Source organism: Actinoplanes utahensis, assembly GCF_016862455.1.
In the GTDB taxonomy this organism is placed as follows: Bacteria; Actinomycetota; Actinomycetes; order Mycobacteriales; family Micromonosporaceae; genus Actinoplanes; species Actinoplanes utahensis.
On record NZ_BOMZ01000117.1, the window covers coordinates 1 to 50167 of the forward strand.

General features: G+C 66.3%; 43 protein-coding genes and 4 pseudogenes. 26 read left to right on the forward strand and 21 right to left on the reverse strand.

Features of this window, described 5'->3' with window-relative positions:
* On the forward strand, positions 1-257 hold a 257-nt coding region (locus Aut01nite_RS41420), incomplete at its 5' end, for a hypothetical protein (protein ID WP_204037927.1).
* A gap of 107 nt (positions 258-364) precedes the next feature.
* Complete coding sequence (locus Aut01nite_RS41425; protein WP_043529273.1) at positions 365-1096, forward strand: GAF and ANTAR domain-containing protein; 732 nt, start codon at positions 365-367, stop codon at positions 1094-1096.
* A 35-nt stretch (positions 1097-1131) separates the two neighbouring features.
* Here Aut01nite_RS41425 and Aut01nite_RS41430 read toward each other — a convergent pair whose 3' ends face one another.
* The gene (locus tag Aut01nite_RS41430; protein WP_083999597.1) at positions 1132-2661 is read right to left on the reverse strand and encodes a helix-turn-helix domain-containing protein; all 1530 of its coding nucleotides are present in this window, start codon (positions 2659-2661) and stop codon (positions 1132-1134) included.
* A 170-nt stretch (positions 2662-2831) separates the two neighbouring features.
* Between Aut01nite_RS41430 and Aut01nite_RS41435 the strand changes: the two genes are divergently transcribed.
* From Aut01nite_RS41435 to Aut01nite_RS41455, 5 genes and pseudogenes are all read left to right on the forward strand, one after another.
* Positions 2832-3260, forward strand: coding sequence for a peptidoglycan-binding domain-containing protein (locus Aut01nite_RS41435; protein WP_083999595.1), 429 nt, complete (start codon positions 2832-2834; stop codon positions 3258-3260).
* A gap of 1060 nt (positions 3261-4320) precedes the next feature.
* The gene (locus Aut01nite_RS41440) at positions 4321-5112 is read left to right on the forward strand and encodes a pentapeptide repeat-containing protein (RefSeq protein WP_201775587.1); all 792 of its coding nucleotides are present in this window, start codon (positions 4321-4323) and stop codon (positions 5110-5112) included.
* Positions 5113-5643: 531 nt separating this feature from the next.
* Positions 5644-6234, forward strand: a pseudogene (locus Aut01nite_RS41445) (IS701 family transposase); the annotation flags it as partial.
* Positions 6235-6462: 228 nt separating this feature from the next.
* Positions 6463-6699 carry a hypothetical protein gene (locus tag Aut01nite_RS44110; protein ID WP_052164229.1) on the forward strand — a complete coding sequence of 79 codons (237 nt, stop codon included), beginning with the start codon at positions 6463-6465 and terminating at the stop codon, positions 6697-6699.
* A gap of 31 nt (positions 6700-6730) precedes the next feature.
* Positions 6731-7066 (forward strand): hypothetical protein, encoded by a 336-nt coding sequence (locus Aut01nite_RS41455; RefSeq protein WP_043529269.1) that lies wholly within the window; start codon positions 6731-6733, stop codon positions 7064-7066.
* A 109-nt stretch (positions 7067-7175) separates the two neighbouring features.
* Here the strand turns inward: Aut01nite_RS41455 and Aut01nite_RS41460 are convergent.
* Positions 7176-8075, reverse strand: a pseudogene (locus Aut01nite_RS41460) (IS5 family transposase).
* A gap of 22 nt (positions 8076-8097) precedes the next feature.
* On the opposite strand from Aut01nite_RS41460, the gene Aut01nite_RS41465 reads away from it, so the two are divergent.
* From Aut01nite_RS41465 to Aut01nite_RS41480, 4 genes are all read left to right on the forward strand, one after another.
* Entirely contained in the window at positions 8098-8904 is an 807-nt protein-coding gene (locus tag Aut01nite_RS41465; RefSeq protein WP_204037929.1) for a recombinase family protein, read from the forward strand.
* Positions 8861-9490 carry a hypothetical protein gene (locus Aut01nite_RS41470; protein WP_152628944.1) on the forward strand — a complete coding sequence of 210 codons (630 nt, stop codon included), beginning with the start codon at positions 8861-8863 and terminating at the stop codon, positions 9488-9490. The genes Aut01nite_RS41465 and Aut01nite_RS41470 overlap by 44 nt, the downstream gene beginning before the upstream one ends.
* Before the next feature lie 388 nt (positions 9491-9878).
* A complete protein-coding gene (locus Aut01nite_RS41475) occupies positions 9879-10202 on the forward strand; it encodes a hypothetical protein (protein ID WP_052164226.1) in 324 nt (107 codons plus the stop codon).
* Positions 10199-10816, forward strand: a complete 618-nt coding sequence (locus Aut01nite_RS41480) for a site-specific integrase (RefSeq protein WP_052164225.1) — start codon at positions 10199-10201, stop codon at positions 10814-10816. Before Aut01nite_RS41475 ends, Aut01nite_RS41480 begins: the two co-directional genes overlap by 4 nt.
* Before the next feature lie 146 nt (positions 10817-10962).
* Here Aut01nite_RS41480 and Aut01nite_RS41485 read toward each other — a convergent pair whose 3' ends face one another.
* Positions 10963-12039, reverse strand: coding sequence for a HEPN domain-containing protein (locus tag Aut01nite_RS41485; RefSeq protein WP_152628943.1), 1077 nt, complete (start codon positions 12037-12039; stop codon positions 10963-10965).
* A complete protein-coding gene (locus tag Aut01nite_RS41490; RefSeq protein ID WP_152628942.1) occupies positions 12032-12379 on the reverse strand; it encodes an ApeA N-terminal domain 1-containing protein in 348 nt (115 codons plus the stop codon). The genes Aut01nite_RS41485 and Aut01nite_RS41490 overlap by 8 nt, the downstream gene beginning before the upstream one ends.
* Before the next feature lie 186 nt (positions 12380-12565).
* Here Aut01nite_RS41490 and Aut01nite_RS41495 point away from each other — a divergent pair, with 186 nt between their 5' ends.
* Positions 12566-12718: a hypothetical protein gene (locus Aut01nite_RS41495; protein WP_161790708.1), complete on the forward strand. Its 153-nt coding sequence runs from the start codon at positions 12566-12568 to the stop codon at positions 12716-12718.
* Between the two features lie 66 nt (positions 12719-12784).
* On the opposite strand, the gene trxB is transcribed toward Aut01nite_RS41495, so the two are convergent.
* The 8 genes and pseudogenes from trxB to Aut01nite_RS41535 form a co-directional block, all read right to left on the reverse strand.
* The gene (gene trxB, locus Aut01nite_RS41500) at positions 12785-13744 is read right to left on the reverse strand and encodes a thioredoxin-disulfide reductase (protein ID WP_043529263.1); all 960 of its coding nucleotides are present in this window, start codon (positions 13742-13744) and stop codon (positions 12785-12787) included.
* Entirely contained in the window at positions 13744-14154 is a 411-nt protein-coding gene (locus Aut01nite_RS41505) for an arsenate reductase ArsC (RefSeq protein WP_043529262.1), read from the reverse strand. The genes trxB and Aut01nite_RS41505 overlap by 1 nt, the downstream gene beginning before the upstream one ends.
* A 32-nt stretch (positions 14155-14186) precedes the next feature.
* Positions 14187-14659 (reverse strand): annotated as a pseudogene (locus Aut01nite_RS41510) (GNAT family N-acetyltransferase).
* 32 nt (positions 14660-14691) lie between these two features.
* Complete coding sequence (locus Aut01nite_RS41515; protein WP_043529259.1) at positions 14692-15294, reverse strand: arsenate-mycothiol transferase ArsC; 603 nt, start codon at positions 15292-15294, stop codon at positions 14692-14694.
* Positions 15291-16031 carry an aquaporin gene (locus tag Aut01nite_RS41520; RefSeq protein WP_043529257.1) on the reverse strand — a complete coding sequence of 247 codons (741 nt, stop codon included), beginning with the start codon at positions 16029-16031 and terminating at the stop codon, positions 15291-15293. Before Aut01nite_RS41520 ends, Aut01nite_RS41515 begins: the two co-directional genes overlap by 4 nt.
* A 36-nt stretch (positions 16032-16067) precedes the next feature.
* Positions 16068-16727 carry an arsenate reductase ArsC gene (locus Aut01nite_RS44115; RefSeq protein WP_043529255.1) on the reverse strand — a complete coding sequence of 220 codons (660 nt, stop codon included), beginning with the start codon at positions 16725-16727 and terminating at the stop codon, positions 16068-16070.
* On the reverse strand, positions 16720-17409 hold the full coding sequence (locus tag Aut01nite_RS41530) for an arsenate reductase/protein-tyrosine-phosphatase family protein (RefSeq protein ID WP_043529252.1): 690 nt from the start codon (positions 17407-17409) through the stop codon (positions 16720-16722). Before Aut01nite_RS41530 ends, Aut01nite_RS44115 begins: the two co-directional genes overlap by 8 nt.
* Before the next feature lie 77 nt (positions 17410-17486).
* Positions 17487-17855 (reverse strand): ArsR/SmtB family transcription factor, encoded by a 369-nt coding sequence (locus Aut01nite_RS41535; RefSeq protein WP_052164224.1) that lies wholly within the window; start codon positions 17853-17855, stop codon positions 17487-17489.
* Positions 17856-17996: 141 nt separating this feature from the next.
* Here Aut01nite_RS41535 and Aut01nite_RS41540 point away from each other — a divergent pair, with 141 nt between their 5' ends.
* Positions 17997-19748, forward strand: coding sequence for an NAD(P)-binding domain-containing protein (locus tag Aut01nite_RS41540; RefSeq protein WP_052164223.1), 1752 nt, complete (start codon positions 17997-17999; stop codon positions 19746-19748).
* Positions 19745-20995: an MFS transporter gene (locus tag Aut01nite_RS41545; RefSeq protein ID WP_236642969.1), complete on the forward strand. Its 1251-nt coding sequence runs from the start codon at positions 19745-19747 to the stop codon at positions 20993-20995. Before Aut01nite_RS41540 ends, Aut01nite_RS41545 begins: the two co-directional genes overlap by 4 nt.
* Before the next feature lie 278 nt (positions 20996-21273).
* Here the strand turns inward: Aut01nite_RS41545 and Aut01nite_RS41550 are convergent, their stop codons facing one another.
* The 4 genes and pseudogenes from Aut01nite_RS41550 to Aut01nite_RS41565 all read right to left on the reverse strand — a co-directional run bounded on the left by Aut01nite_RS41550 (position 21274) and on the right by Aut01nite_RS41565 (position 24653).
* The gene (locus Aut01nite_RS41550; RefSeq protein ID WP_201775586.1) at positions 21274-22098 is read right to left on the reverse strand and encodes a sulfite exporter TauE/SafE family protein; all 825 of its coding nucleotides are present in this window, start codon (positions 22096-22098) and stop codon (positions 21274-21276) included.
* 108 nt (positions 22099-22206) lie between these two features.
* Positions 22207-23055, reverse strand: coding sequence for an NAD(P)-binding domain-containing protein (locus Aut01nite_RS41555; protein ID WP_204037931.1), 849 nt, complete (start codon positions 23053-23055; stop codon positions 22207-22209).
* A 113-nt stretch (positions 23056-23168) separates the two neighbouring features.
* Positions 23169-23258: pseudogene (locus Aut01nite_RS45020) on the reverse strand (hypothetical protein); the annotation flags it as partial.
* 327 nt (positions 23259-23585) lie between these two features.
* Complete coding sequence (locus tag Aut01nite_RS41565) at positions 23586-24653, reverse strand: flavin-containing monooxygenase (protein WP_043529251.1); 1068 nt, start codon at positions 24651-24653, stop codon at positions 23586-23588.
* Between the two features lie 63 nt (positions 24654-24716).
* Here Aut01nite_RS41565 and Aut01nite_RS41570 point away from each other — a divergent pair, with 63 nt between their 5' ends.
* Positions 24717-25064 (forward strand): ArsR/SmtB family transcription factor, encoded by a 348-nt coding sequence (locus Aut01nite_RS41570; RefSeq protein ID WP_052164222.1) that lies wholly within the window; start codon positions 24717-24719, stop codon positions 25062-25064.
* Between the two features lie 402 nt (positions 25065-25466).
* On the forward strand, positions 25467-26780 hold the full coding sequence (locus tag Aut01nite_RS41575) for a recombinase family protein (RefSeq protein ID WP_239124641.1): 1314 nt from the start codon (positions 25467-25469) through the stop codon (positions 26778-26780).
* 464 nt (positions 26781-27244) lie between these two features.
* Here the strand turns inward: Aut01nite_RS41575 and Aut01nite_RS41580 are convergent, their stop codons facing one another.
* Positions 27245-27916 carry a tetratricopeptide repeat protein gene (locus Aut01nite_RS41580; RefSeq protein WP_043529249.1) on the reverse strand — a complete coding sequence of 224 codons (672 nt, stop codon included), beginning with the start codon at positions 27914-27916 and terminating at the stop codon, positions 27245-27247.
* Between the two features lie 73 nt (positions 27917-27989).
* Here Aut01nite_RS41580 and Aut01nite_RS41585 point away from each other — a divergent pair, with 73 nt between their 5' ends.
* Positions 27990-28826, forward strand: a complete 837-nt coding sequence (locus Aut01nite_RS41585) for an IS5 family transposase (RefSeq protein WP_043529246.1) — start codon at positions 27990-27992, stop codon at positions 28824-28826.
* 16 nt (positions 28827-28842) lie between these two features.
* Here the strand turns inward: Aut01nite_RS41585 and Aut01nite_RS41590 are convergent, their stop codons facing one another.
* Together Aut01nite_RS41590 and Aut01nite_RS41595 are read right to left on the reverse strand one after the other, a co-directional pair.
* Complete coding sequence (locus Aut01nite_RS41590) at positions 28843-29166, reverse strand: hypothetical protein (protein WP_152628941.1); 324 nt, start codon at positions 29164-29166, stop codon at positions 28843-28845.
* A gap of 11 nt (positions 29167-29177) precedes the next feature.
* A complete protein-coding gene (locus tag Aut01nite_RS41595) occupies positions 29178-30479 on the reverse strand; it encodes a hypothetical protein (RefSeq protein ID WP_152628940.1) in 1302 nt (433 codons plus the stop codon).
* A 217-nt stretch (positions 30480-30696) separates the two neighbouring features.
* Between Aut01nite_RS41595 and Aut01nite_RS41600 the strand changes: the two genes are divergently transcribed.
* From Aut01nite_RS41600 to Aut01nite_RS41615, 4 genes are all read left to right on the forward strand, one after another.
* Positions 30697-31527 (forward strand): IS5 family transposase, encoded by an 831-nt coding sequence (locus Aut01nite_RS41600; protein ID WP_043529242.1) that lies wholly within the window; start codon positions 30697-30699, stop codon positions 31525-31527.
* Positions 31528-31536: 9 nt separating this feature from the next.
* Positions 31537-31944, forward strand: coding sequence for a hypothetical protein (locus Aut01nite_RS41605; RefSeq protein ID WP_043529240.1), 408 nt, complete (start codon positions 31537-31539; stop codon positions 31942-31944).
* Positions 31945-32474: 530 nt separating this feature from the next.
* Positions 32475-33292 (forward strand): IS5 family transposase gene (locus tag Aut01nite_RS41610; RefSeq protein ID WP_161790707.1). Its coding sequence is split into 2 segments (ribosomal slippage): positions 32475-32805 and positions 32805-33292, totalling 819 coding nucleotides; the frame shifts between segments, so codons are not numbered across the junction.
* Between the two features lie 824 nt (positions 33293-34116).
* Complete coding sequence (locus Aut01nite_RS41615; protein ID WP_083999588.1) at positions 34117-36369, forward strand: P-loop NTPase family protein; 2253 nt, start codon at positions 34117-34119, stop codon at positions 36367-36369.
* A 234-nt stretch (positions 36370-36603) separates the two neighbouring features.
* Here the strand turns inward: Aut01nite_RS41615 and Aut01nite_RS41620 are convergent, their stop codons facing one another.
* Positions 36604-38385 (reverse strand): DUF6119 family protein, encoded by a 1782-nt coding sequence (locus tag Aut01nite_RS41620; RefSeq protein WP_043529232.1) that lies wholly within the window; start codon positions 38383-38385, stop codon positions 36604-36606.
* Positions 38386-38648: 263 nt separating this feature from the next.
* On the opposite strand from Aut01nite_RS41620, the gene Aut01nite_RS41625 reads away from it, so the two are divergent.
* From Aut01nite_RS41625 to Aut01nite_RS41645, 5 genes are all read left to right on the forward strand, one after another.
* Complete coding sequence (locus tag Aut01nite_RS41625) at positions 38649-40751, forward strand: N-6 DNA methylase (protein WP_052164219.1); 2103 nt, start codon at positions 38649-38651, stop codon at positions 40749-40751.
* A gap of 52 nt (positions 40752-40803) precedes the next feature.
* Entirely contained in the window at positions 40804-42849 is a 2046-nt protein-coding gene (locus Aut01nite_RS41630) for a type I restriction-modification system subunit M (RefSeq protein WP_043529230.1), read from the forward strand.
* Complete coding sequence (locus Aut01nite_RS41635) at positions 42846-44114, forward strand: restriction endonuclease subunit S (protein ID WP_083999586.1); 1269 nt, start codon at positions 42846-42848, stop codon at positions 44112-44114. The genes Aut01nite_RS41630 and Aut01nite_RS41635 overlap by 4 nt, the downstream gene beginning before the upstream one ends.
* A 6-nt stretch (positions 44115-44120) precedes the next feature.
* Positions 44121-47312: a type I restriction endonuclease subunit R gene (locus tag Aut01nite_RS41640; protein WP_043529228.1), complete on the forward strand. Its 3192-nt coding sequence runs from the start codon at positions 44121-44123 to the stop codon at positions 47310-47312.
* Between the two features lie 89 nt (positions 47313-47401).
* Positions 47402-48985, forward strand: a complete 1584-nt coding sequence (locus tag Aut01nite_RS41645) for a serine/threonine-protein kinase (protein WP_043529226.1) — start codon at positions 47402-47404, stop codon at positions 48983-48985.
* Positions 48986-49268: 283 nt separating this feature from the next.
* Here the strand turns inward: Aut01nite_RS41645 and Aut01nite_RS41650 are convergent.
* Positions 49269-50167, reverse strand: an 899-nt coding sequence (locus Aut01nite_RS41650; protein ID WP_204037935.1) for a hypothetical protein, incomplete at its 5' end; no start/stop codon positions are given.

Consider the following 50167-nt stretch of genomic DNA (forward strand, 5'->3'; position numbering starts at 1 on the left):
AAACCCGTAACCCTGGGCCCCGGCGCTTTCGCGCCGGGGCCCTCGTCATGGAACGGCGCCTATCGCTCGTCGACGTGACCCGCTTCGCGAATCACGTCTCGGACGTCGGGTGCCGGCATCTTCTCGTTGCGGTAGGCGGCTGCTGCGGCTCGTTCCGCTGCGGCGAGGTGGCGGTCGCGGGCGGCATGCTCGTGGGCCTCCGGCAGGGCGTGCGTCACGTTGTCGTGGACCTCGGCGCTGAACTCGGCGGTGCGTAACCTTCAACACGTCCGGACAAGTAGTCCTCTCGAGCAGTCACCCGTGCTGGCGCTGGGTAGACCAGTGGTGTCTTCATTCCATCACCAGAACCGTCCGGGAGCCGATCATGAGCACCGTGTCCCCGCACCGCCTCGCGACGATGTTCGTTGAGGTAGCCGACACCAACAGCCCCGACTTCGACGTCGTGGAGTTCCTGCAGATGTTCGCCGATCACATCGCCGAGCTCGTCCCCGAAGCCACCGCCGGAACGCTGCTGGCCGACCAGCAAGGCCGCCTCCACTACACGGCTGCCTCGGACGAGACCACCAAGCTTCTGGAGCTGTTGCAGTTGCAGGAGCAGGACGGCCCGTGCGTGGACGCGTTCCATCAGCGCGAGCTGGTGATCAGCACCGACCTGCACAGCGCCGCGGAACGCTGGCCACAGTTCGCACCCCACGCCAGTGCTGTCGGGTTCCGCTCCGTCCATGCCTTCCCGTTACAGCTCCGCGACCAAGCCATCGGAGCGCTGGGCGTATTCAGCACCACCGCCGGCCGTTTCGACGACACCGAGGTACACATCGTGCAGTCCGTCGCCGATGTCGCCACGATCAGCTTGCTGTACCACCGATCGATCAAACACGCCGATGGCCTGACCCGACAGCTGCAGTCAGCGCTGAACAGCCGAGTTCTCATCGAACAGGCCAAAGGAGCGATCGCCCACGCCCACAACATCAGCGTCGACGAGGCCTTCAACCTGCTGCGCGCCTACGCACGGCACACCAACCAGCGCCTGCAACACGTCGCCAGCCAAGCCGTCACCGAACCCCACTCCTTGCCCGGACCGGCCAGCCACACCTAGCGGCGGCTCCAAGGGAGACCGGCAGAACCACCGGTTCACCAGTCGTCCACGGCGTACAGTCGGACGACTCCGTCGCGCGCACCGACGGCCAGGGTGGCACCGTCGGGTGCGTATTCCAGTGAAGTGACCGGGCCGTGCCGGCCGCCGAGGGTGTGGACCGGTACGCCGTTGCTGGCATCGAAGATCTGTATCCGGCCGTGGCCGTCGTCCGCGGCGATGCTGTTCCTGATCAGTGGGTTGAACGCGGTGACCGCAGAGCCGGCGTCGCTGCGCAAGAAGCGCACCGGACGGCCGTTGCTGGCATCCCAGATGCCCGGTGGTGCGCCCGCCGCGGCGACGGCAAGGGTGTTTCTTGTCAGCGGGTCGAACCGGACCGAGGTGACACGTCCCGGTATCTGTTCACCGACGCTGATGCGTGCGCCGTCGCTGCTGTTCCAGACTTCCAGTGCACCGTCGCCGCCGACCGCCAGGTGGCCCTCGTTGTGGCAGTCGAAAGCCAGGGTGGTGATGGCGGTAAGCCCGGTGTGCAGTTCGCGGACGATCTGGCCGGTATCCGTCTGCAGAATCCGGACCGTTCCGCTCTCGCCGATGGCGACGATCCCTCGTCGGCGTGGATCGAACGCGAAGGCCACCCTACGTGCGGTTGCCTGGCCCGTGATGCTGAGGACGGGCTTGCCGGCGGTGGTGTCCCACAGCCGGAGCAGGCCGTTCGTGCCGGCGGTCGCGAGGATGTTGCGGTTCAGTGGATCGAACTGCACGTCCGTGACCTGCTCATCACCGGTGACGAGGGTATGGCGCCGCACTACGGTGCGGGTGTCCCAGATCTCCACCACACCGCCGGCACCGGTGACGGCGAAGTCCCCGGCGGCGAACTTGCCGAACCGGCTGAAGGCCACAAGTGTCACCGCAGCTGGTCTCGCGACATGGACCTGGTCGGTGGTGGCGGGGGTCGCGTAGAGACCTGTCAGCGCGCCGAGCCGCGGCGCGATCATGCCGAGCAGCACCAGGGCCACTGCCCCCATCGCCAGAAGTACGGGTCGCCGTGTCCTCCGCAGCAGCCTGCCGCTGGTACATGCCCGATGCCGGATGCCCGACCGATCGACACGGGCAGAGCTGTCCTCACCGGGCACTGAGGCGGGTTCTTGCCTGGCCGGGCTCACCCCGGTGTCGGAGCCGGTGCGCGTCTGTTGTTGCGTCATGGTGCCTGCGTCTTCGAGCTCGGCAGCCTCCAATGGCGCCACGGACGTCTCCGGCACGGGGTTCCGATGCGGCGACAGCGGCATGCCGCGGGCGTGGCCGGATGCTGCGGCACGCGCCTCCTCCCAGCGTGTGACCCACTCGGCCGGATCGCCGCCGCAGGCTCGCACATACGCCTCGACCGTCTCCCACTGCGGCACGTGGTCACCGCCCGCGGCCTCGGCCAACGCAGTCCGGGAGCGGCCGGTCCGCCGGGCCATCTGCAGGTACTTCGGAGACCCCGCCGCGACGCGCAAAGCCCGCAGTTGCACCGCGAAGGCGGCGGCGGGCCCAGACGACGGATCAAGTGAACGCTCCGTACGCGGCATGCGACCCACCGTGCCAATAGGTCGTCGCCTCGCGCAATAGACCGTCGTCGACGGCGACGTCCTCGGAGCGGCATACAAACGGGGGACATGTCGCGGCGAGCCGATCGCGGCAACACCTTGAGGGCGTGACCGTCACCGCCGGCCAGTAACGCCTCCTCGAAGGAGAGCACATGTTCACTCGCGCAATGTCAGGCGTCTTCGCGGCCGCTGCCGTCGCCGCCGTTCTGGTGACTCCAGACGCGGCCCAGGCGGCCGCACCGCAGTGCAACCAGGGTTCATGGGGGCGCACCAGCGTGCCGAGCTACCCGTACGTCTACCACCCGACCTACAACGGCGACCTCAACTGCGTCCTCGGATATGGGTCGGCGGGTCAGGCGGTGTTCGCTCTGCAGAACTCGCTGAACAAGTGCAACGGTCAGGGCATCGCCATCGATGGCAACTTCGGCGTGGGCACCCGGCAGGCGGTGAAGAACGTCCAGCAGAGGTACGGCCTGACTCAGGACGGCGTCTACGGCCGCCAGACCAACCTGGCGATGAACTGGTCATTCAACGCGTTCACCTCCGTCGGCACGCCCTCGGGCTGCTACAACCCCGCATAGCAGCGTCGTTCCGTGCGCCGGCCCTGCCGAAGCTTCGGCAGGGCCGGCGCACGGATGTCAAGCTTCCGCCCATCGGCGGACCTGTGGGTGTCCCGGCGGAAGTAGCGGCTTGTGCCCGCTGTCCGCCGCCGGCTGATCACGTCCGCGTTACAGCTGGTGGAGGGAGCTCTGCCGGGGCGGCACGTGCCTAGACGGCGGACAGTCCCTGCCAAACCGCCAGCACGAATTCCGGGAGTACAGCCGGGTTCGTCGTCGCGGCGGGTTCGTCGTCGAGCACTGCACGCTCGATGCGGGCGCGAAGGCGCGCCTCGTCGGACTGTCGCAGGTCTGCGACATAGGACCGTACGTCCAAAGGGCTCAGAGGTGTCCGCCATGACCGCGCTGCTGGTCAGGTGACAGGCGGACAGGCCGGCCCCTGTCCACCGAGGCGCCGTGCTGGGCGCACCAGCCCTCCCAGCCCCGGGCCGGGTGCCGTGACGCCCGTACAGGGATGAGCATCCGATCGGGACTGAACTCGCCGTTCCGCCTCACGGCTTCCGCCCGCGCCGATGCCGTCCACACGATCAATCCGGACGGGGGCGGATCCCGCTCACACCACCCATCGAGCCGATGCGGGCCGCCGCAGTCCGCGACCTGCTGACACCGCGCACCCGCGGCACCCCGCAGTACGAGATCAATTTCGACGGATGCCGATGGAGAAGGTCAGCCCTCGGGCCCCATGGGGCCGGACCGCCGGTGCCGCGCGAGGAGAACCGGCACCTCGAGACGCGGGACCTCGAGCGCGCCCGAGGCCCGCCAGCGACCCTCGGGCGCCAACAGCGGCGGGGGTAGCCGTTGCTTGCCCGATCCCCTTCCAATGGAAGCCGTGCCTACGATGCGTCATCGCCTACGTGCAGCCCGAGCCGCGTGGAAGTCCGGCATCCCACCATCCACCAACGCTGTCGCGCGCCGGCGTCGACCTCTGCCGCGCGCCAGTGCCACTCCGACCTCCCAGGTACCACGCCGACTGCGTTCCGGCGGATCACGGAAGCTGCGCGTGGAAGGCGCCGGGCGGCCCGTGATGATCGACGTCAAACAACATTGGAGCCAGGTGGCCGCGCCACTCATCGGCGCCGTCACTGCTCTGGCGGCCCTGGGAGCGCTGCTGTTCACCTCGCAGCAGGTGCGCATCGCTTCTGACCAGATGCGGATCGCTGAACAGGGGCAGATCACCGACCGCTTCGCCAAAGCAGTGGAACAACTGGGCCAAACCGGGCCGGAAAAACTCGGCGTACGACTCGGGGCGATCTACGCGCTCGAGCGCCTCATGCAGGACTCCGTCGCCGACCACCCGACGATCGTGGAGGTCCTCACCGCCTTCGTCCGCATCCACGCCCCGGTATCGGGCGGTCCGGCCGCGTCCTCGGGAGCGGCGAAAGCAAAACCAAAGCCGTCGATCGACGTGCAAGCGGTGCTGACGGTGCTGAGCCGTCGCGAATACAACAACGACCGGCCCCGTCGGTACATCGACCTGTCCGAGACGAACCTCGCCGGCGCCGACATGTGGAGCACCACGCTGGCGGATGCGAACCTGTACGGCACCAACCTTTCCGGCGCCTTCCTCGACCGCGGGATTCTAAGTGGCGCAGTCCTCACGAAAGCGGATCTCAGGGGCGCAGAAGTGGCCGCCCTCCTCATGAATGCCGTCCTCGACGGAGCCGACCTGCGCGGCGCGAATCTGAGCGGCGCCGAGGGGGTGACCAGCGAGCAGGTGCGCTGCACCTTCGTCGACGACACCACCCGACTTCCTCGCGGAATCGAGCGACCGATGCCGGACGCCCCGATCGAAGATCCATCCTGTCGACGTGAGTAGTGGGGACCATGGATTCCGACCTTCCGGCAAAAACAAACCTCGGCTCGGCGCAAAGCATGGCGGTGTGGCGATGATGCCGTCCCCGGCGGCGCATCAGCGGGCAAACCGGTGTCTCAGACCCCCCGTCACGGGCGACCACACGACCCGGGTATCCGAGGAGGGTTCGGCGAGCGGCCTGGAGAAACGGACCCGCGGCAACGCGGCACCGCACTCCCTGGCCGGCCGACCGAGAAGAGAGCGACGAACACGCCGGGGTGCTGCTGGGGCAGGGTGAGGGCCCACCCGGTCAGCGGGGTGGCGGTGGTGAGGCTGACGCCGCCACCAGGATCCGGGCTCGGGGTGAGCGGCGGGCGGTCCGGTCGGCGGCAGCACCGGCGGCGACGAGCCCGATCAGGCCGATGAGGCCGAGGACGATGCCGGCGTTGACGGCCGCCTCGACGAGGGCTGGTTGTACTGCAACGGCACTCGGCAGGCGATACGTATCGATGATCGAATCGGTGAGTGTTGTGTGACGGCGATCGAGGTTGATCGGTGGTCGGTGAGCTGGACCGGTTGCATGCTCGGTTCGCGGATCGTTTCACCAGGTCGGAACCGCGGCGGCGGGCCCGGGAGCATCTGTCCGGGCTGGTCGCCGGCCTCGATCGGAAGAACGGCTGGACCTGGGCCGAGCAGGCCGGGGACGTGTCACCGGACGGGATGCAGCGGCTGCCGCGGTGGGCCGACCGGGATATCGACGCCGTGCGTGACGAGGTCCGCGATTACGTGATCGAGCACCTCGGTGACTCGAACGGTGTGCTGATCATCGACGACACCGGCTTCCTGAAGAAGGGCGTGAAGTCCGCCGGGGTGGCCCGGCAGTACTCGGGAACCGCCGGGCGGATCGAGAACTGCCAGATCGGGGTGTTCCTGGCCTACCGCTCGACGCGGGGACACGCATTGATCGACCGGCAGCTGTATCTGCCCGCGGCGTGGACCGATGACCGCGATCGCTGCCGGGCGGCCGGAATCCCGGACGAGGTCGGTTTCGCCACCAAGGTGCAGATGGCGCGGGAGATGCTGGAGCGGGCGTTCGCCGCCGGGGTGCCGGCGGCGTGGGTCATGATGGACGAGGCCTACGGGCAGTCGCGTTCACCCTGCTGACCGACCCGGCGTTCGGGCCGGCGGGCGGCCGGGTGTATCTGGGATACGGCGCGTGGAGCCGCCGGCTGCGGGACCCCGCGATGACGTACGCGAACTGCCGGCTCCTGATCTGGTCCTGCTCTCGCATCTGCACGGGGATCACTTCGACATGACACGCTGTTCCGGCCGTTCCTCGCCGAGATCCGCGAGCGGTGCGGCGAGGTCGACGCGATGCTGATCCACCTCGGCGGGACCCGGCTGCTCGGGCTGCTGCTGACCATGGACGCCCGGCAGGGCGCCGACCTGACCGGCCTGATCCGGCCCCGGCTGACCCTGCCGATCCACTACGACGACTACCGAGGGATGAAGTCCCCGCTCAGCGATTTCCTCACCGAGTGCCGGGACCGGTCCCTGGCCGGCGTCCAAACCCTGGGCGGTGGGGAGGCCTTCGATCTGACACCGGGCTGACCGGCAGGGGCCTGTCGCATACGATGCGCCGGTGCAGCGGATCGAGGTCACTGAGGACGGTTTCACCCTGACGGTCGTCGAGGAGGCCCGGTACTCCGTCTTCGGCAACGAGGTGTATCCGCGCCGGACGTCCGTCACCGAGCAGCCGTGGGACGACATCTACCGGATCCGGCTGACGAAGGTCGACTGGTGGCCCGAGGAACCACCCCGGATCTGCCTGGAGGTCGATCTCACCTACGGCGAGTATTTCGAGGTCACCGAGGACGCGGAGGGTTTCGGCGAGGCGGTGGCCGAGATCTGCCGCCAGGTCGGCGTCCCGGTTCCCGACTGGACCGCCGTGCCGGACGGCGGGCTGGAGATTCTGTGAGGACACCGGGACGGCGGGGGAGCCGCGGCACCGGTGCGGGTCAGCCGAGACGCCAGTTCTGGGTGGCGGTGCCGTTGCAGGGTTAGCCCGAAGTAGGCGCCCCTCTGTGTCAAGACGCGGTGAGAGACGTCTGATTAACGTATTTTGTGGTGTTATGTGATTTGGGGTATCGCCAGGTTGGGGTGGTTTCGCCGGTGAGCCGTCGGGCGAGGTTGTCGATCATGGCGATGGTGATCATGATGGCGGAGTTGCCGGGCAGGGCTTCGTAGTCGCGTACGAGGCGGCGGTGCTGCATGAGCCAACCGATCGTGCGTTCGACGATCCAGCGGCGCTTGACCACGCTGAACCCTTTGACCTGCGGGTCCTTGGTGACGATCTCGACGTCGATGCCGAGGGTGGCGCCGTGCTCGACGGTTTTGACCTTGAGTCCGGCATCGACTCAGGCCTTGGTCAGAGACGGGTGGATCATGGCGACTTGGTCCAGCAGGTCGTTGCCGATCGCGTTGTCGCTGACGCTGGCGGCGGTGACGATCACGGCGAGCAGGAGGCCGAGGGTGTCGGTGATGATGCCGCGTTTGCGGCCGACGATCTTCTTGCCGGCGTCGACGCCTTGGGTTTCGGTGGGCACGCTGGTGGATGTCTTCACGCTTTGGGTGTCCATGATCGCCGCGGTCGGTTCGACGGCGCGACCGTGGTGGTCGCGGACGAGTCCGGTCAGGTGGTAGTTGAGTTCGGTGAAGATCCCTTCCTTGCTCCATAAGGCGAAGTAGCCGTAGACCGTCGCGTGTGGAGGGGGGTCGTGGGGCAGGTAGCGCCAGGCGATTCCGGTGCGGTTGACGTAGAGGATTGCATTGAAGATCTCGCGTAGGTCGTGGGTGGGGGTTCGGCCCTTGATCCCGAGGGCGGTGCGGGCGTCAGTGCGGGCCTGGCGCCAGGCGGTCAGGCGCGGCTCGATCAGGGCCCAGCGGGCGTCGGACAGGTCGGACGGATACGCGCGTCGTTCGGTCATGACCTGGGGGATACGGGTGTTCGTGCACTACGGCGTCGGCCTGTGGGTGCCCGAGGTCGGTGGCGCCATCGACCCCGGTTCCGACGCCCACGATCTCGTGATGGCGCTCTACGGCGGGATGAGCAAAGGCGAACGCAACCGCATCAAGATCCGCGTCCACTCCGCGATGAAGGCACAGACCGAACTCGAAGGCCGCTCCCTCGGCGGACGACCGCCCTACGGCTACCGCCTCGCCGACGCCGGCCCACACCCCAACCCCGGCAAAGCCGCCGAAGGCAAACGCCTCCACCGGCTCGAACCGGACCCCGTCACCGCCCCGGTCGTTCGGCGCATCTTCGAGGAGTACGCCGCCGGGCGTGGCATGACCACCATCGCCCGTGGCCTGACCCAGGACGGCATCCTGTGCCCGTCCGCCTACGACCGCGAACGCAACTCCCACCGCAAGACCCAGGTCTGGGAGCTGTCGGCGGTCCGCGCCATCCTCCGCAACCCGCGCTACACCGGCTGGCAGGTCTGGGACAAACAGCGCACCGACGAAGTCCTGATCGACGTCGAAGACATCGCGCTCGGCCACGAGAACAAGCAACGCTGGAACGACCCGAGCCAGTGGATCTGGTCCCAGCGCGAATCTCACGCGCCCCTCATCGCAGCGGATCTCTACGAGCGGGCACAGAACGCCATCAAGACGCGTGGCACCAACGGCGAGGTAGGCCGGGCACCACCTCGCAGCGTCCGCCCCTACCTCTTCCGAGGACTCACCGAGTGCGGCCCTCTGCGGACGCAACATGGCCGGCAACCCCAACCACGGCCGCCTCTACTACCGCTGTAAGGCATCCCGCGACTTCGTCCGCCAACACGATATCGCCCACCCGCCCGTGCTCTACCTCCGCGAAGACACGATCACCCAACCTGTCGACCGGTTCCTGCGGGACGAACTCGCCGGTGACACGCTCACCGCCACCCTGCGCGGACTCGCCGACGCCCACTACCGCGCCGAACTCGCCCGGCACCAAGGCGCTGACCAGACCCGCCGCCTGCGGCAGAGGATCGAGGACTGCGACACCAAGATCAAGCGCTACCGGGCCGCTCTCGACGCGGGCGGCGACCCGGTGCTCATCGCATCCTGGATCAGCGAGACCTCCACCGAACGAGACAACGCGACCGCCGCTCTGCGCCTGAGCGCGGTCCCGCCGCAGCGGCTTAACGAGGGACAGATCACGGCGATAGTCGACGGCCTCGGCAGCCTGCTCACTGTCCTGCGCGACGCCGACCCGCGCGACAAGGCGGAGCTGTACAGCCGCATCGGCCTGCGGATGACCTACCAACCGGGCCTAGAAACACTGAAGGCCGAGGTCGTCAGTGACGACTTCGGCCGTGTGCTTAATGTGTGTCCGAGGGGGGACAATTCCCCCTAAATGCGGCATTCTTTACACATTCGGACATCTGGTCAACGAGTGCGCCTGAACACCGTGCTGCGGCATTTTCGCCACCCCGGGTTCAGGCTCATCGCCTGTCCACCGAAGGCCGAACTACCGCCTGCCGGGTTGGTGAAGCCCCTGGCTGTGGAGTTGTCGGAGCAGTTCTCCTACTACTGACTGTAGACCCGCAGCTCTGCTTGCGCAGTCACTCGGGCGGGTGGCGGCTGTGGTGAGGGGCATTCCGCTGCCGGCGCTGGTGCCTTCGATGAAGACCGGCGACCGCGAAGGCCATCGCCGGGAGACTGTCCGCCGGGCTTCGGTGAGCCGTAAACCGTTGCCTCTTCCCGACGCGCCGCCCCCTCCGCGCCGGGATGCTGTCTTCGGCATGTGCGCCCTGGACGACAAGGGCCGGATCTCCGACGTACGGGTCATGGCCGCACTTGGGTGGGAGCCAGGGCAGCGGGTCGCGTTCTCGGTCGCGCACGGCGTGATCGTGGTCGACGCTGACGAGGCCGGCGGGCAGGCGGTGTGTGGGCGTGGCTGTCTTCGCCTTCCCGCGGGTCTGCGGCGGGCGGTGGCGATCGGTCTGCGGGAGCGGGTGCTGCTGGCCGCGCTGATCGAGCCCCGTCGGCTGGTGGTGCATCCGATGGTGCACCTGGACCGCTGGTCGATGCCGGTCCACACCGCCGTGCTGGGCGGTGAACTATGACCGCCAGCCGGGTCAAACCCGAGGTCCTCGAAGCGGCACGGATGATGCTCGAGCAGATGGGCATCACCACCGACGACCTGCTCCAGGCACCAGGCGTGCGCAGGCATGTGCCGACGTTCGCCGAATACGTGCCCGTCGTCCTGGCCGCGATCGGCGCCGGAGCAGCGCGCACGTATGGCAACTATCTGCGCAAGATCGTGGACCGGTGGGGTGACCGCCGGTTGGACGAGGTCACCCCGACCGAGGTCGAGACGCTGATGCGCCAGTTCCAGGCCAACGCGGTGCAACGCCGCAACTTCCGGGGCGGCACCGGCTCCGGAGAGCATCTGATCGCCGCGTTGCGGTGCGTGTATCGGCGGGCGGTCGCGGACCGGCTGATCGCCGACGCCGACGACCCGGCGAAGAAGGTGTCCAAGCCACGACGTCCGACCTCGCAACGGATCGCCCTGCCCGACGAACGGCTCGGCGAGCTCGTCGCGGCCGCGGCGACGGGCGGGAGGGATCCGGAGCTGGATGCGTTGATCGTCCGGTTCCACATCGAGACCGCCTGCCGCCGCGGCGGCCTGCTCAAGGTGCGGCCGATGGACCTGGACGACCGCATCCACTCGCCTTGACCGAAGAGGAGCAGCCGTAGGAGGGCGATAGATGCCGCGGTGAGGGCTGTGGAGCCCTCACCGCGGTACCTCAAGCTGGCCGTGGCCGCTTATGCCGAAGCCAGGTGTCCGTCGGCCTCTGTGCGATGTGCCATGGGAGTCTTCGTCTATTCGCCGTAGATTGACCGGACGGTCTGGCGGGCGTTCCGTAGGAAGAATTGGTAGCGCTGATTCTGACTGATTCGGGCGCGAATGGTTTCAGGCGTGACGCCGGAGCGCAGAAGCAGTAGGCACCAGAACATCCATTTTAAGGACTCGCTGATCGCGTACATTTCATCGATGTGGTTTTCTTCGATGAAGCCGCTCGTGCGGTGCGCGAAGGAATTTCGAGCCTCGGCAACGCGTTTCACCCACTCTTTTTGATTTCCGAATAGTTCGGGGATGGCTGTGGCTGCCTCGTTCGAAAGGTGTTGGAGGCGGCTCTTGTAGTTGGGCTCGTTGAGGAAGCCGAGAACTGTTCCCGTGGTGATGTCGACGTATCGGGGGTTGGCTTCTTCTTTGAGTGCATCGGCGATCAGGGTGCGGATGCGCTTTGCGTCTTCCTTTGGCATCCGCTCCTGTTGTGGGAAGAGGCGCCGGTGGAGTCCTTCGGCGACCGTCGTGAATTCCAGGACTTGGGTGTCGAGCGTTGCTTTGCGCTGGTTCGACAGGGCGTCTCGAGTGATGGGAGCTACAGGTCCGACCTGCCGGTAAATGTCAAGGAATGCGCTCATGGCTGACAGTCCTGTGTCGGCTAGGGGCAGGATGACGCCGCGGTCCATGGTGCTCCCATCGGGCTCTTCAGTAACGCCGGGATGGATGACGGTGACCCAGGTTCCATCGTGCAGCGCCTGGATCGCCGTTATTGGGACGGTCTTGCCGATGGCGAAACTGAGGTAGCAGAGGAGGGCGGTGATGTACTCGGTGTCGATTTCGCGGTATGTGCGCCCATCTATTTGTGTTAGCTGTACCCACGTTTCCCGTTCGACCGTGGTCCGCCCGTCGCTTTGTCTCCAGGCGCTGCGGACGTTGAGGGTGAGTTCCGCTCCGCACGGGGTCGCAACCGGGGCTATCGAGAACGGCTCGAGTACGACTTCGAGATGCCCGTGCTCCCCGCGCGCGACAACAGCACCAGGTAAGCCTGCCCATGAATCGATTCCCGCGACTCGTAGGCGTACGCCGGAAAAACGGTCCGCATCAGTCAAGTGTTGACCGCGTAACATGCGTCCGGCCCGCACGGTTTGTTTGTTCCAGCGATCCCGTTGCGGTGTGGGTCGTGGTACGCCGTGAGGTCCAGCAGCCAAGGAAAGACACGGCCCGAGGACTATCTGTCAGAATGCCGTGAACGACGAAATCAGCCGGGTCCTGTGCCGGCACGGATGTGGTCAAACCGGTGTCCGGATCGTGCGATGTGACCTCGAACTCCGGCGTCACGCCACCCAGCAACTCGACGCTGGTAGTCCCGTCGCCGTCGATGATCATTCGGCCCGGGACGGTGATCTGTGGGGTTTCACGAAGCCAGAACAGGCCATTCTCCACGCTCATGATGCCGCACACTAGCGAGGACAGTCGGGCCGTCGCGCAGCGTGGCGGCGAGGAGGGCGGCGGAGACCGCGACCGTCTCCCCGCGTTGCCGTTGATTGCGATTGCAGTCTGGTGGCAGTGCAGGCCGTTGCGACCACGGGCTCGCTGATGCGGTGGTTGCCCGAAAGCGGTCCGCACCATGCTTTAGTGGCGGCCGCTCTGGCGATCGTCGTCGGCGCCGCGATGGTCGGCCGCAACACCTGCTCTGTACCTGACGGCCCTTCGATGTGGATCGACGCCATGGTCCGCGCGGCACGGATCCTGACCGTCACCGTCGTGCTCCACCGGCTGGCCGTCTGACCCACGATCTGTCGCCGTCAGCTAGCTGACGGCGACAGATCGTGGGTCAATGGGTATCGTGGCCGGTCAGGACTCGCGGAATGAGGCGATGAAGCGTTCGGCGTCGAGCGCCGCGGCACAGCCGGTGCCGGAGGCGGTGATGGCTTGCCGGTAGGTGTGGTCGACCAGGTCGCCGGCGGCGAACACGCCGGGGACGTTGGTGCGGGTGCTGGGCGACTGCACCTTCACATAGCCCTCGTCGTCCAGCTCGACCTGGCCCTTGAACAGCTCGCTGCGCGGGTCGTGGCCGATCGCCACGAACACGCCCGTCACGTCGAGAACCTTGGTCTCGCCGGTGTTGACGTCGCGGAGACGGGCGCCGACGACCTTACCGTCGGTGCCGAGGATCTCCTCGACGACCGTGTTCCATTCGACCTTGATCTTCTCGTTGTCGAGCGCCCGCTTCTGCATGACCTTGCTGGCCCGGAAGCTGTCGCGGCGGTGCACGATCGTCACGGTCTCGGCGAACCGGGTGAGGAAGGTCGCCTCCTCCATCGCCGAGTCGCCGCCGCCGACGACCAGGATGTGCTGGCCGCGGAAGAAGAAGCCGTCACAGGTGGCACACGAGGAGACACCGTGGCCGAGCAGCTCCTGCTCGCCGGGCACGCCGATCGGGCGCCACGCGGAACCGGTCGCCAGGATCATGGCGCGGGCGAAGAACTGCTGCTCACCGACCCAGACGGTCTTGAGACCCTCGGTGCCGGCCTCGGTCGGCTTGTCGGTCAGCTCGACCCGGGTCACGTCGTCGGTCAGGAACTCGGCGCCGAACTTCTCCGCCTGGGCCCGCATGTTGTCCATCAGCTCGGGGCCCATGATCCCGTCCCGGTGACCCGGGAAGTTCTCCACCTCGGTGGTGGTCATCAGGGCGCCACCGGACTGCACACCCTCGATCACCAGGGGCTTCAGGTTGGCGCGGGCCGCGTACAACGCCGCGGTGTAGCCCGACGGCCCGGAACCGATGATGATCAGATCGCGGATCGACTCCATCAGGAGGTGGGGAGCAGGTCGGCGAGCAGGACCTCGATGCGGGCCTTGATCTCGTCGCGGATCGGGCGGACCGAGTCGACGCCCTTGCCGGCGGGGTCTTCGAGTTTCCAGTCCTCGTAGCGTTTGCCGGGGAAGACGGGGCAGGCGTCGCCGCAGCCCATGGTGATGATGGCGTCGGATTCCTTGGCGGCGTCCCAGGTGAGCTTGGTGGGGGTCTGGTCGGTGATGTCGATGCCGACTTCCTTCATCGCCTCGACGGCGGCCGGGTTGATCTGGTCGGCGGGCTCGGAGCCGGCGGAACGGACCTCGACACGATCGCCGGCGAGGTGGCGCAGCCAGCCGGCGGCCATCTGGGAGCGGCCGGCGTTGTGGACGCAGACGAACAGGACGGTGGGCTTGGTGTCACTCATGATTGGATCTCTCTTTCGTGGTGCAAGGGGTGTCAGCTGACGGTGGGGCTGCGGCGTTCGAGCAGGATGACGTCACGCCAGCGGCCGTGGTGGCGGGCGATGCGTTCGCGGGTGCCGATGACGCGGAACCCGCATCGGGTGTGCAGGGCGAGGCTGGCGGTGTTCTCCGGGAAGATGCCGGTCTGGATGGTCCAGATCCCGGCGGCCTCGGTGGAGGAGATCACCGTGCGCAGCAGGGTACGGCCGATTCCCTGACCGCCGTGGTCGGGATGGACGTAGACGGAGTGTTCGACGACGCCGGCGTACACGGCTCGGGTGGAGACGCCGAGCAGGCGATCCAGCCGGTGACGGTGCCGTCCGCGTCGACGGCGACGTAGCGATGCTCAGCGAGCCGGGCGGCGTCGAAGGTGTCCCAGGTGGGTGCGGTGGTCTCGAAGGTGGCGTTGCCGGTGGCGATCCCGGCGCTGTAGATGGCCAGCACCTGTTCCGTGTGTTCGGCGGTCATCGCGATCACCCGTACCGGGGAAGGACTGGCGCTCATCCGTTCAGCTCCGCGCACAGGGCCTGGACGCGGGTGTCGATATCGTCGCGAATGGCGCGGAGGCCGTCGAGATCGTTACCGGGCGGGTGAGGCAGGTCCCAGATCTCGTAGCGGGGTCCGGGCAGGCGCGGTACGGCTTCGCTGCCGCCCGCGATGACGACCACGTCGACAGCCGCCAGGATTTCGGCGGTGATCGGTTTGGAGTAGGCGTCGTCGAGGGTGAGGCCGAGGTCGGCCAGTACGGCCGCGGCGGACTTCGACACCGTCGCGGCGGGCTGGGATCCGGCGGAGTGCACTTGGACCGCGCCCTGGGCGTGGTGGCGCATCAGGGCGGCGCCCATCTGGGAGCGGCCGGCGTTGTGGATGCAGATGAACAGCACCGAGGGCGTGCTGTCGGCCGGGGCGAGGGCGGTGAGCCGGTCGGTGGCGAACCGTTCTGCCAGTTTCGGAAGCCTCGGGTCGGCGAAGGCGGTGCGGTGCAGGGCGACGTAGGAGTCGCTGACCAGGCGGGCCACGGTGTCGTGGGGGTGCGCGCCGTCGAATTGGGCGGTCAGCTTGGCAGTGGTGGCCGCCAGCAGGGCGGGGATGTCGGTGCTCATGCGCGGGTGGCCGGGTCGGCGTCGTGCGGGACGACGACGGCATCGGCGTTCTCGCCGGCGTGCGGGTAGAGCGCCAGCACTAGTCCCACCCCGATCAGCAGACCGACGAGCTGAGCTACGACGAAGCCGGGGACGGAGGCAGGGGCGATACCGGCGAAGGTGTCGGTGAAGGCGCGGCCGATGGTGACCGACGGGTTGGCGAAGCTGGTGCTGCTGGTGAACCAGTAGGCGGCGCCGATGTACGCCCCGACAGCGGCGGGGGCGGCCGAGGCCCGGCCGGAGCGGCCGAGGGCGAAGATCAGCAGGAGCAGGCCGGCGACGGCGACGATCTCGCCGAGCCACAGGTTGACGGCGGCGCGTTCCTTGGCCGACATGGTGACCGGGGCGAGGTCGAACATGAGGTTGGCCAGGATCGAGCCGGCGATGGCCCCGAGGGTCTGCGCGACGGCGTACCCGGCAAGGTCTTTGATCGTGAGGCCGGTGCCGGTGCGGCGGCCGAGGAACCAGTCGGCGGCCGACACGACCGGGTTGAAGTGGGCGCCGGAGATCGGTCCGAAGGTGAGGATGAGGGCGCCGAGGGCGAACGCGGTGGCGACCGAGTTCTCGAGCAGTTGCAGGCCGACGTCGTCCGGCGACAGTTCGACGGCCATGATTCCGGAGCCGACGACGGCGGTGACCAGCAGCGCGGTGCCGAGGAACTCGGCGAGCAGCCGCCGCCACAGGGTTGTCTGGTGCATGAGAGTGGTGTGACTCCGGGTCGTGTCGGTGTTTGGTCAGCGTGCGGGGATGGCGAGCTGGTCGAGCAGGTGGTGGATGCGGCGTTCGAGGTCGTCGCGGATGGGGCGGATCTGTTCGTGCGTGAGGCCGTCGGGGTCTTCGACGTCCCAGTTCTCGTAGCGGGTGCCGGGGAAGACGGGGCAGGCGTCGCCGCATCCCATGGTGATGACGACGTCGGCGGCGCGGACGATCTCGTCTGTCCACGGTTTGGGGTATTCGCCGGTGATGTCGATGCCGCGTTCGGTCATCGCGGTGATCGCCGCCGGGTTGATGGTGGTGCCGGGTTCGGAGCCGCCGGACCAGGCGACCGCGTGGTCTCCGGCGAGGGTGGTGAAGAAGCCGAGGGCCATCTGGGAGCGGCCGGCGTTGTGGGTGCACAGGAACACCACGACGGGTTTGCCGTCGTGGTGGTGGCCTTCGACGCGGGCGAGGGCTTGCAGGCGCTGGCGGGTGAACCGTTCGGCGAGCAGGGGCAGGTAGTTCGGCACGGTGTGGGCGGTGGCGAACTGCTCGTAGCTGGTATGCAGAAACCACTCGATCGTCTCGGGGCCGTAGATGCCGGTGAACTCGCCGGCCAGCCGCACGGCGGCGGTCCGCAGGGCGAGATCCTGGTCGACGGACAGGTCGCGTAGGTCGGGGTGGGTCAGGTCAGCCATGGTCGGCTCCGGTGGTGAGGACGGGCGCGATCCGGTCGATGCGGTCGGCGAGGTCGGTGTAGGCGGCCTCGAACGCCTCGTCGGTGTCGACGCGGACGGGGTCGGGCACGGACCAGTGCAGCCGCGGGCGGATACCGCCGGTGAGGTCTTCGTGGGCGTTGTCGCAGACCGCGATGATCAGATCGCCGTCGTGCACCACGTCGTCGACGTGGTTGGTGCCGGTCGGGTCGAGAGCCAAGCCGTGCTCATGGGCCACCCGGACCGCGCGGGGATGAACCCGCTGGGCCGGGACGGTGCCGGCGGAGGCGACCTGTCCGCCGATCCGGTCCCGCCACAGGGCCGCAGCGAGCTGCGATCGGGCGGAGTTGTGGGTGCAGACGAACACCACCCGCTCCGCAGTGTCCAGCCGTGGTGCGGTGAGCGAGGACAACACTCCCGGGACCAGGCGCAGGTAGGTGCGGCGGCGATCGCCCTCGGACCGGGTCCGCACCAGCAGACCGGCCTCTTGCAGGACCTTGACGTGATGGGCGATCAGGTTGGTGGGCATGCCGAGATCGGCGGCGATCTCGCCGGGCGATGCGTCGCCGAGGGTGAGCGCGTCGACGATCGCGAGGCGGGCGGGGTCGCCGAGGGCCGCGTGCACTCGGGCCCGCGCCGTCAGCGACGAAGTTTCAGCGTTCATTGACTCAATGATCGCTGAGACGATATTCCGGGGCAAGCGAACGGTGGATGAACAACCCCGGCAGGCGGCAGAGAAGGTCAGGCGGGGACGGGTTCGCCGACGGCCAGCAGCGCCGACAGCTGACGCATCAACTCGGGGCGGGCGCGGTAGTACACCCAGCTGGCCCGCCGCTCACCGTCGATCAGCCCGGCTTCGCGCAACACCTTCAGGTGATGCGAGATGGTCGTCCCCGAGATCGTGAACGCCGGGGTCAGGTCGCAGACGCAGATCTCACCGTCCGGCGCGGACGCGATCATCGACATCAGCTGCAGCCGGATCGGATCGCCGAGGGCCTTGAACGCCTGTGCCAGCGCGCCGGCGGCGGGGGCGGGGATCGGCTGCTGCGCCAGGGGAGCGCAGCAGGCCGCTGACGCCTCGGCGGGTGACACCATCGGTGACTTCGACATGAGTCGAGGTTGACAGATTTCGAATCCGGGTGCAACGTTGGCTTCGACAAACATCGGATTCGAGGAACATCGAAACTGTGTAGGGTGGGTCTCGGGCCCGCCGGTTCCCGCTTCCTTTCAACCTCAACGAGGAGTACCGCGATGAGCAGCGACGCTTCGACCACCGTCCCGGCCGCCGACGCCGACCCCTGTTGCGGCACCGCGCAGGCGGCTGCCGCCGCGGACGCGTGCTGTGCTCCCGAGGCCAAGGCGGACGCGGTCGCCGAGGGGGCCGGCTGCTGCGGACCGGCCGAGCCGACCGCGCCGCAGGAGCAGGGCTGCTGTGCTCCGGCGGCCACGGCCGGCGCCGTCGAGGTGCTGCCCACGCCCACGACCCGGCCAGCTGAGGTGGTCGCCGGCCAGCCGGGTGAACTCCCGATCGTGGTGATCGGCGCGGGACCGGTCGGTCTGGCCGCCGCAGCACACCTGCACGAACGGCAGGTGCCGTTCCTGGTACTGGAAGCCGGTGACAGCGCCGCGGCGTCGGTGCGCCAGTGGGCGCACGTGAGCCTGTTCAGCCCGTGGCGGTACAACATCGACTCCGCGGCCCGCCGGCTGCTCGACGCCGCAGGGTGGGCGGCGCCGGACGAGGAGGCGCTGCCCACCGGCGCGCAGCTGGTCGAGGACTATCTGCAGCCGCTGGCCAAGCTGCCCGCCATCGCGCCGCATCTGCGGTTCGGCGCCCGAGTGGTGGCGATGAGCCGCGTCGGTGTCGACCGGGTCCGCACCGCCGGCCGGGTAGACCTGCCGTTCGTCGTGCGTCTCGCCGACGGCACCGAGATCACCGCCAGTGCGGTCATCGACGCCTCCGGCACCTGGCGCAGCCCCAACCCGCTCGGCGTCAACGGGCTGCCCGCCCACGGCGAGCCCGAGGCCGCTGATCTGATCAACCATGCGCTGCCCGACGTGCTCGGCACCGACCGCGACACCCACGCCGGAGCGCACACCATCGTCGTCGGGTCCGGACACTCGGCGGCGAACACCCTGCTCGACCTGGCCCGTCTCGCCGAGGAAGCGCCCGGCACCCGCATCACCTGGGCGGTACGCGGCGGCTCCGCCCAGCGGGCGTTCGGTGGTGAGGACGCCGACGAGCTGCCCGCCCGCGGCGCGCTCGGCTCCGGCCTGCGCGCTCTCGTCGACACCGGCAAGATCACCCTCGTCACCGGGTTCGGTGTGCACAGCGTGCGCCGCACCGACACCGGCATTGAGCTGGCGGCCGCCGACGGGCGCACGATCACCGGCGACCGGGTGGTGTCGGCGACCGGGTTCCGGCCCGACCACTCTTTCGCCACCGAGCTGCGCCTCGACCTCGACCCGATCCTGGGCTGCACCCGCGCCCTGGCCGACCTGATCGACCCCAACGAGCACTCCTGCGGCTCGGTCGCCCCGCACGGCTACCGCGAGCTCGGCCAGCCGGAGCCGAACTACTACGCCGTCGGCATGAAGTCCTACGGCCGGGCGCCGACGTTCCTGATGGCCACCGGCTTCGAGCAGGTCCGCTCGATCGCCGCCGCGCTGGCCGGGGACTTCGACGCCGCCGACGACGTACAGCTGGACCTGCCCGAGACGGGGGTGTGCAGCTCGAACCTCGGCGCGGAGAACGCCGCCCGCGAGATCGCCGCCCGCTTCGGCCTCGCCCCCGACGTGCCGGTCAAGCTCGCCACCGCCACCATGGCGCTGCTGCCCGGCGCGGCCAGCACCAGCGACGCGGTGCGTGCCGCGGCCGACGAGATCGGCCTGGACCACGAGACCGCCCTGCAGATCGCCGCACTCACCGAACAGCCGGGTGCCCTGCCCACCGTGACCGGGCTGATCAGCCTCACCCCGTCCGCCGGTGGCAGCTGCTGCGCGTGAACCCGTCCACCTCGAGCACCTCGATGCCCGCCGGCGTGACCGGCGGGCATCACCCGTCACCGCCCGGCAATCGGCCGCTTTTGGCCGCGCTGGCGATCAGTCAGACGATCGGGTACGGCGCCCTCTACTACGCCTTCGCCGTCCTGCTCGTCCCGATCGCCACTGAGCTGCACACGTCCACCACTGCGGTGACCGGCGCGTTCACTGCTTCGGTGCTCGCGTCCGCGGTGCTTGCCGTCCCTGTCGGGCGCCTGCTGGACCGGCGCGGCGGCCGCGCCCTCATGACCTTCGGCTCCCTGCTCGGCACGGTGCTGCTGGTGGCATGGTCGCAGGTCGACCAGCTGTGGCAGCTGTACGCGGTGCAGATCGGCATCGGCGCGGCCGGCGCTGCCAGCCTCTACGAAGCGGCGTTCGCCGTGATCATCGCCTGGCACCAACCGCAGCAGCGATCGTCAGCGCTGCTGGCGCTCACCGTGGTCGCCGGGTTCGCCAGCACCATCTTCCTGCCCCTGACCGGCTGGCTCGTCGACCAGCACGGCTGGCGCAGCACTCTGCTGATCCTCGCCGCCATCCACGCCCTCACCGCGCCCCTGCACGCCATCGCCGTCCGCAGCCCACCGCAGCAAGGACCGCATGCTGCCGTGCGCGAGGGTGACTCCGGGGTCCGGGCGACCCGGGCCGCGCTGGCCGACCGCGGCTTCTGGCTGCTGGCCGCCGGGTTCACCGCCCACACCGCCGCGATCAGCGCCTACACCGTGCTCCTGATCGCCGCTCTCATCGCCTGGGGACACCCGCCCGCTTTCGCCGCCACTATCGCCGGGCTGCTCGGCGTCCTCTCGGTCGCCGGGCGACTGATCACCACAGGGCTGCAACGCCGCTATCGCACCACCACGATCACCGCGGTCGTCTTCGCGATCCAGGCCGTCGCGGCGTTGCTGCTCCCGGCCGCCGGCGCCGATGCCACGACGACGATCGTGGCGGTCGTCGGATTCGGGCTCGGTTTCGGCGTCGCCACCATCGCCAAACCTGTCATCCTCGCCGAACGCTACGACACCCGCCGCTACGCCACCCTCGCCGGCATCCTGGTCGCACCCATGACCCTCGCCAAAGCCGGCGCCCCCCTCGCGGCCGCCGCCCTGCACGCCACCACGAACTCGTACACCCCGGTCCTGGCCGCCATCGCGGGCTGCTGCACCGTCGCCGCGATCGCCATCGCCGCCTGCTCACGCCCCGCCGAACGACCCTGAGCGCACACCGCGGTACGACGGCGGGCAAGTCCGTGATCACGCGGGCGTACCGGCCCAGTGGTGGTGTCGTTCTGGATCATGCGTTCCAAGTCGGAGAGGTGTGCCCGGGTGCTTCTTGGCGCCGGTCCGCGCCACGGCGTTGAGGGCGGTGAACTCGTCGCGAAGCGCCGCTACCGCAGGACCGTGCACTGTATACAGCTTCTGTAGCCGGCTGGCCGCAGATGTCTGAGTGAGTGTTCGAGAGGGCTGTTGTCCGGGCGTGGTGAGCAGGTTGCTGATCATTCGGTGGTGGAGTGTTTCCAGACCTTGATCGATGACAGCAGGAGCAAAGCGGCCAGACCGGGGACCAGGATCGCTTCGGGGACCACGCCGAGCAGCATGCCGCCGGCGATGGTGCCGGTGACCGAACCCAGCGCCAGGACGGTGACGAGACGGGCGTGCCGGCGTAGGACCGTGAAGCTGCCGTCGCGGCTGTAGCGGGCGAACGCGACGAGCATGGTGGGCAGTGACACCGCGAGCGACAGGCTGCCGGCGGTCTTGATGTCGGTGCCGAACAGCAGCACGATCGTCGGGATCAGCAGTTCGCCGCCGGCGACGCCCATGATGGCGGCGACCACGCCGATGAAGAATCCGGCCACCACGCCGGAGACGATGACCGTGGCCGGGGCCAGCGCGACGTGGTGCAGGGTGCCGACGTGGTTGGCGATCAGTGCTGCGGCGATGAGCACGAGCATGACGGCGAGGACCCGGTAGAGGGTGACCGACCGCATCCGGGTGGCCCAGGTCGCGCCGGCCCAGGCGCCGACGAGGCTGCCCGCGAGCAGGTTCACGACCACGTCCCAGTGCGGCGTCAGCGCGGAGACCGGCACGGCTACGAGCCGGGCGGGCAGGGCGGTGAGCACGACGATCAGGCTCAGTGCCTTGTTGACGATGACGGCCTGCAACGCGGCGAACCCGAACAGCATGATGAGCAGGGGCAGCCGGAACTCGGCGCCGCCGAGGCCGATCATGCCGCCGAGTATCCCGACGGCGGCGCCGCCGGTGAAGGCCAGCGGGAGTGAGCCGCGCAGACGGCGGGCTGGAGTGCTCTGCGGCGCGTTCACGCCGGTGACCCTACGGTTCGGCGCTGCTGGTCGCTTTTTCAGGTGTCCATTCGTTGGCATCGTCGGGCGACCTCGGGCAGCCTGTTTCCGCCAGTCGCGGTCCCGCCGCTATTCGCTGAGCTGGGCGGCGATATCGGCGACCGTGGCCTTTGCCGTGCGGCCGGCGCCGACCAGAGTGGCGGACGCGGGACCGGTCCAATCGCCGTACCCCAGCAGGTACAGGCGGGGTTCGTCCACCGATCGGGTCCCCTCGGTAGCCACCGTCCCCTGGTGCGCGGCCGGCAACAGCGCCATGAGGTGGGCGAGGTTCGGCCGGAACCCGGTGCACCAGAGGACGGCATCGCAGGACTGTTGCGTGCCGTCCGCCCAATACATGCCGTGCGCGGACAGCCGCTCGAACATCGGACAGGCGTGCAGAACCCCGCGCTCGCGTGCGTTGCGGACGCTGGGCACCATCACGATGTCGCCGAGATCGCTGACGCCGCCGTTGACACCACCGGCGGCGGCACGGGTGGCCACGCCGAACAGCACCCGACCGTCGACGTCGTCGGGCATGAGCCGCGGCGGGCGCAGGCTGACCCAAGTCACCTCGGCGACCCGCGACACCTCGGCCAGGATCTGCGCCGCCGAGTTGCCCGCACCGACGATGACGACACGCCGACCCCGGAACTTTTCGGGCGAGGTGTAGTCGACCGTGTGCAACTGCCGGCCGGTGAACTCGGCGCGGCCCGCGATGTCGGGCACGTACGGGCACTCCCAGGTGCCGGTGGCCGAGATGACGTACCGAGCCAGGTAGGTCCCGGCATCGGTCTGCACCGCCAGACGTCTCCCGTCCGGCCGCACCTCATGTACCCGGACCGGCCGGCGTATCGGAAGGTCGTACCGCTGCTCGTAAGCGCGCAGGTAGTCGACGACGTGCCCGGCGGTCGGGAAGTCCTCGCCCTCCTGGCGGGGCATCCCCATCCCGGCAGCGGGCTGTGCTCTGCGGGGGAGAACAACCGCAACGAATCCCAGCCGTGCCGCCACGCGCCGCCCGGCTGCGACTGGGCATCGAGGATCACGAAATCCAGACCGGCACGGCGCAGGTAGTAGCCCGCGGCCAGTCCGCCCTGCCCACCCCCGGCTACCACTACATCGAACGATTCTGGCACTCCCGGCACCTCCTCACTCCGCTGATCAGCATGCCCAACACTGCCCAGCCGGATGCGGAGACGGTGGTACCAGCTCCGTCTGTGTGGGCTGCTTCTTTGCGGTCCGAACGGGACGGGAGGGGGTGGCCGGTTGGCTTCTACTGTTCGATGCGACGACCTTCGGCGGTCTGCGCGTCCCGGCGCCGTAGCCGTGGATTCTCGATGTGCCGGCCGGGTCCGGCTCGATTGACTCCTTTCGGTCGGCGGGCTGAGCGGCGATCGCAACCTGCCGTACGTCCGTGTCCGTGCCGACCGCCGGCATCGACGCGACCAGCAGCACCGCGACCACCGCCATGCTCACCGCGCTGCCGCCACATGCCGGCCCGAGCGGCGCAGCAGCCCGTCCAGTACGAAGGCGGCATCTCGGCCGGCGCCCCGCAGCGTGGCCGAGGCGAAACTGCGCTGCCGCTCCAGCCCTACGAACCCGAGCCCCGGCACCGTCGTCGACAGCCCACCGGCGTGCAGGGGGCGACCGTCACTGTCGAGGGCGCCGGTTCCGGCGAGGTACGGCAGGTTCGGCCGGTAACCGGTTGCCAGCAGCACCACATCGACCCGTTCGGAGGTGCCGTCGGCCCACATCACTCGATCGCCGTCCAGACGGTCGAACAACGGCTGGTGGTCCGGCCGGCCCGCGGCGATGGCCGCCCGGTACCGGCCGTCGTCGATCACCGACACCGAACCCGGGATGAGCCGTGGCCCCCACCGAGACGTGTCCAGGCCGGTCCGGGCGAGCCACCAGTGGAAGTCCCGGCCGAGGATGTGCTGCCGCTGGAACCGCAGCGGTCCCCGGGTCGTGAGGGTCACCGATGCGACCGCCGCGAGTTCCACGGCGATCTGCACTGCCGAGTTGCCCCCGCCCACGACCAGGATCCGGGCGCCGGCGAAAGCGTCGGCGTTGCGGTACTCCCCGGAATGCAGCACCGTTCCGGGGAATACCTCCAGGCCCGGCAATTCCGCCCGGTACGGGGCGCCGAAACCGCCGCTGGCCGCCACCACCGCCGGTGCTCGTACCGGTGCGCCGCCGGTGACCGCGACGGTGAAGCCGTTCCCGTCAGCGGTCACCTGCTCGACACGGCTGCCGAACCACACGTCCGCGTCGAACGAGGCGGTGTACGCGGCCAGGTAGTCCACGACCTCGTCGCGGTGCGGATACCGATCCGGGTCTCCGGGGAACATCCGGCCGGGCAACGCGGAGAACCGGGCCGGGGAGAACAGGGTCAGGCTGTCGTAGTACGACGGCCACGAACCCCCGGGCCCGGACGAGGCATCCAGGACCAGAGGCTTCAAGCCGCGGCGAGCGGCAGCGTACGCGGTGGCCAGGCCGGATTGGCCGGCGCCGATGACGACGAGGTCGGCGGAAGTCATGCCAGTAATGTATCGTCACATCGGGAAAAGCCGAAATGAAGTTGTGAGGGACACTGGTAACCGATGACCACGCACACCGCACCCCTCGACGTGCCCGTGCAGGACTTCCTCAAGGCCCTCGCCAGCGAGACGCGTCAACAGATCCTGCTGCTGTTCGCCGACGGCCGCGAACTCACCGTGGGTGAAGTCGCCAGCTGCTGCGGACTCGGCCAGTCCACCACCAGCGAACAGTTGGCCGTTCTGCGGCGAGGCGGCCTGGTCACCTCCACCCGCGACGGCAAACTGGTGCGTTACCGCGCCGACCCGGCCACCATCGGCGCCCGCCTCGCCGACCTCCAGGGCTACCTCGCCTGCTGCTGCCCGCCCACCTCCGGCACGGACTCTCAGCCGGACCCGCCGCCGAGCAGGTAGGGGACGTCGTTCGGAAATCTCGGCGCGTCGTGCTGGAAGGCTCGCAGTCGATACCCGGGTACAGGCTTACCGTCGTTGCATGACCACCACGACCCCCGGGTGGGTGCCGCAAGCGTGCACCCTGCCCACCGCCGAACAGCCGTTACGGCTCGCTGAGTTCGATGGCCTATTCGCCGCCGGTCTTCAAGCTGTGTGCCCCTGAACTGGTGATTCTTTGCGCCGCGCTGGCTACCTCGGGACAGCCTTCAACCCTGTCTGCCGGGAGCGCCTCCGGTGTCGCGGGCGCCCGTATCAATCTCGCGTCACTCATCCGGGTGATATTCATCGATGACTCGATGGTTGTGGCGAGGCCAGGGCATCGACATGAAGACACCTACCGTTCTCGGTCTTCTGGTGATTCTGATGCTCCCGTCGTTGATGACAGCCGCCGACACGACTCCTGATGACTTGTTCACGGTCTGGGTGGACGGATCATCTGGTCCGTCGCGGGTGCGTGGTCGGCCGTCCAGTCAGACGGTGGGGGAGGTGAGGTTCGCGTTCTACGGGCGGATCTCGACCGAGGGCTACCAGGATCCGGTGTCGTCGCGGCGGTGGCAGTTCGAGATCGCGGAGTTCATGACGCATGGTCTTGGTCGTATCGGGGTCGAGTTCTTCGATGTCGGCTATTCGCGCAGCCTGTCCTGGCATGACCGGCCCGCCGCTGCGGAGTTGCTCGCTGAGGCGGGGAGCCCGGATCGCCGGTTCGACGCGGTGGTGATCGGTGAGTATGAGCGGGCGTTCGCCGGCCGGCAGGCGTTACAGGTGATCCCGTATCTGCACGCGCAGGGGGTGACGGTGTGGCTGCCGGAGTTCGGCGGTCCGGTGGACCTGGACGATCCGACGCATCGGGCGTTGTTCCTGCTGCTGGGGCATCAGTCGGAGCGGGAGGTGTTGCGGGCCCGTCGGCGGACCACCCGGGCGATGCGGACACAGTTGCGGGAGCAGGGCCGGCATCTCGGTGGGCGGCCGCCGTACGGTTACCGGCTGGTGGACGCGGGTCCGCATCCGAACCGGATCCATGCGCGGTGGGGCCGTCGGCTGCACCGGCTAGATCCTGATCCGGTCACTGCGCCACACGTGCGGTGGATCTTCGCCCGGCGGCTGGCCGGGGATAGTACTGCGGGGATCGCGAGGGCGCTGAACGAGCGGCAGGTGCCGTCGCCGTCTGCTTATGATCCCGACCGGAACAGGCATCGTTCGGGTACGGAGTGGACGTTGCGGACGGTGGCGGAGATCCTGGCGAACCCGCGGTACACGGGGCGGCAGGTGTGGAACCGGCAGCGCACCGACCGGCACGAGACGATCCCCGGGGACAAGAGCACCAGCCTGGGGATCTCCCGGGTGTGGAGTCCGCGGAGCGAGTGGGTGATCTCCGAGCGGCCGGCGCATCCCGCTCTGGTCAGTGAGGCCGACTTTCTGGCCGTGCAACAGGTCACCGCGATCCCCGTGCCGAAGGACCAAGGCGCCCGCACGTATCTGCTGACCGGGCTGGTGATTTGCGCGGTGTGCGGGCGGCGCATGGACGCGCATTGGGTACATGGCCGAGCTATGGCGGAGAGTTGCAGTTCCTGGCGGATTCAAGTGATCTGCTCGATCACGTTCGGAGCCGTCGGCTGGTCATCGTCTGCGGTGCGGACACGCTCGACGTGGAATCGGTTGAACTGGGAAAACAGGTAACCCCCACCACAATCATCACTCGAATGGATGACTCTGGTGGGGGTTAACGTGTCCGAAATAGTTCACGAGGAACCCGTCCGGGAAGACTTCACCCGGACGGGTTCCTCGTTTATGGGCCTGCGCCTGTACCCGCTGTCCAGCACCACCACCACCGGCGTCGGCGGCTCTCCGTCGGCGAGGATGCCGCCGCGCGGAGTGGGGACGACATATTCGGGTTTTCCACGGATGGTCGAACCTTTGAATACCCGCAATGACAAATTCGGTGGGTCGCGGGCTCCCGTTGATAAGCCAAGAAAGGTTCGGGGCTCCAGCGAGCACCCGCTTCCGACCCGAAGCGCACATGATGCGTGAACCGGGCGGCGCGCCGCCGCCGCGGCGCTCTTTCCGCTCATTCGCCTACAGGACCTCGGTCGTTCCGCTGCACCTGTCGGACGGCGCATGCAGTGGACCTCTTCAAGGTGGCCTTAGTCGAGTATCCATCTGAGTCGGTCCCGTTGATGCCGACAGGCTGCCGGGTCGCCGGCGGCCGCCATCTCCGCTATCTCGGCGTTCCTGCCTTCCCGGGCCAGCAGCCTAATCAGCATCTTCCGCGCCTCGTGGTCACCGCCATGCGCCATGCGGCGAATCTCTTCTTCCCGGCCTTGGCGTGCTAACAATTCGAGCAGACACTGGTGAGCGTCCTGCCTGGATTTGTTTTGATGGGTGAGCGCCTTTAGCTCCTCCACAGCTCCTGCCTCGGCCAAGGCTCGGTACAATTCCATCCGCGCAGCTGATGGATCTCTCTCCGTTAGCTTACGCAGTTCCTCAATTCGGCCCAGCCGGGAGAGTAGCTTGGCGAACCACATCACTTCAGGAAAGCTGTCGCCACTTGTAGCTAGGTCGCGAAGCTCGTCGACGCGGCCTTCTTCCGACAGGAATTCGGCGTAGTACATACGGGGGACACCGTAGCCATGGGTGTCTGCCTGCACCATCCACTCTCTGAGTTCTTCACCCCGGCCTGTCTCGACAAGAAGGCCGGCTAGCGAACGAGACGCCTCGTCTGGATAATCGCCTGAGCCGTTCTCGATGAGGTCGTCGTACTCCTCGATCGCCTCCTCGACTTTGCCTTGCTGCACGTACAGGTCAGCCAGCTTCATCTGAGTGAGTGTTTGAGAGTGCTGTCGCCCGGCGTGTCCCTGGCTTCGGCGGAGGCGGCCCGATGCTGACCTGATGGAGCGTGAGCGTCGATATCCGTCGGATCTGACCGATGCGCAGTGGGAGATCGTGGAGCCGATGCTTCCGTTGATCAAGTCGCCGGGGCGGATCCCGAAACACCCACGCAGGGCGATGGTCGATGCGATCTTGTACGTGGTCCGCAGTGGCTGCTCGTGGCGTCAGTTGCCGGTCGATTTCCCGCCCTGGCAGACGGTGTACTGGCAGTTCCAGCAGTGGGAGAAACGCCAGGTCACCGAACGCATCGTGGAAGAGCTACGCGAACAACTACGCGTGGAGCAGGGGCGCGAGGCCGAGCCGTCGGCCGGCGTCATGGACTCACAGTCAGTCAAAGCCGCCGACACGGTAGGCCGCGACACCCGCGGCTACGACGCCGGAAAGAAGATCAACGGCCGCAAGCGGTTCATCGTCACCGACACCCTCGGCCTGCTGATCGTGGTCTGCGTGATGTCAGCGTCGCGGCAGGATTGCGACGGAGCGAAGACGACCCTGCTCAGCACCTATCTGTTCTCGCCGATCCGGCACGTATTCGCCGACCAGGGCTTCGCCGGCCGGCTGGTCGACTGGGCCGCCGCAACGCTCAACACCACCGTCGAGATCGTCCGCAAGCCCGCCGATCAGGTCGGCTTCGTCGTCCATCCGAAACGGTGGATGGTCGAACGCAGCCTCGCCTGGCTGACCGCCCACCGTCGCCTGGCCCGCGACTACGAACGTGATCCCGCAGTGTCCGAGGCCTTGATCCGCTGGGCGGCGATTAACACCATGATCCGCCGCCTCGACCGCGGCCGACCCGCCACCCGCCAGAGCCGCCGGACATTCACCACGCCCGGATAACGGCACTCTCAAACACTCACTGAGCATCTTGGTCACCAGCTGCCGCCAAGTCGGCCAGATCGGCTTCTCGGCCTTGGTCTTGCAGCAGTCGTACGAGGTAGAACCTGCCCTCACCATGACCTGCGTCCATGAGTTGCCGCAGCACAGCCTCGGCTCCTCGCTGGTAGAGCATTTCGGCGAGATTGTACCATCCATCCTCGCTCACGTCGTCGTCTCCCCAGCACGACATCAGTTCGTCGAGGCGATCCTGATGGATCATCAGCCAGACGATCCCCCAACGAGCTGCCCCGATACCTTCGTCGGCCAGTTCGCGGAGACTGCCCTCACGGCCTTGTTTCATGAGCGCATACGTCAACCGCCACGAGCACTCCCGTCGATCATGTAGGTGCGCGATAACAGTGGAAAGGCATGGTCGGTGAGTCCACGGTCGTCGGCGGCTAGCGCCAGTCGGCTCAGGAGATCCATGTCGGTGACGTGTATGCCAATGACCTCCCACAAAGCCGCCGGCACGGGAACGTAGTGACGTTCGAGCTCGCCGCGCTGTTGCAGGTAATCGTCCAATTTGTAGCCGCCATGTGCACCCAACTGGGGTCCGCGTCGCGGGCGTAGTGCCCGCACACCACCTCGCAGCTCTGCCGTGGCGTATTTCAGCGCATCCTCAGCCGCACCAGGCGAAGCTTCAACGAACTGCTCGTCGGTCAGATAGGTAGCCATCGCTTCGGTCAGTAGGGCCGAACTGAGGACTCGTACTCCCAAGCAGGTAAGGTCTATCGCCGCGGTCAGGACAGCTGCCCCGTAGGGTTGGCTGGCCTGGCCGAACTTCCAGTGTTCGATCAGTTGTGGAGCACCAGCGAGGTACTGCGTGAATCCGTAGTGGCCATCGCGAAGCGCATCCCCAATACGAGAATCACCGGTTTCCGCAGCGAGGGCCGCGGCACGCCTCTTTTCGATCTCAGTGAGCGTGGCGCCGACCCAAACGGCAGATTCGACCGCCAGACTTAAGCAATCCCAGGTGGAGCGCCAGGGGTCCGGCGAAGGCCTCGAGTCGAAACGCGAAACCGTAGGCGGAGCCATAATCTCCTGATACGCAGCTGGCCACAGCAGGTGAACAACGATGGTTGGCCCGGATTGAGCACTGCTCCCGGTCCATTCCGAGATGTCGCCTGCGGTCAGCCCGCTTGGCGTAAGGAAACGCGGGCTTCGCGTGTCATCAAGCCACATCACGATGCGTTCCGACGAAGCTGCCCTTGCTTGCCGGATACCGTCCGGGTCTTCGGCCAACAAGATCTGCCAACCGGCCAGAACCTGCCGGCAGGCCTCATAGAGACTCCGAGACTTGCCCGTCGAGGAGTCACCGATCACCACGACGGTTCCTCCGCCGTTTTCGGCCGCGCGTCGCAGTTGGGCGCGAAGCTCTGAGTCGTGGTCGCGGCTGACATACGGAGGAAGGCGTGGCACGTCCGCTTCCGGCTCCGATGCGGGATGGATCCCCAGTTCAAACGCAGAGCAAGAATCGACGGGGACTAGACGCCATGTTCGGCGGCGAACCGCCGGCCGCGTATCAGCAACGCCAGACGGCGCGAGGCTCTCGCGTGTGTCTCCAGCAATCTGGCTTGGCTCAGCGGCGAACACATCGCCGACGACGTCGAACATTCTGGCGAGCACATCGCCCGAGGTGATTAGGTGTGAGAAGCTTTTCCTCACGTCGGGGTAGGCATTGAGAGGGCGGTCACGGACTGTTTAGGTTGATCTATACGGTGGGTCCGTTTGGAGATCGTTCTGCGGGTTCGCGGTAGATAGTGATCACTCGATGGCGTGAAAGATGAACATCGGTCACGTCACTAGCGCTGCCTGCCTAGTTGAGCCGGGCATGAGCGCGCGTAAGCCGTACCCCAGTGACGTCACCGATGAGCAGTGGGCGCTGATCGGCCCTTTCCTGGACGCGTGGAGAGCCAAGCGGGTCTCGGTGGCCGGCCGGCAGGGCGAACAGGATCTGCGGGAGATCGTGAACGCGATCCTGTACCAGAGCCGGACCGGTTGCCAGTGGGCGTATCTGCCGCACGACCTGCCGCAGAAACCGGTGACCTTCTACTACTTCGCGTTGTGGCGTGACGACGGCACCGACGCCGCGATTCATGATCTGCTGCGTTGCCAGGCGCGGGAGAAGGCCGGCCGCCGCGAGGACCCGTCCGCGGTCGCGATCGACACTCAGTCGATCCGGGCGGCGAACCACGTCCCGGCCGCGACGACGGGCAAAGACGCGGGTAAGAAGGTGCCGGGACGCGAGCGGGGCCTGGCCGTGGACGCCCTCGGTCTGATCATCGCGGTCGTGGTCACCGCCGCGAGCGTCACTGACAACGCGATCGGGATCGAGCTGCTCGACCAGGTCGCGCAGCACACCCCGACGGTGACGGTGGCCTGGGTCGATGCGGGGTTCAAGCAGGACGTCGGTGTGTACGGCGCGGTGACCGGCATCGACGTGCAGGTCGTCAAACGATCCGACACCAAGCCCGGGTTCGTGCCGGTCAAGAAACGGTGGATCGTGGAGCAGGTATATGGCACCTTGATGCTGCACCGCCGCCTGGTGCGCGAGTACGAGAGCAAGCCCGCCTCGTCGGTGTCGCGCACGTTGTGGGCCTCGATGGCGAACATGGTCCGCCGGTTGACCGGCACCAGCACCCCCACCTGGCGAAACGCGTAAGGCCAGCCGGTGCACCTCGACACCCTTCTCGGCCTGATCGGCGAACGCGAGACCACCGCGGCCGCGACAGCCGGACGCCTGCGCGAGCAGATCAGCCTGCTGACCGCCGAGCTCACCCGCATCGATCGTGCACTGGCCGACCTGGCCACCACCCGCACCACGCTGCGAGATCTGGCCGCGACGGAGTTCACCGCCGAGGACCCGACCATCGTCAGCGCCGCCTACCAGCAGATCCTCGCCGTCCTCGGCGAGGCGAGCGCCGGGATGCGCGCCAAGGACGTCTGCCTCGCCCTCGGCATCGAGCCGCTGCCGAAGCACGTCGAAGGTGCCCGCGCGAAGCTGAAACGCCTGGTCACCCGCGAACTCGTCACCGAAGAAAAGCCCGGAGTCTTCACGCTGATCCCGAAACGGACCTAATCTCCCTTACCGCCCTCTCAGAGGCAGTCCAAGCAGCTCTGGAGCGTCGCAGCCACCGGCTTGCACAACACCTGAACACCACTCAGGAGATATGGCAGGAGGAGATCTTTCTGCCCACCTTCCTGAGGAGGCACGCTGGCGTCACCAACGAGCTCGTTTCCCAAGTCAAGGATGACTCGAAATTCGTAAAGGCGGCCAGCGCCCCGAGTCTTGAGCGTCTAGTGGCCCGGATCACGGGAATTGGCGCTCCGTAGTCACGAAACGCGGCTGGGCCTAGCCTCGGCGCCTCAACAGGGGCGGTGAGGCCTTGGCCGCGATGCTGCGCCGGCAGGAACACCGCCGCCGATCCGCCAGGCCCGCATTCGTCTCGTCCCGGATCGCCCTGGCCGACGCGATCGCCGAGTCTGCGAGCCACGCCGACGCGGCAACGCACCGGCTGACAGCCGTGTTCGCCTTAAAGCTCCTAACACGATCTGTTGAATCGATGCCGATCAGCGCTGCGAGGTGAAGATCAGTCTCGTTCGCTGGTCGTGGGTAAGCCGTGGAACGTCGATGACGAGTTGTGGGAGTTGATCGAGCCGGTCCTGCCGCCGTGGCCGGAGAAGGCACCGGGGCCCAAGACGATCCCGGACCGGCTCTGTCTGCAGGGCATCCTGTTCGTGCTGTACACCGGCGTCGGATGGGAGGACCTGCCGCAAGAACTCGGCTTCGGGTCGGGCATGACCTGCTGGCGGCGGCTGGAACGCTGGACCGAGGCGAGAGTCTTCGACCAGGTCCATCAGATCCTGCTGGGCAGGTTGAACGCGGCGAACCGGATCGACTGGACACGGGCGGCGATGGACGGCAGTCACATCGACGCCAAAAAGGGGGCGCCGGGACCGGTCCGTCGCCGGTCAACCGCGGCAAACCCGGCTCGAAACATCACCTACTCTGCGACGGCAACGGCACCCCGATCTATGTGTTGACCAGCGGCGCGAACGTGCCCGACATCAGCCGCGCCCTCGACCTGCTCGACTGCTACCCACCGATCGCCGGCCGACCAGGGCGGCCTCGGCGCCGCTTCGACGTCCTGCTCGCCGACAAGGCTTACAGCAGCGAGGCCTTCCGCCAGGCCTGCCGCGAACGCGGCACCGAACCGATCATCCCCAAGCCCAAGACGCCGGGCATCAAGGGACTGGGCAAGCTGCGCTATGTCGTCGAACAGACCTTCTCCCTGTTACACCAGTTCCGCCGACTCGCCGTGCGCTGGGAACGCCGCCTCGACATCCACGACAGCTTCGTCGGCCTCGCCTGCGTCCTGATCTGCTGGCGCAGACTGATCAACTGGACGAACCCGAGATCGTGTTAGGGACTTTTAATCGTCAAGTCGTAGATCATTGACTCGTACGGCCCGGAACCCTGGACGGGACCGCCAAAGGCCGAGCGATGACATCAGATGGTGCGTTGCCATGTCGCCTCCTATCAGGCAGCCGTGCTGCCAGCACTCGCTTACCTCCCTCGCGGGGCGAGTTGAAGGAGTAGATCGTTACAGTCAGGTCGATCTAGGAACGCCTCTTCCGCGTACAAGGCTTGGTGGCAGCTCAGTCAGGTGCTCGCTCCGCACCGACGAGCCGACCGCCGGCATCAGCAGCACCGGACGCCGTACCCAGAGACCGCGTGCTCGGGAAGTCGAGCCCACCCAAGCGGTAGCCGATCCCGCCGATGCCCTATCGCTCAAGAAGCCCGGCCTTCACCGCACGAGCACGCTCGCGCCCGTTGAGGTACGCGCGTCTTCCCAGGTCACGGCACATACTGCTCGGACGGTTCGCGTACCGCCCACTCGGTTTTCACGTCTTCCCAGCTCAGACGCTGTTGGTGGACCATAGTTGGCAGAATAAGAACCGCATACCCGCAGCTCAGGGCCCGACTGTGACCCTACCGGCCGTCCGCCGACGCGCGTCCTGACCGATCCATCCATCACGCCGCTCTCGCTCGCCGCGCGAGCCAAGGCTGTTCTCACGGCTGACAGCACCGTCCCGATGGAGCACAAACCTATGACGCTGCCCCGCCAGGAGCAGCCTCATGACCTCATGACGATCATCGTTGTTCCTGCGGTGTACCGGGAGACCTTGCGCACCCACTTCCTTCGATGGCACACTGCTTTGGTACACCAAGGGAACAACGGAGGATGCAGTGAGGTACTACACGGCGACGAAGAGTCGCAATCAAGGCCGGGACGCCTGGTCGGTGATCTTTCGGCATCCAGTGCGCCTGGATGTAAGCACCAACAAGCCGGGCCGTCGAGTACGTCGAGGTCTGGGCACAGCTGACGAGGTGGAGGCTGCAGCCCTGATTGACGAGTTGAACGAGATTCTTCGGACACCATCCCTATGGGAACCAGCAGCGCGGGTCGGCGCGGCAGCCCGGTTCGACTCGCGTGTGGTCGACATCTTTTATGACGGCCTAGAAGCGACACAAGTCGACTTCTCCGCAGTGAGAGACCAGCTGCTTCCGCTACCGGGCGCCGAGCAGGGCTACCGCACGGTGCTCCTGCTGGGCACTACCGGAGCCGGCAAGACCACAGTTGTACGGCAGATTCTGGGCACCGGAAAACGAAGCGAGCGGTTCCCGTCAACCTCCACCGCCAAGACGACAGTCGCCGACACCGAGTTGATCCCGACCGAAGATCCGGTTTTTCGCGCGGCGGTGACTTTCGTTCCGCGAGATGAGGTCATCGACTATCTAACAGAAAACGTATCAGCGGCTGCGGTATCGGCACTCAAGGGGAAGAACGATCGGGTTCTGACCCGAACACTCCTTGATCACGTCGGTCAGCGTTACCGGTTCAGCTATGTTCTCGGCCGCTCTGTCGACGAGGAAACCGATGATCTAGTTGACGAAGACGAGACTGAAACCGACGATGTTGATCCAACAGAATATGGCGCGGTTGACCTCGCCGCGACAATGCAAGTGGTGCAGCGGGCAGTACAGGCAATCCGCGTAGTAGCCGAGCGACACGCAGACGTAATCCGGCAAGAGGTGGAACCGGACGAGACTGATGAACGGGTCATCTCTGAGTACATCGAGGAGAATCTCGACACCGTCTTGCGGGAGTCTGACGAGTACCACGAAATCGTCGACGCGCTCATCGACGAAATCGAGAAGCGCTTCACAAGCGTAGCAGTCGGTGAACTTCGGCGAAACCGTCAAGGCTGGCCGCTTAGCTGGACCTGGACCACTACGGAACGACGAGATTTCCTAAGGGTACTTGCCCAGTTTACCAGCAACTACGCGCCCCTATTCGGGCGCTTGTTGACACCCTTGGTCAACGGCATCCGAGTCAGCGGCCCGTTCACACCAGCATGGGGTGGACCTAGCGCCAAGCTTGTACTGATCGACGGCGAGGGACTCGGACATACGCCAAAGTCCGCCGCCGCTCTTTCGACGCACGTCACCGAGCAACTACTAAAGGCCGACGCTGTGCTACTGGTCGACAATGCCATCCAACCTATGCAGGCCGCACCTGTCGCCGCCCTCAAGAGCATCGCCGTGTCTGGAGATGCCGCGAAGCTGCACCTCGTTTTTACACACTTCGATCAAGTCCGTGGGCCCAACCTGCCAAGCTTTCAGGCAAGGGAGGAGCATGTCCTGGCGTCGGTCGAAAACGTCCTAAAGTCAATTGGGGAAGACCTAGGCCCGGCGGCCGAACGTGCGTTGCGCCGCAGGCTCGACCGAGCCCGGTTCTTCGTAGGCGCCATCCAGACGCCGCTCGAAGCCACCGTTGGCACCAAGATCGGCCAACGATCGATCCAGCAATTCGAAAATCTACTAGCCGTGCTAGCCCATCCGGAACTAGCCGTCGATGCCGGAAATAGCAGGCCCGTGTTCGACCGGATGAACCTTTCCCTAGCTGTCGCCGAAGCTACTAAGGAATTCCATGCCAGGTGGCGGGGATTGCTCGGCCTGGAGACCAATACCGATTCGCCGAAGGCACACTGGACAAGGGTTAAGGCGCTCAGCCGTCGGCTAGCAGAGGGCTGGGCCGACGGATACGAAGACCTTCAACCCGTTGCTAACCTGCGGTATGAGCTGCAGCGTCAAATCTACCTTCTCCTTCAACGCCCTCTCCGCTGGGAGGGAGGTATTCCCAGCGAAGATGAACGACAAGCAATCATCGACGACCTGGCCAACGCCGTCACGACTGAACTCATCGAATTCACCCGCCGACGGCTGAAGGACGACGTCCGGCTCGGCTGGCAGGCGGCGTTTGCTCAACGAGGTCCAGGCTCTACGTTCATACGCGCCCGCATGATCAGCTCAGATGTTCTCGACCGCGGCGCACCTATCCCCACGGTCAGCGCCTCCCCAGACCAGAACCGATTCCTCAAAGACGTGGCAGCGATCGTCACGACGGCCGGACAGGAACGCAACGTCGTGCTCGAATGAACCTGAAGGCCATCGGAATGGCTGTTGGTTCGCGCTATGTGGAATCTCTTTCCGAAGGCTCTGCGCTTGGGTACGGCAGGACATCACCAAGTCACTACCTGCCGGGCCGCGCTGCGTTCGCTACCCGGCAAGGTCATTAATCGACGTGAGCACGCGTACAAGACTCCTCAGCGCGAAAGACGCGGCCTTGGCCGGTGCAGCTTCTGCACCGGCCAAGGCCGCGGTGCGCCAACATCATGATCCGCTGCGAGAGGCAACGACCGCCTGACGGCGCGGGAGGGTTTCCTGGGGGCTGGTCGGGATGGCGACGACTTCGACCTCGATGTTGTCGAGGCGCAGCCGGCGGGCCGCCCGGTAGAGAGCGACCTGCGAGAACGTGAACAGCGTGTCGGCGGTGAGCGGCTTCTTCGCGTCGAGCGCGATGGCATAGATGACCTTGCGTGGGCGGAAGTCGGTGTCGATGGGGTGCCCGGGCTGTTCGAAGTGGACCTGCGTGACGAGGCGCTGGCGCGCGTCGGCCTCGTGGATCAGGGCGTCGACAGAGACCTCGCCCTGGGCGAACAGATGACTCAGGGGCGCCGACCGTTCGGCACGCTTGACGTGGATCAGTTCGTTGTCGGGGCCGAGCAGGTCGCATGCTTCGATGCCGTGCCCGCGGCGGTGCTGCCGGGTCTTGAGGAAGTGCTTGTCGAGCAGGACGTATCCGGTGCAAGTCGCAGCGACCATCTTGTTGTAGGCGTCCTCGTCGCCGAGGTCGTCGGTCCACGGGGGCAGGACGAGGCTCGGGGTCTTCGTCAGAATCTTCTGGATCTCGTCGCGCAGGAGTTCGAGGTGCTCTGCGCCGATCTCGTACCACCGGCCCTCCTGGTAGATCATGCGGGCTGCGTCGACCGAAATCTCGGCGGTGATCCACTTGTGCGCCGAGACCGGCGGGGTGAGCAGTTCACGGCCAGACGGGTCGGCGCACATGCCGATGGAGCCGATCTTCAGCGCCTCCAACCGGCGTCCGGTCGGCCGCTGGCGGGTGCGTTCGAGGATGTCCTCCAGGTGGAGATCCATCATGCGGACCGTGCGGTACGGCACCTTGACCAGGTAGGACTGGGCCATGGCTTCGTGGTCCACCTGGGAGGCGGGCAGTGCGAGGCCGAGGTCGGTGTGCTCGTCGGCGCCGAGAAGGTCGTCGAGGAGTGCGTCGAGCCGAGCCGTGCGTTCCCCCGGCGGTACAGGGCGGACCTGTGCGATGAATTCGAGGTCGGGTGACGGGGAATCGCCCGCGCAGACCCGGCCGATCTCACGCAGGTCCTTCAGCAGGCCGGCAGGCTCGGTGCTGACAGCGATCTGGAGGGAGTCGGCTCCGGCGATGGTGACCGGGCGGGTGCCGCCCCGGGTGCCGGCCAGCCGCTCGTTGGCGAGTACACCGCACAACTGGCCGACGATCTCGCCCCATCCTTCGATGCCGTAGCGGCGGATGGGCTGGCCGCCCGCCACAAGGCTGCGTTCAACGCGGCCGGTGGAGGCCAGAACCCGGCGGGTCACCCGGCGGATCCGCTCGGGCTCGATCGCCCGGATCGCGAAGGCGATACCGAATCCGGGGTCGATCCGGTCGGTGTCAAGCACGAACCGGCCGAGGGTGCCGTAGGTGAGTGCATAGACGTGGCCGTCGAAGGACATCAGCAGGGCGCAGCCCGCGCTGCTGTGGCTGATGGTTAGGGGGGCGCCGGTCAAGCCCGTGATCACCGGGCACCAGTCGGCGACCGGCTGCGGGACGCTGCCGTGGACCAGCAGTGCCGGGACTCCAGCCACCTGCGTGTGCACGACGGTGAAGTCCTTGTCGCGCAGGTAGCGGTGGTTGAGGGCACTCCTCAAGCTCTCCTCGTCCGGGTCGATGCGCATCCGGTACAGGGTGGTGCGGTAGGTGGAGGCAAGGCGTGCCTTGCGGCGCCGGGGGCGCGTCGTGTCTGCCGGGCGACCCTCGCGGTGGCGGCCGGGCGGGCGGGTGTTGGCGGACTCGTTCATGCGATGGGTCTCCCTGTTCGCGGCGTGACCCCCAGACCGTCGATTCGGCGATGCCGGGTGGTGTCGGTGAGCGTTGAGCGAGGCGGAGGAGTCGCGGTGCGTCCGCCTCGGTGAGCCGTGGTGCGCGAGGGGCAGCGAGCCGCCTCACCGTGAAAGCAACCCCATGATGCACCTCAGTGAAAGCGCTGTCAAACCGTTTACAGGTTCATGGAGTCGTGTAAGGTGAGCGGTAGAAGATCCACGCGCCAACCGAGGGACCACACATGCCGGACCTAGCCCTGATCACCGCCGCCGAGATATCCCGGCTCGCCGGGGTAACGCGCGCCACGGTGAGCAATTGGCGCCGTCGGCATCCAGACTTCCCTGCCCCCGTCGGCGGAACAGAGACCAGCCCGGCCTACGACCTTTCTGCGGTACGAACCTGGCTGGCGGCCCGAGGGCAGCTACCAGCGAACTCCGCAAAAGACGACCTACGAGCCGCGCTACGTTCTGATGCCCCTGACAGCGCAACGCTGGGCCTACTCCCAGCGGCTCTTGCCGCCGGACTGCTGGGTCCTGAAGAGTCCAAGAATCTAATCGCACTCCCCGACCGGGAGATGCTCGCCGGCCTCACCGCTGCGATCGAGTCCCGCAGTGATCAGATCCCGGGGGTCGACGACGTCTCCGTTGCTGCTCAATATCCGGATCTGGTGCGCACACTGCTGCGGTGCGTCGCCGAGGACGGCGCTGTTCCGGCAGCCGAAATCCTGGTCGAAGAGCATCTCGACGAGACCGCGGGCGGCAGCTATCCGACGCCCGCACCCCTAGTCGAACTGATGGCCAGCCTGTTGTCCGCTCCGGATAAGTCCTACCCTGCCAGAGTTCTCGACCCCGCCTGTGGAAGCGGCGGCCTCTTGGTCGCTGCCGGGAAACGCGGCGCAACCCAGCTGTACGCCCAGGATGTCGTCACCGGGCAAGCCGCGTTAGCAGCGATCACCATCGCAACGACCTTGCCAGAGGCCCAGCTCGACGTACGTGTCGGCGACAGTCTGCGAGCTGACGCTTTCCCCGGACTGCTGGCGGATGCGGTCCTGTGCGCGCCGCCATACGGGGAACGGGACTGGGGAAACGAGGAACTGGCTTACGATCCACGATGGATCTTCGCCCTACCTCCTAAGAGTGAATCGGAACTTGCCTGGTTGCAGCATTGCCTAAGCCACACCCAGCAAGGCGGGACTGTCATCATGCTCATGCCTCCGGCTACAGCAGAACGCGCTGCCGGACGCCGAATCCGGGCAGAACTACTGCGCAGCGGCACGCTGCGAGCCGTGATAGCCCTGCCGGTCGGTGCGGCACCCCCGCTGCACATCAGCCTGCACCTCTGGTTGCTTCACCGCGACCCGACATCCCCGGGACAGAACGTCCTGTTCATCGACACCGCCGAAACCGACGGCCGCCCCACCGGGGATACTGGCACGCGCCGCGCCGCCACTGACTGGCATCGACTGAGCACCGTCGTACTCGACAGCTGGCGCGAATACGACCTCCGCCCGGACGCGTTCGACGCACTTCCCGGCACCGCACGTACCGTGCCTGTTGTTGAACTGCTTAACGAAGCTGTGGACCTAACTCCCGCTCGTCACGTCCGAGTGACAGCAGCGCCGACTCAGCCCGAGGAACTCGCAGCGACCGCGCATGCGGTTCGCGACCGGCTACGCCGCGCCGCGGCCGGACTCACCGCACTCAGCGGAGGACAGAACTGGCCACCGGCAGGAGCCGAGCCGCAGACGTGGCGCCAAGCGACGATTGCTGACCTACTACGCGGTGACGCCCTGAGCTTGGTACGAGCCCCGACGATCGGCAGACGAGCAGCCGACTCCACGCGCCCTGAAACATCATCCACGAGAACGCTGACGGTTCAGGATGTGCTGACCCGCCGACCCGCCTCTGGGCCGATAGACCATGCAGGCGACGAAATCAAGATCGAGGCGGGCGACGTCATCCTGCCCGAACTTCTGCACCACGGCCGCAGCGTCGCCCGCGTCGCCGACACCGCCGACGCCGGCCAGCTTCTCGGTCGCCACCTGCACCTCCTGCGGCCGGATCCCACCCGCTTCGACCCGTGGTTCCTCGCCGGATTTCTTGCTGCTGAGGAAAACCTCAACGCCGCGGCAAGCGGCACAAGCATCGTCAGGGTCGACGTACGTCGTCTGCGGATCCCGCTCCTGCCGACATCCGAGCAACACCGCTACGCGATGGCGTTCCGCCGACTGCACACGATCCGCGTCGCCGCCGACCTCGCGAACCGGCTCGCCGACGAAACTGCCCGCGTGCTCAGCGCGGGGCTCACTGAGGGAGCACTCCTCCCACCCGAGACAGCCACATGAACACCACCGACAGTACGCCTACACCTGGCCCGGTCCAGACGGAAGGAACCCGTTGAACAGCAGCAAGCACACCGAACTGGCTAACCATGCCTGGTCGGTAGCCGACCTCCTCCGCGGCGACTACAAGCAGTCCGACTACGGCAAGGTCATCCTGCCGTTCACCGTGCTGCGCCGCCTCGAGTGCGTCCTCGAACCCACCCGGGAAAAAGTCGCGTCGGAATACGAACGGCTCAAAGGCCAGGAGAACTTCGACGTCCCCAAGTGGCTGCGCCGCGCTTCCGGACACAGCTTCTACAACACCAGCGGTTACACCCTGAAGAACATCACGAAGGACGCCAGCCAGACAGCGAAACACCTGATCGCCTACATCGGGGCCTTCTCCGACAACGCCCAAGAAGTCCTGGACAAGTACGACTTCCCGCAGCAGATCCGGCGACTGGACAACGCCAACCTGCTCTTCCAGGTGGTCGGCCGGTTCGCCGACCTCGACCTGCGGCCCGTCGAACTCAAGGACGGCAAGCCGGTACTCGGGGAGGACGGCCAGCCCAAGGTCATCGTCTCCAACCATCAGATGGGCTACGTCTTCGAGGAACTGATCCGGCGTTTCGCCGAACAATCCAACGAGACCGCCGGTGAGCACTTCACCCCGCGCGAGGTCATCGAACTGATGGTCAACCTGTTGATCGCGCCGGACGACGACGCGCTTAGCATCCCCGGCACCTCGCGCCGGGTACTTGACCCGGCCTGCGGCACCGGTGGCATGCTCTCGGCCGCCGAGGAGCACATCAAACGGCTGAACTCGTCGGCGACTGTCACCGTCTTCGGTCAGGAACTCAACCCGGAGTCCTGGGCGATCTGCCGCTCCGACATGATGATCAAAGGCCAGGATCCGGACAACATCAAGTTCGGCAACTCCTTCAGCGACGATGGCCACCGCAACGCCACCTTCGACTACCTACTGGCCAATCCGCCGTTCGGCGTGGAGTGGAAGAAGGTCAAGGACGACGTAGAGCACGAGTACGAGACGCTCGGCGAGAGCGGCCGCTTCGGCGCCGGCCTGCCCCGAATCAACGACGGCTCGCTACTCTTCCTACAGCACATGATCTCCAAGATGAAGCCGGTCACCCCTGACGGCAAAGGCGGCAGCCGCATCGCCATCGTCTTCAACGGCTCACCGCTGTTCACCGGCGCCGCCGAGTCCGGCGAATCCCGCATCCGGCAGTGGATCCTCGAGAATGACTGGCTCGAAGGCATCGTCGCTCTACCCGACCAACTCTTCTACAACACCGGCATCTCCACCTACTTCTGGATCTTGACCAACCGCAAATCCAAGGGTCACCGCGGCAAGGTCGTCCTGCTTGACGCCCGCGACCAATTCGCCAAGATGCGCAGGTCCCTCGGCGACAAGCGCAAGCTCATGGAGCCGGCACAAATCAAAACCATCACCCAGCTGTATGCCGAAGCACTCGACGCCGCCCAGAACGCGGATCACCCGATGCACGCCAAGGTGAAGGTCTTCGCCAACGAGGACTTCGGCTACCGCCGCATCACCGTCGAACGCCCCCTCAAGCTTCGTTTTGAAGTCACCGAGGAGACCACGACCGAACTGGCCGCCTCAAAGCCCATCCAGAAGGTCACCAACGCCGACGCCTTGGCCACCGCCCTCAAACCGCTGGTCGATCAGTCCTGGTCGACGAAACGCGAAGCCTGGGACACCCTGCGTAAGACAATGGCCGAGGCAGGCGTGCCCTGGCCCACCGGCACCTCGTTCCAGAAGGCCATGCGCGAGATCATCGGCGTGCGCGACCCGGACGGCGAAGTGCAGCTGATCAAGGGCAGCCCCGAACCCGACCCGGAGTTGCGTGACTACGAAAACGTGCCCCTCGATCAGGACATCGAGGAATACCTGCAACGCGAGGTGTTGCCACACGTCCCAGACGCATGGATCGACCACGAGAAAACCAAGATCGGCTACGAGATCCCCTTCACCCGCCACTTCTACACCTACAAGCCGCCCCGCCCCCTTGCCGAGATCGACGCCGAATTGAAGGCCTTAGAGTTGGAGATCCAGGCGCTGCTTGGTGAGGTTGCCAAATGACTTCCAATACCCATCGCCTCCCTTACGGAAATTCGCCACCGGGCCACTGGAGCGTTGTCCCTCTCAAGTATCTGGCAACACTTGATAACGGCTACGTATTCAAATCAGAAGATTGGCAATATTCCGGTACCCCCATCATTCGGATTGAGAACCTCAATGGGTCCAGCCGGTACAATTACTCTGCCTTGACGCTGGACGATAAATACAGGGTAAGGTCCGGAGATTTACTCTTCGCCTGGTCGGGGAATCCGGGAACTTCTTTCGGTCCGTTCAGGTGGACCGAAAGCGGCCACTATTTCCTAAACCAGCACATCTTCAAGGTTTCAGTCCAGAGTTGCGAAAAAGACTGGCTCTATTGGAGCCTTCGGGCCGCAACATATTGGATCGAACGGGAACTGACGAGCGGCATGATCGGAATGGTTCACGTAACGAAGGATGAAGTGGGCGCTGTCCCGATCCCCGTTCCTTCGCGTGACCAGCAACGTCGCATCATCGACTTCCTCAACGCCGAAACTGCGAGACTAGACAGACTTTCTGAACTGCAGCGAAAAGTCATCGCAGGCTTGGACGAGCGCGACTCGGTGCTGCTGGATGTAGTAATTGATGAACTATTGGCAAAGCATGGCACCCTTCCCTTCCGAAGGTTTATCGAAGGCGTGGACCAGGGTTCCAGCCCACAATGCGAGGCAACGCCCGCAGACGACGACGAGTGGGGCGTTCTAAAGGTCAGCTCCCTCAGGCCGGGAGATTTCTTCCCTGAACAGAATAAGCGTCTACCTGAGAATTTGACCCCTAACCGCAGCCACGAGGTTAGAGAAGGCGACCTGCTCATAACACGGGCTAATACCCCGCAACTGGTTGGCTCGACTGCTGCTGTTCCCGCAACGCGGCGTAAACTCTTGCTGTCAGACAAGATATTTCGCGTGCGACTCTCACCTGCCTTAGACGCCCGATATGCCGCCTTGATCGCGCGCGGCAGCCGCGTACGATCACTTTGCGGAGCAACCTCCAATGGTGCCTCGCAATCCATGGCCAATATCCGCTTCGAAGAGGTAAAGAGCTGGCCAATTCCGCCGGCCGACCTTGACGAGCAACGCAGGGTGGTAGCTCGAGTAGAGTCCGAAAATCTGGGCACTCGGTCTCTTCGGGAAAAGATCGAAAGGCAACTTGCATTACTATCGGAACGCCGACAGGCGCTGATCACTGCCGCAGTAACCGGCCAGATCGACGTGTCTACCGCCAGCGGGCGGGGAATCGAGGACTGACAGGCCATGAGTCCCATCCATCACGAATCTGCGTTCGGTGACGCGATTGTCGCCTCTCTATCCGCTGCGAAGTGGGAGGTCGGAAACAATTCAGACTACCGAGCCGACGTCGGGTTCGACACTGGGCGGCTGTTCGAGTTCATCGGGGCTACCCAGGCTGCCGAATGGGAGGACTTGGTCGCGTTCTACGGCGGCGACCGAGATGGCGCGCAGCAGGGCTTCGTCAAGCGGCTCGACCAAGCCATCACCTCGGACGGGCTTCTCGAAGTATTGCGTAAAGGCGTGAAGGACCGCGGGGTGCGGATCCGGGTCGCGTACTTCAAACCCTCGTTGGTGGAGTCCGAAGCTGTGCTGGGTGACTATCGGAAGAACCGGCTCAGTGTCGTACGCGAGCTGGCGTACGCGACCAAGCAGGCCGACAAGGGCCACCGCCTCGACCTGGCACTGTTTCTTAACGGGATCCCGGTCGCCACAGCGGAGCTAAAGAACCCGCTGACCGGGTCAGGCGTCGAGGACGCCAAGCAGCAGTACAAGTTCGAGCGAGACCCTACCGAGCTGATCTTCACGCGTCGGGTGGTGGCGAACTTCGCAGTGGATCCGGATCTGGTGTTCGTGACCACGCAACTGCGGGGGAAGGCGACCCGATTTCTGCCCTTCAACATGGGGTCGGCAGGTCCGGGCCGGCCGGGCGGGAAGGGTAACCCGTTGGCAACCGAGTTCGGCAAATACGCCACCTCGTACCTGTGGGAGCAAGTCTGGCAGCGAGACAACTGGCTTGACCTGCTGGAACGGTTTGTGCACCTGCACAAGGTGAAGGGCTCGGACGGGCGTACCCGCAAGAATTTGATCTTCCCCCGGTTCCATCAGTGGGACGTCGTCAAGAAGCTGACGGCGCACGCGGCCCGCCACGGTGCCGGACACAACTACCTGGTGATGGCTTCGGCGGGTTCCGGCAAGTCGAACACGATCGCGTGGCTGGCGCATCGGCTGTCGTCGCTGCACACCTCTACCGACGCGGCCGAGCTGGATTCGGACGCGCTGGCAAACGGGTTGAAGCCCGGTGAGGCGGTGTTCGACAAGGTTCTGATCATCACCGATCGGCGCAACCTGGACAGTCAGCTGCGCGAGACGGTCGGCAGTTTCGAGCAGACGGCCGGCTTGGTTGTGCGGATCGACGACCAGCACGGGTCGAAGTCCGAGCAGCTCGCCAAGGTGCTCTCGCAGGAGAGCGGGAAGATCGTCACGGTCACGCTGCACACCTTCCCCGCGCTGGAGGACTATCTACGGCGCAACCCGACCGAGATCCAAGGTCGCCGTTTCGCGATCGTGGTGGACGAGGCGCACTCGTCGCAGTCCGGCGACGCCGCAGCCTCGGTCCGAGCGGTCCTGCGCGATCTCGGCCTGGACGCCGACTCTGAGGACCCGGGTGCCACCAGCGCCCCGGCCCCCGACGTCGAGACACAGCTGAAGGCAAAAGCGCGTAGGCGACAGCGAGCCGCGAATCTGTCCTATTTCGCGTTCACCGCGACCCCGAAGGCCAAGACGCTGGAGGACTTCGGAACGCTCGGCGACGACCAGCAGTATCACCCGTTTCACACCTACTCGATGCGGCAGGCCATCGAAGAGGGTTTCATCCTCGACCCGCTGCGCAACTACGTCACATACAACACCTACTGGCATCTGGTCAACGAGAACCCCGACGAGCGGAAGGTGGACCCGGCAAAGGCGAACCCGCTGTTGGCCCGGTACGCGCTGACCCACGATTCCACCGTCGCGCAGCACGCGCAGATCATCGTCGAGCATTTCCGTGCCCACACTGCGGGGCGGCTCGGGGGCCGGGCCAAGTCGATGGTGGTCACCGCGTCGCGGCACAGCGCCGTACAGATGGCCCGGTCGATCAAGCGCTACCGCGACGACCGCGCCCGCGACGATCGCGGTTACGCCGGGATCGGGGTGCTGGTGGCTTTCTCCGGCACTCTGACCTATGACGGTGAGGAGACCACCGAGGCCAAGGAGAACGGCGGACTGCCCGAGTCAGCACTGCCGAAGGCATTCGCATATACCCGGGCCGACGACAAGCTGACCCGATCTGGCGGGGCCAGTCAGCCCGAGTATCGAATTCTGGTGGTCGCGGAGAAGTATCAGACCGGCTTCGACCAGCCGCTGCTTACCACGATGTACGTCAACAAGCGGCTGGCCGGTATCGCCGCGGTGCAGACGCTTTCCCGTCTCAACCGCACCACCGACGGCAAGGACCAGTCTGACCTGGCAGTGCTGGACTTCGCCAACCAGGCCGACGACATCAAAGACGCGTTCCTGCCGTACTTCGAGGAAGCCGCCACCCTGCCCTCGGACCCCAACCTGCTGTTCACCGCCCAGAGCAGGGTGATGGCCGCGCAGCTGCTCGTCGACGACGAGATGCAGGAGTTCGTCACTGCCTATCTAGCCGCAGAACAGCAGGCGGCCGGCAGGACCGCGAAGTGGGAGAAGCTGCACGCCGAGCTCTATCGGCATCTGGACCCGGCGGTGAGCCGCTTCACCGACCTGCTCGACAGCGACGACGAAGAGGACCACGCCGACGCTGAAGACTTCCGCGCCAACCTTAACGACTACGTCCGCAAGTACAGCTTCCTGTCCGGGATTGTCGCCTACGCCGATGCCGAGCTGGAACGCCTTTACCTGTACGGGCGACACCTGCTCAACCGGCTGCCCCGCCGAGACGACGGCGGCGTTGACATCGGTGAGGTCGACCTCAGCCATCTGCGGGTGGAGCACACCGGCGACCACGACATCAAACTCGTTCCCGAGGACGAGAGCATCCTGAAAGGCTTCGGGGAAGGTGGCGGCGGAGCCCAGGAACCGGAGAAATCGCTGCTGTCAGAGCTCATCGAGCGGTTCAACGAGAAGTACGGCACCGAGTTCACCGAACAGGATGTCGTGACCCCGTTCAACGAGGCGCTCGAAGACCCGAAGGTTCGTCTGGCGGCCGTAGCCAATGACGACGAGGAGAACTTCGGTCACGTTTTCGATCCAGTCTTCGAAGACAAGATGATGGACCACTTCGACACGATGGCGGACATGGGACGCAGATACTTCGATCCCCAGCAAGACTTTCGCAGCACACTGAATCGCAGCGCCCGTAGCGCCGCCTGGCGGATGATTCGCCGCCAGGAGGGCCTCGACGACGACGCGGCATGATCCTCCGGTCCGGCAGCAGGCTGGACGGAGCAACATCCACAGGAGACACTGTCTGCTGATCCGTAGCACTGACGCACGGGGGTAAGCAGGTGCAGCCAGGACCGATCGCCGGCCGCTACGAGTTGGTTGACGAGATCGACTCCGGCGGTATGGGTCAGGTGTGGCGCGGCTATGACGGCGTCCTCGACCGCGAGGTCGCCGTCAAGCTGATCCGCCCCGACAGGGTCTTCTCCCCTCAGCAAGCAGAGGAACTCGCCAAGAGATTCCGACGCGAGGCCCGAGTCACTGCACGTATCCAGCACCACGGCGTCCCCCAAGTATTTGACGCCGTCCTCGATCAGTCCTTCGACCGGCTCTACCTGGTCATGGAGTACGTACGCGGCACCACGCTGCGCTCCTACATCAACCCGTCCCGCCCGTTGCCCGTCGACTGGGCAGCGGCCATCGCCGCACAGATCTGCACCGTACTTTCTCACGCCCATGCCATCCCGGTGGTGCATCGTGACCTCAAGCCCGACAATGTCCTGATCTCGGCCGGAGGCGAGGTCAAGGTCCTCGACTTCGGGATCGCCGCCATCCTGCGCACGGACGTCACCCGTCTTACCGCAACAGGGAGCCTCATAGGTACCCACCGCTACATGCCGCCAGAGCAAATTCAAGGCGGCCAGATCAGCCCTCAGAGTGACCTGTACGCGCTCGGCTGCGTGTTACACGAGCTACTCGCCGGCGCGGTGATGTTCGACGGCAGTAGCGAGTTCGAGTTGATGCGCCAGCACGTGGACGTGCCACCGCAGCCTTTGCGTCAGATCCGTGCGGACATTCCGGTCGCCCTCGAGTCGCTCGTTCTGGATCTCACCGCAAAGCAACCTGAGCAACGCCCTCACGATGCGTATGACGTCTACGACCGGCTATTCCCGTTCCTTCCTACGCCAGGTGCCGAGCCGCCAGCGTCGAACCGGACACCAGTCGGTGTCCCTGATCCCACGCTCCTGTACCGGCGTCCGAATGCACCGCGACCCCGGGTCGACCCCCAGCCGACAACTGTTCCCGAGAATGCTGAGACGCTTTCTCCGCTTCCCAGCGTCCCACCCGGCGAACTTCGCGAGGCGATCAAGGACGCGATCGCGCACTCAGACCAACTACTCGATGAGGAACGTTTCGCCCAAGCCGCCGAGGCGCTCAAGCAGGTCATCGAATCTGCTGCGGAGGTGCTGGGCGTCGACAACCGGCAGGTGCTCTCCCTACGTAAGCGCCGAGCGGCAATCCTGATCATTGGTGGGGATTTCCGGGCAGCGCTGCCGGAGTTTGACTCGCTATATGAGGCTTTTGTCCGTACATCCGGGCCTGCCAGCCGTGACGCGCTCGACTGCCGACGGGAAGCAGCACACTGCCGGGCCGAACTCGGTGAGACTACCCTCGCCATCCGGCAATTCCGCCACGTCCTCGATCACGTGCGAGCCCGCGAGGGGGATGTCTCTGCTGACGCGGTGGAGCTTCGGCACAACATTGCGATGTTGCTGCTTGCGGAAGGCGATCGAGAGCAAGCGGAGGCCGAACTGATTCCGCTGTACGAGGACTTCGTCGTTCTTTACGGCCCAGATCACGAAGAGACACGAGCGGTCGGTGAACTTCTGCAACGCCTCCGACGAACTCCACGCGCCACCGACGACTGACTGTTGTTCCGGCGAGAAAGACGGTTACGCGACGCGGGACTTGTGCCGGGAGCGGTGTTTTCGGCCTGACACGCCGGACCGAGAGGCTGGCGAGATGGGCACTGTGAGTGATGACATCGAACGTTGTGAGTCCACGAAAGAATGAGCATGGCGAGCGGGATGGAACCGAGGTTTTCCCGGAGCGCTTGCCGCGCCGGTGGGCACGGGAACGGGGCACCGCACGTGCGGCAATCCCATGAGGTCCGGTCCGGACGATGATCGCCGACACTGAATTCTGGGTCGATCACCTGGCTGCGCTTCCCGTCAGGCTGCTGTGCGGTGCGCTCGGATCGCTGGGGTGGCGGATGGCTGATTCTGCTGCGTCGAGAAGCTGGTTGATCCGGGTCAGGCCAGTAGTGGGGATGTGTCCCCGGTCGAGGCCGCAGTCGTTGACGACCGCGAGTAGCCGTTGCCGCCGACGGTTCCCGGCGAGGCGGTGACAGCCGGTGTGGGCGAGGACCTCGCGGGCGGCGTACCCGTCGGTTGTCCGGAGCAGAAGATCATTAGCGACGGCTTTGGTTGTCGGGTGGTCGATGCCGAGGGCGTCGATGATGCTCAGGTCGTGGCGTGTCCAGAACACCTCCATGCCTGGTGAGCGAACGTGGCCCGGCGGGAACGGAGATGCGTCGTGTCCGCCGGTGGTGGTGGTGCAGAGGAGGTTCAGCACGATGGTGACGGCGTTCTCCCACGGTTCGCCGGGCGTCGTCGTGCGCAGCAGCTCGGCGGCGTCGTGGTGGCGTCCGGCAAGGGCGTGGGAGATGACGGCGATCTGGCGGCCGTCGAGCATGCGGTGGCCGATGCCGTGATGATGTTCGAGGCGTTGCCGGGCGTCGTCCCAGCGGTTGGCGGTGGCCAGGGCGTGGGCTCCGGTGCCGAGCAGGACGGTCCAGGTCCATTGGCGTAGTTCGGCGTGCTCCGTCGCTGTGGCGGTGAGCGCTGCGGTGTCGATAGTGATGCCGTCGGTGGTGACCGTGGCCTGATCGGTGACGGCCTGGTGGAGGGTTTCGAGGATGGTCCAGGCGGTGGTGCCGTCGCCCGCGCGGATGCGGAGCCGGGCGATGTTGACCAGGGGTTCGAGGGCGTTGCGGCCGGGGTGGGGTCGGCCGAGGGTGGCGTGGGCGAGGCGGTGGCACCAGTGGCGGG

Bases quoted from the DNA above. Each gene is read 5' to 3' on its own strand.
- Aut01nite_RS41480 (WP_052164225.1), top strand. From the start codon at position 10,199: ATGACCGCCAGCCGGGTCAAACCCGAGGTCCTCGAAGCGGCACGGATG.
- Aut01nite_RS41635 (WP_083999586.1), top strand. From the start codon at position 42,846: ATGACTTCCAATACCCATCGCCTCCCTTACGGAAATTCGCCACCGGGC.
- Aut01nite_RS41435 (WP_083999595.1), top strand. From the start codon at position 2,832: ATGTTCACTCGCGCAATGTCAGGCGTCTTCGCGGCCGCTGCCGTCGCC.
- Aut01nite_RS41570 (WP_052164222.1), top strand. From the start codon at position 24,717: ATGACCACGCACACCGCACCCCTCGACGTGCCCGTGCAGGACTTCCTC.
- Aut01nite_RS41595 (WP_152628940.1), bottom strand. From the start codon at position 30,479: ATGTTCGACGTCGTCGGCGATGTGTTCGCCGCTGAGCCAAGCCAGATT.
- Aut01nite_RS41590 (WP_152628941.1), bottom strand. From the start codon at position 29,166: ATGAAACAAGGCCGTGAGGGCAGTCTCCGCGAACTGGCCGACGAAGGT.
- Aut01nite_RS41505 (WP_043529262.1), bottom strand. From the start codon at position 14,154: ATGAGTGACACCAAGCCCACCGTCCTGTTCGTCTGCGTCCACAACGCC.
- Aut01nite_RS41625 (WP_052164219.1), top strand. From the start codon at position 38,649: ATGCCGGACCTAGCCCTGATCACCGCCGCCGAGATATCCCGGCTCGCC.
- trxB (WP_043529263.1), bottom strand. From the start codon at position 13,744: ATGGAGTCGATCCGCGATCTGATCATCATCGGTTCCGGGCCGTCGGGC.
- Aut01nite_RS41600 (WP_043529242.1), top strand. From the start codon at position 30,697: ATGAGCGCGCGTAAGCCGTACCCCAGTGACGTCACCGATGAGCAGTGG.
- Aut01nite_RS41520 (WP_043529257.1), bottom strand. From the start codon at position 16,031: ATGCACCAGACAACCCTGTGGCGGCGGCTGCTCGCCGAGTTCCTCGGC.
- Aut01nite_RS44115 (WP_043529255.1), bottom strand. From the start codon at position 16,727: ATGGCTGACCTGACCCACCCCGACCTACGCGACCTGTCCGTCGACCAG.
- Aut01nite_RS41470 (WP_152628944.1), top strand. From the start codon at position 8,861: ATGGCCGGCAACCCCAACCACGGCCGCCTCTACTACCGCTGTAAGGCA.
- Aut01nite_RS41535 (WP_052164224.1), bottom strand. From the start codon at position 17,855: ATGTCGAAGTCACCGATGGTGTCACCCGCCGAGGCGTCAGCGGCCTGC.
- Aut01nite_RS41640 (WP_043529228.1), top strand. From the start codon at position 44,121: ATGAGTCCCATCCATCACGAATCTGCGTTCGGTGACGCGATTGTCGCC.
- Aut01nite_RS41440 (WP_201775587.1), top strand. From the start codon at position 4,321: ATGATCGACGTCAAACAACATTGGAGCCAGGTGGCCGCGCCACTCATC.
- Aut01nite_RS41490 (WP_152628942.1), bottom strand. From the start codon at position 12,379: ATGAGCGTGGAGAATGGCCTGTTCTGGCTTCGTGAAACCCCACAGATC.
- Aut01nite_RS41425 (WP_043529273.1), top strand. From the start codon at position 365: ATGAGCACCGTGTCCCCGCACCGCCTCGCGACGATGTTCGTTGAGGTA.
- Aut01nite_RS41475 (WP_052164226.1), top strand. From the start codon at position 9,879: ATGTGCGCCCTGGACGACAAGGGCCGGATCTCCGACGTACGGGTCATG.
- Aut01nite_RS41515 (WP_043529259.1), bottom strand. From the start codon at position 15,294: ATGAGCACCGACATCCCCGCCCTGCTGGCGGCCACCACTGCCAAGCTG.
- Aut01nite_RS41620 (WP_043529232.1), bottom strand. From the start codon at position 38,385: ATGAACGAGTCCGCCAACACCCGCCCGCCCGGCCGCCACCGCGAGGGT.
- Aut01nite_RS41530 (WP_043529252.1), bottom strand. From the start codon at position 17,409: ATGAACGCTGAAACTTCGTCGCTGACGGCGCGGGCCCGAGTGCACGCG.
- Aut01nite_RS41565 (WP_043529251.1), bottom strand. From the start codon at position 24,653: ATGACTTCCGCCGACCTCGTCGTCATCGGCGCCGGCCAATCCGGCCTG.
- Aut01nite_RS41575 (WP_239124641.1), top strand. From the start codon at position 25,467: ATGCTCCCGTCGTTGATGACAGCCGCCGACACGACTCCTGATGACTTG.
- Aut01nite_RS41580 (WP_043529249.1), bottom strand. From the start codon at position 27,916: ATGAAGCTGGCTGACCTGTACGTGCAGCAAGGCAAAGTCGAGGAGGCG.
- Aut01nite_RS41540 (WP_052164223.1), top strand. From the start codon at position 17,997: ATGAGCAGCGACGCTTCGACCACCGTCCCGGCCGCCGACGCCGACCCC.
- Aut01nite_RS41585 (WP_043529246.1), top strand. From the start codon at position 27,990: ATGGAGCGTGAGCGTCGATATCCGTCGGATCTGACCGATGCGCAGTGG.
- Aut01nite_RS41430 (WP_083999597.1), bottom strand. From the start codon at position 2,661: ATGCCGCGTACGGAGCGTTCACTTGATCCGTCGTCTGGGCCCGCCGCC.
- Aut01nite_RS44110 (WP_052164229.1), top strand. From the start codon at position 6,463: ATGCTGATCCACCTCGGCGGGACCCGGCTGCTCGGGCTGCTGCTGACC.
- Aut01nite_RS41555 (WP_204037931.1), bottom strand. From the start codon at position 23,055: ATGCCCCGCCAGGAGGGCGAGGACTTCCCGACCGCCGGGCACGTCGTC.